Below are 52573 nucleotides of genomic sequence, written 5' to 3' on the forward strand. Positions count from 1 at the left end.
GTACGCCAGCTACAGCACCATCTAAAGCTTTTGCCACATTAGATAAAGGTCTGTTTTCTATATCTTCAGCTTTTATAGTTCCCACAGAACCAACTACAGTTTCCTTTTTCTGTACACCAAAAGCGGTTACAACCGTTTCTGCAAGATCTACAGTAGTATTAGACTGTAATTTAATAACACCTAAATGATTGCTCGAAACAACATAATCTTTTCCATTAATGATTAAAATATCACCAATTTTAGCATCAATATCAAATTCTCCATTTTCATCTGTGTAAGCTACTTTGTCTGAACCTTTGATTCTAATTTGCACATCTGCTTCTGGAAAACCATTGCCATCATTTATAATTCCTTTCGTTTGCCCATACGAAAATGCAGCAAAACCAAGAAAAGCGAATAAGCTTAATGAAGTTAATTTTTTTCTCATGTTTAATATAAATTGATGCTACAATGATATTTGACATCTTTAACTTCGAGATTATTTTAACTTTCATTCAATTTTAATTAGAATTTACTTAACATAAATAATGAATGATTTTGTTTATTATTTAATGGAATAATTAAGTAAAATTTTAAACATGACGTTTTAACTATTTTTAACATAATAATTGTACTAAAACGCACAACCTGATTTTCAGAAGATGAAAAAAATTGTAAAAAATAAATTTTTATGCTTCTTACAAAATGACTTAATATAAAAATCAAACAGACTTCAAAACAACTAAAATCATCCTTATATATAATATTGTTGTTTTCACAATATTGCATAAGATAATAACTATCAAAAGCAGTTAATAGTTGATAGATTTAAAAGCTTTTCGATACCTATTGTGAGGTTTTTTTGTGGAAAAATAAATGGACGAAAATAAAAAAAGCACTAATCAAATTGATTAGTGCTTTTTGAGGTTCCTAGCGGATTCGAACCGCTGTGGACGGTTTTGCAGACCGCTACCTAGCCTCTCGGTCAAGGAACCATTCCCGTTGTTTTGGATTGCAAATATAGCAATAATTTCAGAAAAAAAAAGTTTAATACGATTTTTCTAAAATAACACTCACTTTTTCTACATGCCCACCAATAGGAGGATTCAGCTTAGATAATTTTACTTTTGCATACGTGACATTCGTAAGTTCTTGACCTATACGATCTAAGACTCTTTTACAAACATGTTCCAAAAGTTTTGAACGAATACCTACTTCTTCCTTCACAATTTTATTTAACGAAACATAATCCAAAGCATCTATCAATTCATCCGATTCTGTTGCTTTCGTAAAGTCTGCATGCGCTTCCAAATCAACCAAATAATCAGAACCAATACGTGCTTCTTCATCTAAACATCCGTGATTCGAATATATTTTTATATTTTCTAAAATAATTATTCCCATAGTTCAAAGATAAAAAAAGACTTGCGTATTTCTACACAAGTCTTGTATTGTTTAATTTTTTTAAACCTTATTATTTTGCAGATGCATATCTTTCCGCAACTTTATCCCAGTTAATTACAGAGAAGAAAGCCTCAATATAATCAGGACGACGGTTTTGGTAGTTTAAGTAATAAGCATGTTCCCAAACATCTAATCCTAAAACTGGAAATCCTTGTACATCAGCAACCGGCATCAAAGTAGAATCTTGATTTGGAGTTGATGTAACAACTAATTTTCCATCTTTTACGATTAACCAAGCCCATCCAGAACCAAAGCGTGTTGCAGCAGCTTTAGAAAACTCATCTTTGAAAGCTTCAAAAGATCCAAAAGCAGCGTTAATTGCATCAGCAACTTCTGCAGTTGGTTGATTAGCACCACCTGGAGTTAAAATTTCCCAGAATAAATTGTGATTATAGAAACCTCCACCATTGTTACGAACAGCAGGTTTGTCAGTTCCTTTTGCTAAAATTTCTTCGATTGTAGCGTTTGCTAAATCAGTTCCTTCAATAGCAGCATTCAAATTATTTGTGTACGCAGCATGGTGTTTATCATGGTGAATTTCCATTGTTTTTGCGTCAATATGAGGTTCTAATGCATCAAATGCATAAGGTAATTTTGCTAATTCAAAAGCCATAATATTTATTTTTTAGATTTAATTTTCTTGTATAAAGATACACAATAACTCAACAAATATGATTCCGAAATGATAGAATTTTAACATTATTTAATAGTAAAAGCTTATTTTAGTAAAAGATTCTAAATTTTTGAAATGAAAATACTTTGGAAAATAATAAAATGGTTCATCGTAATCATTTGTGTATTAATCCTAATTCTTTATGCAACAGGGAATGACTACATTTTTCGTGGCGTAAAATTAACCTATATGAAAGGTGAAAGCACTGCAAATATCAACGATTACAAAGATTTTGATAACAATGTAATTTTGGCAGATGCACCGCGAGTTTGGCATCAACATTTAGATTATAATCAATTTCCGTTGTCAGCTAATTTCGAAAAGGAGATGAACGATTTCGGAACTGCTGGTTTAGTTATTATAAAAGATAATCAAATTTTGAGCGAATATTATTTCAATGGATATGCGCAAAATGATATTACCAATTCTTTTTCGATGGCGAAAACATTCACGACAATGATGTTAGGAAAAGCGATTGAAGAAGGTTATATCAAAGGTTTAGATCAAAAAATAACAGATTTTATTCCCGAATTTAAAAACGATAAATTTGGAGCTGAATGCACCGTTGGTGATTTATCTGCGATGACTTCTGGTTATGATTGGGACGAAGATTATTATTTTCCTCTAAATCCTACTGCAAAAGCATATTATGGCGATGATATAGTTAAACAAATGTTAGCTCGAAAATTTGTTTCTCAACCTGGTGGACATTTCAAATATCAATCGAGTGACACGCAATTATTAGGAATTGTGATTGAACGCGCGTTAAAAAATAAATCGTTATCACAATATTTTCAAGAAGAATTTTGGCAACCAATGGGTATGGAATTAGATGCACAATGGTCGAAAGATAATCCGAAAGGAATGGAGAAAACCTATTGTTGCTTCAATGCAACAGCGCGAGATTTTGCCAAACTTGGACAATTATTATTGAATGATGGAAATTGGTACGGAAAACAAATTTTAGATTCAGTATTTGTTCAGAAAATGGTTTTACCAAACAAAAAAGCATTCGGACCAAATGAGTCACAAATTTATGGTTATTCAGTTTGGATGGATTACAATTACAAAACGCCTTTTTATGCAATGTTAGGACATTTGGGACAACGTATCATTGTAATTCCTTCAGAAAAATTAGTTATTGTTCGAACTGGAAAAACGCATAATGATCAACCAAACAATCATCCAATTGCAGATGGCGATGTTTACCGATTGGTAGACGAAGCAATGAGAATTAATCAAAAAGTGAAAGAAAATGATCCAACGAATTCCTTACAGTAAAATATTATTTTTAGATATCGAAACGGTTCCACAAACCGATGATTGGAATCTTTTGTCTGAAAGAACACAAGCTCTTTGGGAAAAGAAAACAGCTTATCAACGCAATAATAATGAAATTTCTCCTGAAGAATTTTACCACGAACGTGCTGGAATTATGGCTGAATTTGGAAAAATTGTATGCATTTCAGTCGGAATTGTAGTTAAAGATTCTTTTATTCATATCAAAAGTTTTTATGGTCACGACGAAAAGAAATTGTTAGAAGATTTTAATTCAATGTTGATTGAAAATTTTTTCAAGCCTGATCATATTTTATGTGCACACAACGGAAAAGAGTTTGATTTTCCGTATATAGCTCGCCGAATGATGATTAATCAAATTGAAATTCCAGCTATTTTGCAATTATTTGGTAAAAAGCCATGGGAAGTTCAGCATTTGGATACAATGGAATTATGGAAATTTGGCGATTACAAGAACTTTACATCGTTAGATTTATTGGCAAATGTTTTCGAAATTCCAACACCAAAAGATGATATCGATGGTTCACAAGTTGCACGAGTTTATTACGATGAAAACAATGTAGAACGCATCAAAGATTATTGTGAAAAAGATGTTGTAACCTTGATTAATGTTTTCCGAAAAATGCGCTACGATCAACCTTTACAACGAAAAGAAGATTTATAAAAACGAAAAAATCCGCTAATGAGCGGATTTTTTATTCTATATTTTTTAATGATTAATTTTCATCATCTTCTGCTGAATCTGGTTCATCGCGAAAGTTTTCAATCAATTCATCTTTCACTTTCAATTGAACTTGCTCAACAGAATTTCGGTACATTTTGATAATTGTTCCTGTATATTCTTCCAAATCAATCAAATCTCCTTCTGTTAATTCTTTATCAGGATAACATTCAGAAATCAATCCAGCCAACGTATCATAATGTTCACTTTCTTCGAATCTAAACGGTACTAAACGATTAATATCGCTTATCGCGTTGTGTGCATTTATATTATAAACACCTTCAGAAACACGAGAAACTATCGGATCTTCGTTATCATATTCGTCTTGAATTTCTCCAACCAACTCCTCCAAAATATCTTCCATCGAAACAATTCCTGCAACTTCACCAACTTCATTTGTTACAATTGCAATTTGCATATGTTTTTTCTGAAATTGTTTCATTACATTCTTAATCAATGCATTTTCTGAGATAAAAATTGGCTCTCGCAACAATCCTTCAATTTCAGTTTGATTTGGATTTTCCAATAATTGCTTGATTAAATCCTTAGCGTAAATGATACCTTTTATATTATCAAATTCTTCTTCGTAAACAGGATAACGCGAATAACCTTCATTAATCGCATAATCTAACGCATCTTTTACAGAAGTATTAATATTAATTGCAGAAACATTTTTACGTAATGTTTGAATATTCATCACTCGACGATCATCAAACTCAAACACATTTTGAATTAAATTACGCTCAGATTCTTCAATTGCTCCACCTTCAGAACTTTCTGTAATAATCATTTTCAACTCTTCTTCTGTGTGAATTTCACCTCCATGAATAGGATGAATTCCAATCGCACGAAGAATTACATTTGCCAAACCATTCATTAAAACAATAAGAGGTTTGAAAACAAAATAAAATGCACGAAGAGGCCAAGCTACTGTAAAAGTAGTTTTTGTTGGATACTGAATCGCAATAGATTTCGGCGCTAACTCACCAAAAACAATGTGCAAAATAGTAATGATAACGAAAGCTGCTGGGAATGCAACATTATGCGCAATCGCTGTCCAAGAAGGAGAAGTTAAACCAACTACTTCAAAAAGTTTTACGATTACAGGTGTTAAAGAGCTTTCTCCAACCCAACCAAGACCAAGCGAAGCTAATGTAATACCTAATTGTGTTGCGGCAAGATAAGAATCTAAATGATTAACGATTCGTTTTGCAGCATTTGAAGTTCTTTCGTTAATATCTTGATTAACTTCAATTTGTGACGAACGTACTTTTACAATTGCAAACTCGGCTGCAACGAAAAAACCATTTAATAAAACAAGGAAAATTGTAAGCAAAAGTTTTGCTACAGAAATTTCATCGGCGACATTGTGATTAGCGACTAAAAACAATGTCGAAATCTGGGAGTATGTATCCATTCTTCGAATTTAAAAAACTGACTTGTTATAAGTTTTTATAAGCCAGTAAATCAATACATCTAAATTAATAAAAAAAAATAAAAATCACAACGTTTTGATTCGTAGCAAAATTACAAAATTTATAAATACAAAATCTTAGAAATTATTGATTCGAGAAAATGATTAAAAAATCACTAAATTTCCACTTCATTTATCAAGCAACAATTTGCCATGCAAAAGCAAGATTTACATTATATTATCGAGATCAAAAAATTATCGATTTCTTTTGGAGATAAACAAGTTTTGAATAACATCAATTTCAAAGTAGAACAAGGTGATACATTAGGAATTGTTGGAGAATCCGGCTCTGGAAAGTCATTAACTTCATTGGCAATTATGGGTTTATTGTCTCCTAATGTGACAATTCATCCCGAAAGTGAAATTCTTTTTCGTCAAGATGATAAAATGATCGATTTGCTTAAACTTTCGCCTAAAGAACTGGAGGAAATAAGAGGAAATGAAATCGGAATGATTTTTCAAGAACCAATGACTTCTCTAAATCCAAGTTTACGTTGCGGGGAACAAGTGGAAGAAGAGATTCGTTTGCATCAAAATTTATCGAAAGAAGAAGCTAAAAAGAAAGTTCTTCATCTTTTTGAACAAGTAAAATTACCAAATCCCGAACGTATTTATAAAGCCTATCCGCACGAATTATCTGGTGGACAAAAGCAACGTGTAATGATTGCAATGGCGATTTCTTGCGAGCCGAAATTATTGATTGCTGACGAACCAACAACAGCTTTGGACGTTACGGTACAAAAAGCAACGTTAGATTTATTGAAAGAATTACAAGAAAAAAATAACATGAGCATGTTGTTTATTTCTCACGATTTGGGCGTAATTGCAAATGTTTGCGAAGAAGTTTTGGTGATGTTTCGTGGTGATGTTGTAGAACAAGGAAATGTGGAAACTATTTTTAATCATCCGAAAGAAAATTATACAAAAGGTTTAATTGCTTGTCGACCTCGATTGGATGAACGCGCAAAACGTTTACCTACGGTGAAAGATTTCTTAGAAAATCCAAATTTCAAAACTGAAATCTATACAGAAGAAGAACGAGAAGCTTTTCACGAAAAAATTTATGTAAATCCTCCAATTTTAGAGGTTAAGAACTTGAAGAAATATTTCTATCCTTCGACTCTATTTGGAAACGCTACAATCCCGAATGTAAAAGCTGTCGATGATATTTCATTCAAAGTATATCCAGGTGAAACAATGGGCTTGGTTGGCGAATCGGGTTCTGGAAAAACAACCTTGAGTAGAACGGTTTTGTTATTAGAAAAACCAACTGCCGGCGAAATTTATTATAATGGTATAGATATTACGAAACTAAAAAAAGAGCAAATTCGTAAATTAAGAAGAGAAATTCAGATTATTTTCCAAGATCCATATTCAAGTTTAAATCCTCGCCAAACCATTGCGCAAATTATTACAGAACCAATGCAAGTGCATAAAATTGGTCTGAATAAAGCTGAGCGATTAAAAACGGCTTCATCTCTTTTACAAAAAGTGGGTTTATCAGATCAAGATTTGAACAAATATCCGCACGAATTCTCTGGTGGGCAACGTCAACGTATCGGGATTGCTCGTGCTTTGGCTTTAAATCCTAAATTTATCATTTGTGATGAATCTGTTTCTGCGTTGGATGTTTCTGTTCAGGCACAAGTTTTGAATTTATTAAATGATTTGAAAACAGAATTTGGATTTACCTATATATTTATCTCGCACGATTTGGCGGTTGTAAAATATATGAGCGATCAATTATTGGTGATGCAACACGGAGAAATGAAAGAATTGAACGATGCAGACAAGGTTTATGCGCATCCGACAACAAACTATACCAAAGAATTGATAGAAGCTATTCCAAAGCTATAAAAGGATCTTTTATAAAAGCAAAAAGCGTTTGAAGTTTATTTCCTCAAACGCTTTTTTATTGATCGCAATAAATCAATATAAACTAAACTATTTCAAAATAAAAAAAGCATCCAAATCTGAATGCTTTTTAGTAGTCCCTAGGGGAATCGAACCCCTCTTTCTAGAATGAAAATCTAGTGTCCTAACCGATAGACGAAGGGACCTCCTTTCGTATTATTGTGGTGCAAAAATAAACGTTTATTTTTTATTACCAAACAATTTTCGAAAAATTTATACTATTTTTTTTAATCAAGTCAAATTGTAGTCCCTAGGGGAATCGAACCCCTCTTTCTAGAATGAAAATCTAGTGTCCTAACCGATAGACGAAGGGACCACTTAATATGAATTAATTAATTCGAATATTATTTATTTTGAATGAACGTCATTTTGTGTTGGGAGTTGTAGAAAAGTCGATGTATAATTCTAATAATTTGAACCAAGTTGAATTATACAGCGACATTTTCATTCCCGATTAATCATCTAAACATTATGATTAACCTTTACAAACAAAACACAAAAAACAATTTCCTTTACACAGTATTCTACTGGTTGTTTAAAAAATCAACAACTATGAACAAGGAAAAAAAAGATTGCAATAATGCAATCCATCTATTAATTTGTAGTCCCTAGGGGAATCGAACCCCTCTTTCTAGAATGAAAATCTAGTGTCCTAACCGATAGACGAAGGGACCACTTTTATTTTATTAAGCTAATCCCGCAATATGTTTCGCTAACTTTGATTTTAAGTTTGAAGCTTTATTCTTGTGAATAATGTTTCTTTTTGCTAACTTATCAATCATTGAAGAAACTTTCGGAAAAACTGTTTCTGCTTCATTTTTATCAGACTCAGATCTTAAAGCTTTAATAGCTGTACGAGCTGATTTGTGATAATATTTATTACGATCGCGTCTTACCGCTGACTGTCTAATTCTTTTTAATGCTGACTTATGATTTGCCATAACTTAAATCTCTTTCTATTTTAGTTCGGCAAAGATATAAACAAATATTTTATCTCGCCAAATTAATTTAATAATTTTCTAAAACACTTTTATGTAGCCCATAGGAGAATCGAACTCCTGTTTCCAGGATGAAAACCTGATGTCCTAACCACTAGACGAATGGGCCGCATGACGGCTTAACCACTTGTTGTGAAAAGCGAGTGCAAATGTAGAACAATTTTTTGGACTTCCAAATATATTTAAAAGTTTTTTTGAATATGTTTTTGTTAAAAAATGTTAAGGAAGTTAATATTTTGTCAAAACAACCCTTATATATAATGAGTTATAATTTTAACAATTACTTTAGCGGTGCTATTAAAATTTATACAAACGAATACTCAATATATGAAAGCATCGATATTAGGTGTAGCTGCAGTGGTTTGCACGATGTTTATTACATCATGTTCATCTTTAACCCCAGTTAGTGAAGCTACAGAATATTCTTCGAGAAGTTTCGTACCGAAACCAAGAGCTATTGAAGCTCAAGCTAAAATAATCAATAAACATGCCAATTTAGATGTTACACCAATAGAAATTAACGATGAAGCGAAATCTATGGTTGTGTTAAACAGCGTTTTAGAAGAAACGAATGAATTGTTTGCAGGGTTTTTATTAAAAGAAGCAGAAACGTATATTGGTACACCTTACCGATACGGAGGCACAACAAGAAGTGGTATTGATTGTTCTGCCTTTGTTAGAAACGTTTTCGAAACTTTCAATAAAAATTTACCTCGTGTATCTGCAGATCAGGCAAGAGAAGGTTTTACAGTTAGTACAGACGAAGCAAAGGAAGGAGATTTAGTTTTCTTTGCAACAAGAGGTCGTGGTAGAGTTTCGCATGTAGGAATTGTTCATGGAAGAAATAAAGATGGAGTTTTAGAATTTATTCATTCATCTACTTCTCAAGGTGTTATGGTATCTTCTTTAAATGATAGATATTGGGGACCAAAATTCTTATACGTAAAAAGAATATTATAACATTATCATAAAAAAAGCATCAAGTAATTTTGATGCTTTTTTTTTGTCTTATTTTTTTATTTTCGATGTTCTCTCAAAATCATCACAAGCAATACAATTAATGGAACAATCATTCCTAAAATATAATATGTATTGATTTGTAAAATTGTTGGATAAAATAATATTGCAGATAATAATCCCACAATTGCTCCACCTAAATGCGCTGAATGCCCGATGTTCCCTAAATTAGTTTTCATTCCATAAACTGAATATCCTAAATATAAAATTCCGAAAATCCAGGCTGGAATTGGTAAAGCAAAAAATAATCTTAATTCCATTTCAGGAAAAGCTGCAATTGCAGCAAACAAAATTCCTGTTACTCCGCCTGAAGCTCCTACTGCCGAATAAAAAGTTTCTTTCTTATGAATTAACAACGACAATAGATTTCCGCCAATAACCGCTGCTAAAAAAACTAAAAGAAACATTCCGTAACCTACATTTAGTTTTGCATTCGAGAAGTCGCCTAACAAAAATCCTTCTGGACTCGCAAAAAATCCGATAACAGGATTTGCAAAAAAGTAAAGCGTTAACATATTGAATAACAAATGAGTGAAATCAACATGTAAAAATCCTGAACTTAAAATTCTATAGTATTCCTTATTATATAATATCGACCCAACTTGGAATTTATATTTTTCAAAAAAAGCTAAATCGTTAAAACCTTTCCAACTTACCAAAACATTTAGTCCAATAACGACTAATGCCACAATAGAGATGTCTCCCATTATTCTTCTATATTTTCTTCTTCATTATTATTCTCCTCGATTGCATCAAATAGCGTCGGCTGCGGCTCTTCTTCTGGTTCTTCCTCTTCTTCTGGCTCTTCGAAAGGAAGCGGTTCCAACACATTAATTTGTTTTAATTTATACGTTGTCAACTGATTTCCTTGCGCTTTAATTCCTTTAACAGTAATAAATTCTTCTAAATTTATCACTTCTGGTTCTTTTTCTAAACCTTTTACTTTCGGGAAAATCAACTCAATAACTGGTAAGTAATCGGTCGAAACAACTTTGATTGATGATTTACCATCTTCTAACGTATAAAAAGCTTGTGGAGAAAACGTATCTTCTAAAAGGAAACGTTTCACAAAATAACGATCTTTTTCTGCATCATAATACACGCAAGAAATCGGTTTTGCAGGTTTCCATTTCTCGATAATTTCTAAATCTTCGTCAAAACGATTACTCAAATCAAACGAAACCAATTTTGCTTCACCTTTTTTATTAATCGTTAAAATTTTATCATCACCTTTGAAAGAACCTAATAAAAGTCCCAATCCATCAGCATTTAGACGTTTTGTATCCGTATCAAACCAAATTTGACGAGGAGCTAAAGTCGAAACTCCTTCCTCTTTCAATTCTACTTTTTTGATTGGATATTTTGTTACTAAATTACCTTTTGATGCACGACCTTTAATCGCTAAATCAGCAAAATTAATATCGAATTTTAACTTTTTGATTCGTTGATGAGTTTTCAGAATAATTGATACAACTTCGGCTTCACCATTTGGATTCGCTGAAAAATACAACACTTCCGAACCTTTGTTACCAGCCGTTAAATCGTATTCTTTGTCTCGCGTAATTCCTGTTACAGCAAAACGTTTTTGATAAGCCGGACCATTTTTACCATCGCGATAAATCAAGTTATAGATAGTACGTTTATCATTTTTGTGCCAAATTCCGACATGAATAATTCCTTTTCCAACAAACGTTTTTGCATCAACTTTTGTCACAATCATCGAACCATCATGTTTGAAAACCACAATATCATCAATATCAGAACACTCGAATAAATACTCGTCTTTTTTCAATGAAGTTCCGATAAAACCTTCGTTTCTATCCACATAAAAACGTGTATTTGCAACGGCAACTTTAGTCGCATCAATCGTATCAAATGTTCTAATTTCTGTTTTACGTTCTTTTCCTTTTCCGTATTTTGTCTTTAGATTTTTGAAATAATCAATCGCGTAGTCAATCAAATTTGCTAAATGATGTTTTACATTTTCGATTTTATCTTCTAACGATTCTATGAATTGTTGCGCTTTATCTAAATCAAATTTAGAAATACGTTTGATTCGAATTTCTGTTAAACGTGTAATATCTTCTTCCGTAACTGGACGAACTAAATGCGCAATATGCGGTTTTAATCCTTTATCAATTGCAGAAATTACACCTTCCCATGTTTCTTCTTCTTCGATATCGTGATAAATTCTATTCTCGATAAAAATTCTTTCCAACGAAGAAAAATGCCATTGTTCCTGCAATTCATCTAACTCAATTTCTAATTCTTTTTTCAACAATTCAACTGTATTGTTTGTATTGTGAATTAAAATTTCAGAAACTGTTAAAAATTCAGGTGTTTGTTCATTAATCACACACGCATTTGGCGAAATAGAAATCTCGCAATCCGTGAATGCATACAATGCATCAATTGTTTTGTCTGGACTACTTCCTGGAACAAGATGAATTAAAATCTCAACTTCAGCCGCTGTATTATCTTCAATCTTTTTGATCTTGATTTTACCTTTATCATTGGCTTTCAAAACCGAATCAATCAAAGATCCTGTCGTTGTTCCGTAAGGAATTTCCGTAATTTTTAGCGTCGTTTTATCTTCTTGCAAAATCTTTGCACGAATGCGCACTTTACCTCCACGCAATCCATCATTATAATCGGAAACATCAACCAATCCAGAAGTTAAAAAATCTGGGAAAATTTGAAATTTCTTTCCTTTCAGATGTAAAATTGACGCATCAATTAACTCATTGAAATTATGCGGTAAAATCTTTGTTGACAAACCAACTGCAATTCCTTCAACTCCTTGTGCCAAAAGCAAAGGAAATTTGATTGGAAGATCGATTGGTTCTTTATTTCGACCATCATAAGAAGGTTGCCATTTTGTAGTTTTTGGATTATAGACAACTTCTAACGCAAATTTAGTCAATCGAGCTTCGATATAACGCGACGCAGCCGCTCGGTCACCAGTATAGATATTTCCCCAGTTTCCTTGCATATCGATCAACAATTCTTTTTGACCAATTTGAACCATTGCATCAGAAATCGCCATATCACCATGCGGGTGATATTTCATCGTATTTCCTACAATGTTCGCAACTTTGTTATATCGTCCGTCTTCCAACTCGCGCATTGAATGTAAAATTCTACGCTGAACTGGTTTCAAACCATCATAAATAGATGGAATTGCTCGTTCTAAAATTACATAAGAGGCATAGTCAAGAAACCATTCTTGGTACATACCAGAAACCTTCTTGATGCTCTCTTGATTGTCTTGCATCATGTTAAATAGCTACTTCTACATTGTTTTTGACCATACAATTAGACTCCACAATTTTGTCTAATTCAGTCAAAATAATATTAATATTTCGGTTAGAAATGAATGCTAAACGAAATTTGACTTTTGTTAAATTGGTAGGATTCTTTTTACTGTTAATATAAAAGACAACGTTTTTTGAAAGAATTCCTTTCTGAAAATCGTATTTGATCAATTTATACTTCGGTAAATCGATTTTGTTTGTTTTTGAATCTAAGAAGGATAAAAATCCAACATTCTTCGTTTCAAAAGTTATGGTTTCACCTTTTGTGTCCATCGCAAAAAATTGATTTCCGCTTTTATAGCTTACATATATTAGCAACGCTATAAAAATCGTAACAACATAAGGTGGTATTATGTGATATTTGTGCGGTAAAACACCTGTATACATAATAAGGTTTAGAATGATTAAAATAACGATGGCGAGATTCAGCATTTTGAATAACTGAATCACCTTTTTATTATTTTTCTTCATAATTTAAAATAGGTTTTAGGTTAAGATTGGTTTGGTTTTTATTTAATTTTTAATAGATTCTATGGCTAAATTGTTAATAATAAATTCTTGTCTTGTTGGTGTATTTTTTCCCATGTAAAATTCTAAAAGACTTTCGATGGTTTGATCTTTTCCGATCATTACAGGCTCTAAACGAATATCTTTTCCGATAAAATGCTTGAACTCGTCTGGCGAAATTTCACCTAATCCTTTGAATCGTGTAATTTCAGGATTTTTAACTTCTTCCAACGCTTTTATACGTTCAGGCTCAGAATAACAATAACGTGTTTCCTTTTTATTTCTCACACGAAAAAGTGGCGTTTGCAAAATATACAAATGACCTTCTTTGATCAGTTCTGGGAAAAATTGCAAGAAAAATGTAATAATCAACAAGCGAATATGCATTCCATCGACGTCAGCATCAGTTGCAATTACAACATTATTGTAACGTAAATCTTCTAATCCTTCTTCGATATTTAGCGCCGCTTGCAAAAGATTGAATTCTTCGTTTTCGTAAACGATTTTCTTTGTCAAACCGTACGAATTCAACGGCTTTCCTCTCAAACTAAACACCGCTTGCGTCTCTACACTTCTACTTTTGGTAATCGATCCACTTGCCGAATCTCCCTCGGTAATAAAAATAGTCGTATCTAAACGTAATTCAGCTTTCGGATCGTTATAATGTTGACGACAATCGCGCAATTTCTTGTTATGTAAACTAACTTTTTTCGCTCGATCACGCGCTAATTTTCGAATTCCAGAAAGTTCTTTTCGTTCCGTTTCCGATTGTTTAATCTTACGTTCTAATGCTTGCGCAACTTCTGTATTTTTGTGTAAAAAGTTATCAAGATTTGTTTTGATAAAATCATTAACAAACGTACGAACCGTTGTCATTCCTGGTCCAATTTCATTCGAACCAAGTTTAGTTTTCGTTTGCGATTCAAAAACGGGTTCAATTACTTTGATCGAAATTGCTCCAATAATTGATTTCCTAATATCCGCAGGATCGTAATTTTTGTTATAAAATTCGCGAACCGTTTTCACAACCGCTTCTTTAAAAGCTGTTAAATGCGTTCCTCCTTGCGTTGTATTTTGACCATTCACAAAAGAATAATACGTTTCCGAATATGATTTCGAGCTGTGCGTCATCGCAATTTCGATATCTTCACCTTTCAAATGGATGATATCATAAATCGTTTCTTCCTCGATATTATCTTTCAATAAATCTTTCAAACCATCTTTAGAAAAGAATTCTTCTCCATTAAAAATAATTTTCAATCCTGGATTTAAGTAAACATAGTTTTTCAACATTTTGTCTACATATTCTTTTCTGAATTTAAAATTCAAGAAAATCGATTTGTCTGGAACAAATGTAATTTTAGTTCCTTTTCGCAAAGATGTTTCTTTTTCATCTTCTTGACTGGCTAAAATCCCTTGCTCAAACTCTGCAATACGTGTTTTTCCATCTCGAATAGATTGCACTCGAAACGATGTTGACAACGCATTTACAGCTTTTGTACCAACACCATTTAAACCAACCGATTTTTTGAAAGCTTGTGAATCATATTTACCACCTGTATTCATCTTAGAAACGGCGTCAACCATTTTTCCAAGCGGAATTCCACGTCCATAATCACGAACCGTTACCTCATCTTCGCGCAGATTAATTTCGATTGTTTTCCCTGCACCCATCACAAATTCATCGATACAGTTATCTACAATCTCCTTCAACAAAATATAAATTCCATCATCTTGAGACGAACCATCTCCCAGCTTCCCAATATACATCCCAGGTCGCATGCGAATATGTTCGCGCCAATCAAGGGTTTTGATATTGTCTTCCGTATAATTTACTTGTTGATCTAATTCTGACATTTGAGTTGTTGAGTGTTAAACGAGTTTTACAAAAATAAGAAAAAAATTCCTAAAAATATTAAGGTTTATTGTTTTGATTTTGAGCAAAAACGACCTAATTTACCAATATGATAAAATCTAAACTACCCAATGTTTCGACAACCATTTTTTCGGTAATGAGTCAATTGGCAAATGAACATCAAGCGATTAATTTGGCGCAAGGTTTTCCAGACTTTAACGCAGATTCTGAATTAATTAGTCGTTTAAATTATTATTCAACACAAAATTACAATCAGTACGCGCCAATGACTGGCGTCGAAAAATTGCGTATGTTACTTTCAGAAAAATATTCTAATCTTTATCAATCTGATTACGATTTTCAGAATGAAATTAACATTACGAGTGGCGCAAGTCAAGCAATTTTTAATGTTATTTCTACATTAATTCATCCAAATGATGAAGTGATTATTTTTGAACCTGCTTACGATTTATATCAACCAACTATCGAATTATTTGGAGGAAAAATTGTTCCAATTCAGCTAAAATATCCTGAATATTCAATCGATTTTGAAGAATTGAAGCAAAAAATCAATGATAAAACGAAATTAATTATCGTTAATAATCCGAACAATCCAACAGGAAAAATTTTATCCGAAAATGATTTGAAACAATTTGAACAAATCCTAAAAGATTCAAATTGTTATTTGCTTGCAGATGAAGTTTATGAGCACATTACATTTGATGGAAAATCGCATCAAAGTTTTGCAAAATTAAAATCAGTAAAAGACAAGATTTTCATCGTAGGTTCTTTCGGAAAATTATTTCACATAACTGGTTGGAAAATCGGTTATATTTTAGCCGAAAAAGAATTGATGAAAGAGTTTAGAAAATGTCACCAATTCAATACTTTTTCTACGCATACACCATCACAATATGCAATTGCAGATTATTTAGAAAAACCTGATCATTACTTGCATTTGAATGATTTTTTTCAACAAAAAAGAGATTTATTTGTTAAAGGTTTAGCTTCAACAAATTTTGAAGTTTTGCCTTGCGAAGGAACTTATTTTGTAAGTGCAAATTATGCTAAAATAAGTGATTTATCTGATGATGAGTTTGCAAAACAGTTAACCATCAAAAATAAAGTTGCGACGATACCAATTTCAGCATTTTACCATGATAAAACAGATAACAAAGTAATTCGATTTTGTTTTGCTAAAAAGGATGAAACACTTTTAATGGCTTTAGAAAATTTGAAAAGTTTGTAGAAAAATAAAAGCTCAATCTTTCGATTGAGCTTTTTATATAGATATAATTTAAATCTTAAACATTAAACAAGAAATGCATGATATCACCATCTTGTACGATGTACGCTTTTCCTTCTACGTTTAATTTTCCTGCTTCACGACATTTAGATTCTGATCCGTATGTAATAAAATCCTCAAATTTGATTACCTCTGCACGAATAAATCCTTTTTCGAAATCTGTATGAATAACTCCAGCCGCTTGTGGTCCTGTAGAACCTTTTTTGATTGTCCAGGCACGAACTTCTTTTACACCTGCTGTGAAATAAGTTTCTAAATCTAACAGTGTGTAAGCAGAACGAATCAAACGATTAACGCCTGGCTCTTCTAATCCTAATTCTTCTAAGAAAATTTGACGTTCATCAAACGTTTCTAATTCATTGATATCAGCTTCAATTTGTGCCGCTAAAATCAACACTTCAGCATGCTCATCTTTTACAGCTTCTTTTACTTTTTCTACCCACTCGTTTCCGTCTTTTGCAGCAGATTCGTCTACATTACATAAGTACAAAACTGGTTTAGAAGTAATTAATTGTAACGAATCTACAATTTCTTGCTCTTTTTCGTCCAAATCCATCTCACGAACATTTTTCAACTCTTCTAAATGAGCGATTACAGCTGTTAAAACTTCTACAACTTTTTGTTCGTCTTTATTTCCCGCTTTTGCTGCTTTTTTAGATTTATCGATACGTTTTGTAACTGTATCCAAATCTTTCAATTGCAACTCAATATCAATTGTTTCTTTATCACGCAATGGATTAATAGAACCATCAACATGTGTAATATTTTCGTTTTCGAAACAACGTAAAACGTGAATAATTGCATTACACTCGCGGATATTTCCTAAAAATTGATTTCCTAAACCTTCTCCCTTACTTGCTCCTTTTACTAAACCAGCAATATCTACAATTTCTACAACCGCAGGCACAACGCGCTCTGGATTTACAATTGCTTCTAACTGATTTAGACGAGTATCTGGTACAGAAACTGTTCCTACATTTGGTTCAATTGTACAGAAAGGATAATTCGCCGATTGCGCCTTTGCATTCGACAAACAGTTAAATAAAGTAGATTTACCAACATTAGGCAATCCAACAATTCCACATTTCATATATGTTGTCTCTTTTTTTAATGATTGAATATTAGAACGATGTTCTAATAATTTTGTGCAAAGATAATGATTTCCATTAAATTTATTTAACCGAAGAAACTCTGTTCAATTTTATATTTAATACATTTCCAGAATATGATTTCATTTCACCATAAAAACAATCGCAAGTCGCATTATAAGTTAAATCATAATAATTAGAAGTTTTATCAAGATTTATTTTTCTGAATTTGAGTTGAGGAAAATTAAACACAACAGAATCTGTCACATCTTTTTCATAACCATCTTGAAAATCAAATTCTATTTTTAATTTTGATTTATTTCTTGAAACATCCATAACCGCATCACTCTTTGTCAAAGGAACTTCTACCACTTTCGATTTATAATCCAAAAAATCTTGTTTCCATTTTCCTTCAATTGTTTTTATATTATTGGATGCGCAACTCACAAGAAATAGCAAAAAGATAAATCCTAAAAAATGTTTCATAAGTGTTAATTTTTTATTGAAAATACAATTATTTATTTACATTTACTTAAATACTTATTACAATGAAATTAAAAGCCTTAATCGTAAGTTTTATGATTGCTTTCGCAGGAATCGTAAACGCGCAAACAGCAACAGAAATATTAACAAAAGCTCAAAATCAAGCGAAGGTTGAAAATAAAAATGTCTTTTTAATTTTTCATGCTTCTTGGTGCGGATGGTGTAAAAAGATGGAAAAAAATATGGACGATCCAGCTGTGAAACCATATTTTGATGCGAATTATGTCAAAACATTTATTACTGTACAAGAACGTGCAGAGAAGAAAAATTTAGAAACTCCTGGTGGAGATGCTATCAATGAGAAATTAGGAGGAAAAAATCAAGGTTTGCCTTTTTGGGTAATTTTAGATTCGACTGGAAAAGTTTTAGAAGATTCTCGCGTAAATGGAGAAAATCTTGGTGGTCCAGCTTCTGAAGAAGAAGTAAATCACTTGATTGCAAAACTTGAAAAAACAACGAAAAACGATAAAGTTGATCCAGAAAAAATCAAAGAAGTTTTTATCTTGAAAAAGAAATAATTCACAAAAAAATCCGCTCAATGGACGGATTTTTTTTTATTGTGTTAAAACATGAAAAGCTTCTTCCAAGTTTTTATATTGTCCTTTAAATTCTTCTATCGCTTGATCGGCTACAATTTTTCCTTTATTCAAGAGGATTACACGCGAACAAAGCGCTTCTACTTCTTGCATAATATGTGTCGAAAGTATCACCGTTTTTTCTTTTCCAATTTCTTTAATTACCTCTCTAATTTCAATAATTTGATTTGGATCCAAACCATTTGTAGGCTCATCTAAAATTAAAATTTCTGGGCTAGAAATAATCGCTTGCGCCAATCCAACACGCTGTTTATATCCTTTAGATAATTGATGAATTTTCTTATGTTTTTCTGGTGATAAACCTACTTTTTCAATGACTTCATCAATTTTTGATTTAGGCACATTTCGAATATTTGTTACAAATTCCAAATACTCTCTTACATACATATCCATGTACAATGGATTATTTTCTTGCAAAAATCCAATCAACTTTTTCGATTCAATTGGTTGCGTCGAAACATTAAAATCATTCACAGAAATTTCACCAGAATCTGCATTTATTGCATTGGTAATACTTTTCATCAATGTCGATTTTCCTGCTCCATTTGGTCCAAGTAAACCAACAACTTCGCCATTATTTATAGAAAACGAAACTTTGTCTAAAGCCATCTGTTCACCGTATTTTTTTACTAAATCTGTAATGATTATTCCCATTTGATGAAAAATTTTCGATAAAATTAGCAAAAAAGATTTGGATAACTGAAAAATTATTTTTTAGATTTGTAAAACAATTAGAAAAACGAAATGGCAACATTCAATTATTTTAACGCATTCTTTTTTTACTTTTTTGGATATTATCCAGGAGAGCAGGGACTGCGTTGTCAAAATTGATTGTTAACATTCATAATAAGATAATATAAAGTCCCGCAATTTGTGGGACTTTTTTTGTGGAAAAAAATGAAAGAAAGAGTTGCAATACAAGGTTACATTGGTTCATATCATCACGAAGCTGCCAATAATTATTTAGGAAATGACATCGAAATTGTAGAATGCGACACATTCAAAACTTTAGCAAAGTCGCTTGCAAAGGGAAAAGTTGAAAAAGCAATCATGGCAATTGAAAACACAATTGCTGGGGCAATTTTACCAAACTATGCATTGCTAACGAAATATAATTTGAAAGTTGTTGGAGAAATTTATTTATCAATTCAACATCAATTGATGGTAAAAAAAGGACAAACTTTAGATGATATAAAAGAAGTTCGTTCGCACCAAATGGCATTGTTACAATGTGATAAGTTCCTTGAAAAACATCCAACATGGCGCGTTGTAAATGATATCGACACTGCATTAACAGCCAAAGATATTATTGAGCAAGATTTGAATGATGTTGCTGCAATTGCCTCAAGAAAAGCGGCAGAAGTATATGGATTAGACATTTTAGCTTCAAGTATTCAGACGTTTCAAGATAATTTTACTCGCTTTTTTGTATTGCAACGCGAGCACAACGATTACGAAGATTTCAATAAAGTTTCGATGCGTTTTTCTGTTCCACATAAAGCTGGTGCTTTAGTAGATGTATTAAATCAAATTGCAGAATGTGGAATAAATATGGACAAAATACAATCTGTTCCGATTATTGAAAAACCTTGGGAATACTCTTTCCATATTGACATTACGTTCGAGCAAAAAGAACAATATTATGAATTGCTTGGAAAAATTGCAAGAAAGTTAACGGATTTAGAAATATTAGGCGAATATAAACTGGGGAAAAAATGATAGCAGAAGCCCAACGATTACAAAGTGTTCAAGAATATTATTTCTCGAAAAAATTACAAGAAATAGCGAACATGAAAACCGACATTCCAATCATTTCATTAGGAATTGGAAGTCCAGATTTACAACCTCATCCAGATGTGATCGAGGAATTAATCAAAAGCTCACAAAGCGGAATCAATGGTTATCAAAGTTATCGTGGAATTCCAGAGATGCGCGAAGCAATGGCAAGTTTTTATAAAAATATGTTTGATGTAGACGCCAATCCTTCAACAGAAATTTTACCATTAATGGGCTCTAAAGAAGGAATTATGCACATTTCGATGGCATTTTTGAATGAAGGTGATAAAGTTTTAATTCCAAATCCAGGTTATCCAACCTATTCATCTGTTACAGAATTAGTGCAAGCAGAACCTTTATTCTACGATTTGAAAAATGAAAATGATTGGCTTCCAGATTTTGATCAGTTAGAAAAATTAGCCGAGCAAAAACCAAAAATTATGTGGCTCAATTATCCACATATGCCAACCGGAGCCAAAGCCCCAAAAGACGTTCTTAGAAAATTAGTAGAGTTTGCAACTCGTCACAATATCTTAATCGTAAATGATAATCCGTATAGTTTTATTTTGAACGATGAACCGACAAGCATCTTAGGAATTGAAGGTGCAAAAGATGTTTGTATCGAACTGAATTCATTAAGCAAAACCTTTAACATTGCAGGTTGGCGAGTAGGAATGGTGATTGGAAAAGAAAGTTTTATTAATTCTATTCTAAAAGTAAAGTCAAATATGGATTCGGGAATGAATTTTGCGATACAAAAAGCCGCGACAAAAGCTCTTTTAGTTGATGATTCTTGGTACGATGAATTAACAAAAATTTACGCAGAAAGACGAAGAATCATTTGGGAAATCGCTGATATTTTAAATGTAAAATATAATCCCAATGCAGCAGGAATGTTTATTTGGGCGAAGCTTCCAGAAGGAAAAGATGATAAAAAATTTATTGATGAAATTTTATACAATAAAAAAGTATTTATTACACCAGGAAGTATTTTCGGAAGCAATGGTGAAGGATTTATAAGATTTTCACTTTGCGCACCTGTCGAGAAGTTGATTGAAGTAAAGAGAAGATTAGAAGCATGAAAATAATTTCAGTAATCGGTTTAGGATTAATCGGAGGTTCTTTTGCTTTAGCATTAAAAAAAGTTGGTGTTGCCGAAAAAATAATCGGTGTTGATCAAAATATTGAACATCAAATTCAAGCTTTAGAATTAGGAATTGTGGATGAAATCGCTCCTTTGAATGAAGCACTTTCTCAATCAGATTTAGTAGTGATTGCGGTTCCAATTAATTCAATTCAAAAAGTTTTACCAGAGATTTTAGATCAAATTAATGATAAAACGATTGTAATGGACATGGGATCAACAAAAGCTGGAATTTGTAAAAAAGTTTTAAGTCATCCCAAAAGAAAACAATTTGTTGCCACACACCCAATCGCAGGAACGGAAAATTCTGGACCAAAAGCTGCTTTTCCTGAGTTGTTTTTAAACAAAGTTGCGATTTTGTGTGATATTGAAGAAAGCGAAAAAGAAGCAGTAAAAAAAGTAAGAAAAATTTATCAATCGCTCTGGATGAATGTTAAAACAATGACTTCGGAAGCGCATGATGCGCACATTGCGTACGTTTCTCATCTTTCGCACATTACATCTTTCGCTTTAGGACAAACAGTTTTGGAAGAAGAAAAGAATGAAGATGCAATTTTTGACATGGCTGGATCTGGTTTCGAATCTACGGTTCGTTTAGCAAAAAGTTCTCCTGATATGTGGACACCAATTTTGATTCAGAATCGAGAAAATTTACTCAATGCTATTGATGCTTATCAAACACAAATTTCGAAAATCAGAAAAATGATCGAAGAAAAAGACGCCGAAGATATTCATCAATATTTAAAAAACACAAACGACATACGTCGAATATTAAATAAATAATTACTCTCAAATAAAATAAATATTAAATCTTAAATTTGTAAATGTTATGGAAAACAATAACTGGATAAAAGAATACGATAAACCAATGATCATCGCTGGACCTTGTAGTGCAGAAAGTGAAAAACAAATGATGACAATCGCTGAAGATTTGGACAAAGATTATGTGCAAGTTTTCCGTGCGGGAATTTGGAAGCCTCGTACTAAACCAAATTGTTTCGAAGGAGTTGGTGCAATCGGATTAAACTGGTTGAAAAAAGTAAAAGACGAATTCGGAATGAAAATCGCAACTGAAATCGCCAATGCAAATCACGCAAAATTAGCGTTAGAATATGATGTTGACGTTTTATGGATTGGTGCTCGTTCTACGGTAAACCCTTTTACAGTACAAGAAATTGCTGAAGCTTTACGTGATACAGACAAAACAGTTTTGGTTAAAAATCCTGTAAATCCAGATTTAGATTTATGGATTGGTGCTTTGGAGCGTTTAGAAGGTCAAGGAATCAAAAACTTAGGTGCTATTCACCGTGGTTTTTCAACGTACAAAAAGACAAAATACCGTAACAATCCACAATGGCAAATTGCATTAGATTTCAAAAACAAATTACCAAACGTGCCAATTATTTGTGACCCATCACACATTTGCGGAAACAGAACAGGATTATTTGATGTTGCACAGCAAGCTTTCAACTTTGAATACAATGGATTGATGATCGAAACACACAATAATCCTGATGAAGCTTGGTCTGATGCAGCTCAACAAGTAACACCAGCTCGTTTATTAGAAATCTTAAAAGATTTAGAAATTCGTGTTTCTGATGATCCAGATGCAATTTACAAAACTGGAATTCAGAATTTACGTCATCAAATTGATGAATTAGATAACTCTATTTTAGATGCAATTGCTCAACGTATGAAAGTTGCAAACTCTATCGGAGAATTGAAAAAAGAACATAATGTGGCAGTTTTTCAGCCAGATCGTTGGAAACAAATCAAAGATAATTCTGTAAAAGCAGGAGTTTCTTTAGGTTTATCTGAAGATTTTGTTGACAAATTATTGCAAGCAATTCACCAAGAATCTGTTGCGCAACAAAACCAAATTATGGTAAAAAAAGAAGAAAAAATTTAAACAATATTGAAAGGAATTGTCATAAAATCTACTGGTAGTTGGTATCATCTTTTAACCGAAGATGGTGCAACCTATCAGGCAAGAATTAGGGGAAAATTTAGAATAGCCAATATCAAACATACCAATCCAATTGCTGTTGGAGATGAGGTTGAGTTTGAGATTGACAAAGATGATATTGCAGTCATTACAAAAATTCATGATCGCAAAAATTACATCATACGAAAATCTGTTAATCTATCCAAAAAAACGCATATTATTGCCTCTAACATTGATGTTGCTTTTTTGGTTGTAACGCTTTCTAATCCCAAAACTTCGTTTGGTTTTATTGACCGTTTTTTGATTACTGCCGAAGCTTATCATATTCCTGTTGTAATTTTATTCAACAAAATGGATTCATACACGGAAGATGAAATGGCTGAGTTAGAAATTTATAAATCAATTTACAATTCTATCGGTTACGAAAGTCTTGATATTTCTGCTGAAACTGGTCTAAATTTAGATCTTGTAAAAAATCGAATGAAAGATAAAGTGAGTTTGGTTTCGGGACATTCTGGCGTTGGAAAATCAACGTTGTTGAATACTTTAAACCCTGATTTGAACCTAAAAACGCACGAAGTTTCTGATTTTAATAGCAAAGGACAACATACCACAACTTTTGCACAGATGTACGAATGGCCTTTTGGAGGTTTCATTATCGATACGCCTGGAATTAAGGAATTTGGTTTGGTTCATATCGACAAAACCGAATTACAAGGTTATTTTCCTGAAATTTTAGAACTGAAACACAATTGTAAATTTGATAATTGTATTCACGTTAACGAGCCAAAATGTGCTGTACGTTATGCAGTAGAAATTGGTGAAATCGCAGTTTCTCGCTACGAAAATTATCTCACTTTTTTAGAAGAAGATATTTATACCGAAAAATAATAAAAAAGCCGTTTCTTATGAAATGGCTTTTTTATTTTCTCAAATTACGGTTTCACGTAAAAATAATTCAATTTCTCATTTTATTTTTGTTAAAATTAATTGAATGAGCAATTTATCCGTAAAAATCGCTTTAGATTTTGAGGAATGTACAAAGGAACAAAAAGAAAGATTTTTATTGCATTTAGAAGATTTAAATTGGAAACCATTAAATCCAAATAAATTGTGGATTGCTGAATTTGATAATTCTGAAAATAAAGAAAACAGAATAAAAAATATAGAACAAGAAATCATCAATGCAAAAAAAATGTCAAAGCTCTATGAGTTATATTATGCGATAATTGCAGATGAGGAAATCTATTTTAACCAACTAACTTAAACCTATAGCGATTGCTTTCTAAACTTAAATTACAACAAACGTTATAACACATTTAAAAGATGAGTTGTAACGTTTTTTTATTTGTTAATAATTTCTTAAATTCAAATCGATTTTAAATCAATAAAACTAGAATTATGCGAGTGATTTTACAGCGTGTGCAACATGCTTCTGTAATGGTAGATGGAGAAATAACAGGAAAAATTGAAAGCGGAATTTTGGCCTTGGTTGGTTTTGAACCTGATGATACGAAGGAAGATTTTGAATGGATTTCGAAAAAAATAATTAAACTCCGAATTTTCAATGATGAAAATGATGTGATGAATTTGGATGTACAGCAAACAAATGGAGATATTTTGGTTGTGTCTCAATTTACGTTGCATGCGTCTACGAAAAAAGGAAATCGTCCGTCATATATCAAAGCGTCAAAACCGGACATAGCAAACGTACAATATGAAACATTTTTGAACGTTTTAGAATCAAATTTCAAACCTGTACAAAGAGGAATTTTTGGTGCAGATATGAAAGTCGAATTGTTGAATGATGGTCCTGTAACCATTTTTATCGATTCAAAAAATAAAGAATAACTTGATTAATAGATATTGAATGAAACAAACTCTACTTTTTTTAACTTTTTTGATTAGTTCATTTTCTTTTGCGCAAAACTATGCAGTTGATCAGATTCCAGACGATTTGATAAAAGATGCTTATGCTGTTGTGCGCAAAAACGAAGAAAAAATAGAACTTCTCAAAGTTGATGAACTAAAATATACGGAAGACGTTGTCGTAACAGTTTTGACTAAAGCGGGCGATAATTATGTTGGTGCGCAAGCGAATTATGATGCAAATACGAAAATTGACTTATTCGAGGCAACTTTGTATGATGCAAATGGAAAAGAAATTAAAAAATTCAAGACCAAAGATTTTGGTGACCAAAGTTATGTAACAGGTGGACAAATGTACACGGATGATCGCATCAAATATTTAAATTATACTCCAACAAATTATCCTTACACGATAAATTATAAAATTGTTACAACGAACAAAAATACACTTTGGATTCCGCGTTGGTCACCTATACGAGCAGCAAATTTATCAATCGAAAAATCGTCTTATCAATTTGTCAATAAAACATCTTCAACCATTCGATTGAAAGAAGATAATTTTAAAGGTTTTGACATTGCAAAAACAGGAAATAACAATAATTTGAGCTATTCATTAAACAATGTTTTGGCATTTAATGAAGAAGATCAAATGGTTGGAAGTCAAAAAATATTTCCTCGCGCTATTTTAGCTTCAAATCAAATCAATATCGATGGTGTTAAAGGAAATTTTGACAATTGGAATGATTACGGAAAATGGACTTTTGATAATTTAATTCGTACAAAATTAGATTTTACTCCAGCTCAAAAATCTGTTTTTCAAAATATGGTAAAAGAAGCAAAGTCGGATGAAGAAAAAGTTCAGATTTTGTACAAACATTTGCAAAATAAAGTTCGATATATTGGTGTACAACTGGGAATTGGAGGACTTTCGCCTTTTCCGAATTCTTATGTTGAGAGCAAAAGTTATGGCGATTGCAAAGCCTTATCTAATTATATGATTGGAATGTTAGATGCAGTGAATATCAAATCGTATCACACCATATTATTTGCTGGAAATCCAATTGATATTGATGAGCAAATGATGTATCAACAAGGAAATCACATGATTGTTTATATACCTCTAAATGGAAAAGATATTTGGTTAGAAGCAACAAGTCAAACAGCTCCTTATAATTATTTAGGTGATTTTGCAGGAAATAGAAAAGTATTAATTGTTGATGAAAAAGGCGGAAAAATTATTCCTTCACAACAATTCAAAACAGAAGATAATCAATTATTCGTGAATGGAAATGCAACACTTTTAGCAGATGGGACATTAAATTTTGATTTTTCTGAAACTTCCAAAGGTTTGATTTATGAGAATTTTGCAAGATTTAATCAATTAAGCGAGAAAGAACTTGATGTTCGTTTAAAAAATCGATTTTCTTACTTACAAGGAATATCATTCAAAAAGAAAGAATTTAATAATGATTGGAAAAATGCTGTTTTCACTTCAAATTTCGAGTTTTCAGCACCAAATTATGCTAAAATTCAAGGAAATAACATCATTCTGAATATTATTCCAGTGAATAAAGAAGAGACTTCTGTCAAAAAAATGAAAGATAGAAAGTTTGATTTCAACATCGAGACAGGATATGTTGACGAAGTTTCGTATACATTGACACTTCCTTCTGGTTATAAATTACCACAAAAATTTGATGCTATAATTGTGAAATCAGCTTTTGGTGAATATCAATTAGAAATCAATCCAAAAGAAAATAATGCATTCGAAATAAAACGTATTTACAAACAATTTTCAGGAACTTTCTCAAAAGAAAAATACAACGAATATGTAGAATTTAGAAGACAAATTTCGGGTTACGATAACACAAAACTACTTTTAGAAAAATTATAACACTAATATGAAAACAATATTTACGATTGTTGCGACAGTTGCAACCGTTTCGAGTTTTGCTCAAGATGTAAAATTTGGAAAACTATCTAAACAAGATTTCGAGAAAACAAAAAGTACAATTCAAGCTGACGCTCCTGCAGAAGTTTTATATGCTGACGGAAATTATAAAGTTAGTTTTAATACCAATCAAGGCGGTGTTGAGCAAACAAAGAAAGTTTTTTATAGAGTAATTGTTTTTGATAAGGATAAAACACCTGATGATGTTTTAAAAATAGAAATTCCTCTTTACAAAAGCTCAGGATCAGATCAAGATAAATTAATTTCATTAAAAGCGGTTACTTATAACCTTGAAAACGGAAAAATTGTTGAACAAAAAGTCGAGAAAAAAGATATTTTTTTAGATAAAGTTCATCGTTTTATGGATAAACAAACGTTTACTTTTCCAAATGTAAAAAATGGATCAATCTTAGAATATACGTACGAAATTATTTCTCCATTTTATGGAAGTACGGATACCTGGTATTTTCAACAATCAATTCCTGTAGTTGCGAGTAATTTGACGATGCAAAATCAAGAACATTTTAATTATCAACAAGATTTGAGAGGTGCATTTGCTCCAAAATTAACAAAAAATTCTAAAGATGATACTTTTTCAACTACTTCTTTTGGAAACAGAGGTGTTTCATCTTTTGGGGGAAATATGGGAAATCAAGGCGCGACATCAAGTAACCACAAATTAAAAATTGACACGCAAACCTATTCATTAACTAATTTACCTTCTTATTCTCGCGAAGCTTATGTGCTTAATCCAAGAAATATGCTAGCAAGTATTCAGTTTGAGTTGGCTTCTTTTGTTGCTCCTGGTAGAACTTCAGAAAATTTTTCTACAACATGGGAACGTATTGGTAAAGATTTGATGGATCATGAAGAGTTTGGTCGACAATTAAATGGGAATAATTTTTTAGATGAAACTGTAAACGCTACAATTGTTGGAAAATCTACAAATATTGAAAAAGCTCAAGCAATTTACAATTATGTAAAAAACAACATGGCTTGGAATGATTATTTAGGTCAATATACAGATAAAGGAATCCGAAAAGCATTTAACGAAAAATCTGGAAATTCAGCGGATATCAATCTTATGTTAACAGCTATGTTGCGTAAAGCCGGATTAGACGCAAATCCAATTGTTTTGAGTACGTTGCAAAATGGTTTAATCAATTATTCGTTTCCTTCACGTAGCAAATTGAATTATGTAATTGTTGGAGCAACAATAGATAATGAATTTTATTTAATGGATGCAACTGATAAAAATGCTCAAATTAATTTATTACCAATTCGAGCAATTAACGATCGTGGATTTATGGTAAATGACAAAGGAATAAAAGAAGTTCCTCTTCGTAATTCGGTTATGACCAATGATAAAATATCAATTACGGCAGATTTAAAAGCAGACGGAACATTAACTGGAATTTTTTCGAATGTTCGCGATAATTATTTTTATATGTTTGATAAAAGTGAAATCGCAGATGATCCAAAAGCGTTCGAAAAAGAATTTGTAGAAGATTATAATTTTGAAATTTCAGAATTTAAAACACAAGATAACAAACAAAATGTAATTCGTCATCAATTCAAATTTGATGATGTAAAAGTAGATGTGGCTGGAAATAAAATATTATTCAATCCATTTTTATTTGTTGCGAATACAAAACATAATTTAAATCTAGATCAACGTAATTACAATATTGAGTTTGGTGCACCAACTACGAATACAAATACAGTTAAAATTAAAATTCCAGAAGGTTACAAAGTCGAATCTTTACCAACTGAAAAGCAATTTACAATGCCCGATCAAGCTGGTGGATATGCATATAAAGTAATTGAAAAAGATGGTTTTATTATCGCTCAAGCCCAAAAAGTTATTCCATACAGTATTTTACCTGCACAATACTATAAACCATTGAAAGAATTTTTAACAAATATTATTAATGCAGAAAGTCAGCAAGTGATTTTGGTAAAACAATAAAAAAATATTCTAAACATCGAATAAAGCCAACTCCAAATACGAGTTGGCTTTTTATTTTTGTACCTTTAACTTTTAAAATTTAAAATAAGATGAGCCTTAAACAAGCACAAACAGACGTTGATAATTGGATAAAAGAACATGGTGTTCGTTATTTTAACGAATTAACAAATATGGCACAATTAACTGAAGAGGTAGGAGAAGTTGCACGTATTATTGCGCGTCGTTACGGTGAACAATCGGAGAAAGAATCTGATAAAAACAAAGATCTTGGCGAAGAATTGGCAGATGTTATTTTTGTAGCGCTTTGTTTGGCAAATCAAACAGGTGTTGATTTAGAATCAGCTTTTTACAAAAAATTAGATTATAAAACAAAACGTGACCACGATCGTCATCAAAATAATGATAAATTAAAATAAATATGATTGAAATTTCTGCTCTAAAATCTCCGATAAACAATCAATTAGCCATCACAGGTTCTAAAAGCGAAAGCAATCGTTTGTTGTTATTAAGTCAATTATTTGAGAATGTTTTGACATTAGAAAATGTTTCAAATTCAGAAGATTCTCAATTAATGCAAAAAGCGTTAGCGAACAAAAGTGATTTAGTTGATATTCACCACGCGGGAACTGCCATGCGATTTTTAACGGCTTATTTTTCTATTCAAGATGGACGAAAAATAACGTTGACAGGTTCTGAAAGAATGAAACAACGTCCAATAAAAGTTTTGGTTGATGCCTTGAATGAGCTGGGTGCAGAAATTTCGTATCAAGAAAACGAAGGTTATCCACCTTTATCGATTGTTGGAAAAAAAATAACGAAAGATTCTATTACAATCCCTTCTAACATTAGTTCTCAATATATCTCTGCTTTATGTTTGATTGGAACGAAATTAGAAAATGGATTAACGATTAATTTGGATGGAAAAATTATTTCTATTCCTTATATTCAAATGACAATTCAATTATTGAATAAAGTTGGAATTAATGCAATTTTCGAAGGAAATACAATCAAAATTCCTTTTACTGAAAACATCAAAGCTCAAACATTACAAGTAGAATCTGATTGGAGTTCAGCTTCATATTATTATAGTTTGATTGCTTTATCGCAGAATTCTGAAATTAAAATCTCAACTTATTTCGAAGATTCTTTACAAGGAGATTCAGCTTTGCAACATATTTATGCAGAAAATTTTGGTGTAATTTCAACTTTTGAAAATGGAGTTTTAACATTGAAAAATGAAGATAATTTCATACCAAAATCTATCATCGAATTAAATTTAATCAATACTCCAGATATTGCACAGACAATTGCTGCAACTTGTGTGGGATTGAAAACAAAATGTCATTTAACTGGTTTAGAAACACTAAAAATCAAGGAAACCGACCGTTTAATCGCACTTAAAAATGAGTTGGAAAAATTTGGAGCAATTATAACAATTACAAACGATTCATTAACGATAGAAGGTTATAATAATTTTGAAAAAACGCCTACTTTAGCAACATATAACGACCACAGAATGGCAATGTGTATGGCGCCTTTGTCGCAAATTTACCCAATTCGAATTGAGAATGAAATGGTCGTAGAAAAATCTTATCCAACATTTTGGGAAGACTGGAAACAATTAGGTTTTGAAATTAAATCGATTTAAAATATAACAAAAAAATCCGCTTAAAAGCGGATTTTTTTTAGTTTGTATATACTTCATTTATTCAAAATTCTGCATATTTACCAAATTGGCATAAACACCTTTTTTCTCAATAAGTGAATGATGATTTCCTTGTTCAATAATTTTACCTGCTTCCATTACTACAATTTTATCCGCATTCTGAATTGTTGATAAACGGTGCGCAATAACCAAAGAAGTACGATTTTGCATCATATTATTCAAGGCAACTTGTACCAATTTTTCAGATTTCGTATCCAAAGCAGAAGTTGCTTCATCCAAAACCATAATCGGTGGATTTTTATAAACCGCACGCGCAATACTTAAACGTTGTTTTTGTCCACCAGAAAGCTTGCTACCTCCCTCTCCTACTGACTCTTGATATTTTTCTGGCATTTTTACAATAAACTCTTCCGCATTTGCAATTTGCGCAGCATATTCTACTTTTTCCAAATTTGGAGATTTATCACCTAATGAAATATTATTAAAAATTGTATCATTAAACAAAATAGAATCTTGCGTAACCAAACCAAATAACAAGCGATAATCATTTAATTTTATATGTTTGATATCAATTCCATCAATCAAAATTTGACCTGATTTCACATCCCAAAAACGAGTAATTAAATTCGCCAAAGTCGATTTTCCAGAACCAGATTGCCCAACTAAAGCAACGGTTTCTCCTTTATTAATTGTTAAATTAAAATTCTCGATCACATTATGTTTTCCATAAGCAAATGTGACATTTCTAAACTCAATTTTATCTTCAAACGCATCAATTCCTTTAGCATCTGGAACATCTTTTATCGAAACATCAGCATCCAAAACTTCAAAAATTCTCTTTGCAGAAACTTCTCCTTTTTGTACATCTGATAATGCTTTCGAAAAGCGTTTAATCGGATCTAATAATGTATAAAATGTTGCGATATAAAAAATAAATTGTGATCCTGTTAAACCATTTCCTTCTAACGATAATTTACCTCCAAAAAAAACAATTAATCCAATTGTAACAGCACCTAAAAATTCACTTGTTGGTGAAGCTAAAGCACGTTTTTTCATTACTTTTTGAAGATATTTTCGATAACGATTAATCGATTCATCAAAACGACCTTTTACTTGATCTTCAGCATTAAAAATTTTGATAATCTTAAGAGAAGAAAGTGTTTCGTCTACATAAGTAATAATATTAGATAATTCGTCTTGCGCATGAGTAGCAGCTTTTTTGAGACTTTTTCCAATCAACGAAATAATTGTTCCCATAATCGGGAAAACCAAAATAGCAAAAATCGTTAATTGATAACTTACAGTAAATAAGAATATCACAAAAACAATAATCATAATTGGTGAACGCACAAGTTCTACAAAAGAATTTAAGATATTCGATTCAACTTCATTTACATCACTTGACATACGATTTATCATATCGCCTTTTCGTTTTTCTGTAAAATAAGCAACTGGTAAATCGATAATTTTATTATGAATATCCACTCGCAAATCGCGTGTAACCCCAGAACGTAAATCGACCAAACAAGTTTCTGAAAGAAAACTGAAAATATTACGAAACAAAAATGCAATAATAAATACAACACACGAAATTGCTAATACATAAACTGGACCTTCGGTTTGCGACAATTGATTCATATAATAGCCCGAATAATCAGAAAAAAATTGTTTCAAATCAACTAAATGACCTGAATAAATCGGTTTGACTGTAATGTGTTTTTTATCTTCTCCGAAAAGCACACTCAATATAGGCATCATGAATGCTAATGCAACAATATTAAATAATGCATACATTAAATTAAAAAAAATTGCTGCAACAAATGAAGATTTGTAAGGTTTTATATAAGCAAACGCTCTGTTTTTATATGAACTCATTAATTTATTTTAGAAATAATCAAAAACTAAAGTTTTGAAGTTACAAATTTAAGCAAAAAAAATAATGACTATTCTTTTAGAAATAGTCATTATAGAGTAAAATTTTGTGGGTTTGATTACTCAGAGTAACCTTTTCGTTTTTGTTTTGATTTTTATTTAACTCGTTGCCAAGTTTGCGTTCTTCCTACAAGAGAAATCCCGATAAAACCTCTTACGTCTAATTTATCATTTCCGTTAAGAGACATTTTTGCTTTGTATTCCTTTCCACTATTAGGATCAATGATTTTTCCACCATTCCATTCTTTTCCATCTTTTTTAAGACCAGAAAGAATTTGCATTCCTAAAATTGGTTTATTTTTTAATGCGCCTGAACAATCTGTACATTTTGCATCTTCTTTTCCTTTTGTTAAAATCTTAGTGACTTTACCATAAAGTTTTCCATCTTTTTCGAAAATCTCTACGTAAGACTTCGCCTGTTTTGTCTCATCATCAATTGTTTTCCAAGTTCCAATTGGTGATTGCGCATACATTAAAGATGTCAACATAAAGAATAATCCGAATAAAATTGATTTTTTCATATTTTTATCCTTTAAAATTTATTTCACTAAAATAACTATTTTTTAGTGTAAATAAAACACTATGCTTTATTTTTTATAAAAATAATCTTTTTTAAACACATAAACCCTTTTATAATATTGATTACTAGTTATTTAATTTGATAAATAATTTTAAATAAATAAAAATAGATTTTATTCATAAAAGTCAAAACAGTGTGTTATTATGCTTACATAGCAATAATAAAAGAGAAAGCATTTTTATGGGTTTTGTCATTTTTTCGACAATTTCTTCTTCAAGAATAAAAAAATGAATACATTTGTCTACTATTTTTATAGAGTTTATAGATTTAAGAATGAATCAGCTTACGAAATACAGTTTACCATTTAGAAAACAAGAAGTAGAACCGTTGATAGAATCCATTATTTATGATGAGATTTTTCAACAACCAAATCCTTTGTATAAGAAAGAAGATTTACTCAATCAATTCAATTCTATTTTGTTAAAAATTGTTCCTGAGGAGAAATCGAATCAAATTAGTTTATATTTTTTTGAACAATTTGCACAACTTAGACAAGAATTAGAGGAACTAATTTTTGTTTTTTATGCAAATGATCCTGCATCTAAATCGGAAATTGAAATCATTTTAGCCTATCCTGGTTTTTTTGCAATTGCAATTCATCGTTTAGCACATATTCTCTACAATTTAAATACGCCTATTCTTCCTCGTTTTTTTTCCGAATATGCACATTCTAAAACTGGAATTGATATTCATCCTGGTGCTTCAATTGGAAAAAACTTTTATATCGATCATGGTACAGGAATTGTCATTGGAGAAACAACATTGATTGGTGATAATGTGAAAATTTACCAAGGCGTAACATTAGGAGCGTTTTATGTTTCGAAGAATTTGGCTAATAAAAAACGTCATCCAACAATAGAAAATAATGTCACAATTTATGCTGGAGCAACTATTTTGGGAGGAACAACAATTATTGGAAAAAATTCTGTAGTCGGCGGAAATGTTTGGATTACAGAAAGTATAGAAGAAGATTCTGTTGTCTATCAAGAGAATCAACCACAAATAAAAAAACAAAAAAAAGAACAACATATCAATTATATCATCTAAAACCTTACAACAATGATTTACAATAATGTATTAGAAACCATAGGAAATACACCAATTATTAAACTGAATAAATTATTTCCTAACCATAACGTTTATATTAAAGTAGAAAAACAAAATCCGGGTGGATCAATAAAAGATCGTATTGCTTTGGCAATGATTGAAGATGCTGAAAAAGCTGGAATTTTAAAACCTGGAGGAACAATTATAGAACCTACTTCGGGTAATACAGGAATTGGCTTATCATTTGTTGCGGCTGTAAAAGGTTACAAAATGATTATCACAATGCCAGAATCGATGTCAATTGAACGTCGTAAAATTATGGAAGCTTATGGTGCTGAATTTGTTTTAACTCCAAAAGAATTAGGAATGAAAGGCGCTATTGCAAAAGCACAAGAATTAGCCGAAACAATAGAAGGCGCTTGGGTTCCGCAACAATTTGAGAATAATTCGAATCCGACAGTCCATTACAATACAACAGCAAAAGAAATCCTTGAAGATTTTCCACAAGGAGTTGATTATTTAATTACAGGAGTTGGAACAGGCGGACATCTTTCTGGAATTGGAAAAGCATTAAAAGAAGTTAACTCTTCAACAAAAGTTATCGCTGTAGAACCAACAGATTCTCCTGTCATTTCAGGAGGAAATCCTGGTCCACACGCGATTCAAGGAATTGGAGCAGGATTTATTCCTACTAATTTAGATACTTCAATCGTTGATTCTTCTACTCAGATTACAAAAGAAGAAGCATTTGAATTTGCAAAAAAAGTGGCTAAAGTAGAAGGTATATTTGTCGGAATTTCTACAGGTGCTTCATTGGCTGCAGTTGCTAAAACTTTGAATGAAGTAGACAAAAACACGAAAATATTAACTGTCAACTACGATACTGGCGAACGCTATCTATCAGTAGAAGGTTTATTTTAAATACTATAAAAATTTTTAAACGAAAGGAGATATTGACAAAATGTCTCCTTTTTTTATTCAACAAAGTCAAAAAGTCAGTTTTTAGGTTTTATTTCTACTTTGGAATTTTTTTTGATGAAATACAGCAAACAAAACCAATATAAAAAACTAAAAACCAATGGATTTTAATCAATTTACAATAAAGGGTCGTGAAGCGATTCAAGCAGCGCAGCAAATTGCAGTTGCACAAAAAAATCAAGCAATAGAACCAGCTCATATTTTAGGTGGAATGATAGATGTTGATGAAAACGTGTTATCATTAATCTTAGAAAAACAAGGTGTAAAAATGGATATGTTGAAACCTGAGTTGGATTTAGAAATCAATAAATATCCAAAAATAGAAGGTCAACAAGGAAATCATCTTTCCAATTCATCTAACCAAATTTTGCAATCTGCACAAGAAATTGCAAAAGAGATGAACGATGATTTTATCACCTTAGAGCATTTATTATTAGGTATAATCAAGAATGTATCGCCTGTAAGTCAGTTATTAAAAAATAGAGGTGTAACATTCGACAACACAAAAAAATTAGTAACAGAATTGAGAAACGGAGAAAGAGTAACTTCTGAAAACGCGGAAGGAACATATAATTCATTAAACAAATACGCTAAAAACTTAACAGATTTAGCAAAAGAAGGAAAATTAGATCCTGTAATTGGACGTGATGAAGAAATTCGTCGTGTTTTACAAATTCTATCACGTCGTACAAAAAATAACCCAATCCTTATTGGTGAACCAGGTGTTGGTAAAACCGCTATAGCAGAAGGTTTAGCACATCGTATCATCAATGGAGATGTTCCTGAAAATCTTTTGAATAAACAAATTTTTTCATTGGATATGGGAGCTTTGGTTGCTGGTGCAAAATACAAAGGTGAGTTCGAAGAGCGTTTGAAAGCCGTTGTGAAAGAAGTAACCGCTTCGAATGGAGAAATAATTTTGTTCATCGATGAGATTCACACGCTTGTTGGTGCTGGCGGCGGCGGAGAAGGTGCAATGGATGCTGCAAATATCTTGAAACCTGCTTTGGCTCGTGGCGAATTACGTTCGATTGGTGCTACAACTTTGAATGAATATCAAAAATATTTTGAAAAAGATAAAGCTTTAGAACGTCGTTTCCAGAAAGTAATGGTAGAAGAACCAGATGAAGAATCGGCTATTTCTATTTTGCGTGGAATCAAAGATAAATACGAGCAACACCATAAAATTGGAATTAAAGACGAAGCAATTATTGCGGCTGTAAAATTATCAACACGTTATATTACAGATCGTTTTTTACCAGATAAAGCCATCGATTTGATGGACGAAGCAGCTTCTAAGTTGAGAATGGAAATGAATTCTAAACCAGAAGATTTAGATAAATTAGATCGTAGAATTATTCAATTAGAAATCGAAATTGAAGCGATAAAACGCGAAAATGACGAGAAAAAATTGAATCTTTTAAAAGAAGAATTATCTAATCTTCAAGATGAAAGAAATCAATTGAATTCGAAATGGGAAGCGGAAAGAAATCGTGCCGATGAAGTTCAAGATTTAAGAAAATCTATCGAAAATATCAAATTCGAAATTGAGCGTGCAAAACGAGATTACGACTATGCAAAAGCTTCCAAATTAGAGTTTGAAGATTTAGTTAATGCAAAAAATAATTTAGAAGAAGCTGAACATAATCTAGAAGAAAATAAACAAAATAAACTGGTAAAAGAGTTTGTTGATGCGGATGATATTGCAGAAGTTGTATCGAAATGGACAGGAGTTCCGGCTCAGAAAATGATGCAATCTGATCGCGAAAAATTATTGAATTTAGAAAACGAATTACACAAACGTGTTTTAGGTCAAGAAGAAGCAATTATAGCAGTTTCTGATGCCATTCGTCGTTCTCGTGCAGGTCTTAGTGACGAAGGAAAACCAATCGGTTCGTTCTTATTCTTAGGTTCAACTGGTGTTGGGAAAACTGAGTTGGCAAAAGCCTTAGCCGAGTTCTTATTCGATGATGAAAATGCAATGACTCGTATCGACATGTCCGAATATCAGGAGCGTCATGCAGTTTCTCGCTTGGTTGGGGCACCTCCGGGTTACGTTGGTTACGACGAAGGTGGTCAGTTAACAGAAGCGGTTCGTCGCCGTCCTTATTCAGTTATTTTGTTGGACGAAATTGAGAAGGCACATCCAGATGTTTTCAATATTTTGTTACAAGTTTTGGATGACGGACGTTTGACAGACAACAAAGGTCGTGTGGTTAACTTTAAAAATACGATTATCATTATGACATCGAATTTTGGTTCTCATACGATTTTGGATAAATTCTCAAACATTGACGAAAATAATGTGGCACAAGTTTATGATGAAACAAAAGATGTCGTTTTTGAGGAATTGAAACAAAACTTTAGACCAGAATTTTTGAATCGTATTGATGAAATTATTTTGTTCCGTCCATTGAGTGAAAATCAAATTTCTGGAATCGTGAATATCTATTTAAGCGGAGTTGCGAAGAAATTAGCACAACGCGATATTACATTAGATATTACGCCAGAAGCTGTCGATTATTTAGCAAGAAAAGGCTACGATCCTCAATTCGGAGCAAGACCATTGAAACGAGTTATTCAACAAGATGTATTAAATGAACTTTCAAAAGAAATTTTAAAAGGAACAATAAATGATAATGATGCGGTTTTAATCGATTATTTCGAAGAAAAACCTGGAGATAATAAATTAGTTTTCAGAACTAATCAATAAGTATTTTACGATTTTATTCATGTGTAAAAAATCCGCTCGTTGAGCGGATTTTTTTATTTCTTCTTTTTATAAAGCGGAACAGTGCTACACGCTTCACCAAACATTAACGAGCTTACAATTGGTTGTAAACGTTCAATTAACTGAATATAAGCCGATTCTGGCACAGGTTTGTGAGAGCAACCTTTCACTATTATTTTTCCATCAACATAATCTTCATAAGGCAAATGATCTACAATTTCTGTGTACAAAATCGTATCCAAATCTTGCAAACTTCCATGTACAATTCGTTTCGCAATTGGCGACAAATAGGTTGCAACCAACAAATAAGCCCAAGACGGAACAATCGCATCCGCAGTACACGTTAACGCTACATATTTATCTTGATATTGTGTCCAATCATGATTTTTAAGATTTTCTCTAAAATCCTTTTCTCTAAGAATCAATTCTTCATATAACCAATCTTTCAAGTCAAAAACAACACGATCTCCATCAGGATAATAATCCTGTAAATCAATTGTTACTAAACTACTATTGGCAACTTTATTTATAATTTCGTCTGACATTTTTCTTTGTTTGAAAGAGTAAATTTACGCAATAAAAAACATTGAAATCTACTCCACTTATAGATTTCTCCTATCTTTGTAAGAAGAAAAATGATTTCCATTGAAATACTATATCATTGCAGGTGAAGCTTCGGGCGATTTGCACGCATCGAACTTAATGAAAGAATTAAAATTAAAAGATCCACAAGCTGAATTCAGATTTTGGGGAGGAGATTTGATGCAAACGCAAGGCGGAACTTTAGTCAAACATTACAGAGATTTGGCGTTTATGGGTTTTGCTGAAGTTGTAATGAATTTGAGAACGATTTTAGGAAATATTTCGGTTGCTAAAAAAGACATCGAAGCTTATCAGCCAGATGCAGTTATTTTAGTTGATTATCCTGGTTTTAATCTCAGAATTGCTGAATTTGTAAAAAGTCTTGGAATTAAAATTTACTATTATATTTCGCCACAAATTTGGGCTTGGAAAACTGGTCGAGTTCATAAAATCAAAAAAGTTGTCGACAAAATGTTTGTGATTCTTCCGTTCGAAGAAGAATTTTATCAACGTTACAATTACAAAGTAGATTTTGTCGGAAATCCATTATTAGATTCGTTGAATAATCTTCCGCCAATTGATGAACAACAATTTAGAAAAGATCATAATTTAGACGAAAGACCAATTATTGCTTTACTTCCTGGAAGTCGAACACAAGAAATTAAAGTCAAATTACCTTTGATGCTTTCAGTGGAAAAAGATTTTCCCGATTATCAATTTGTTGTGGCTGGTGCACCATCTCAACCAATCGAAAATTATAAAAAAATTGCAGGCAACAACTTGAAAATTGTTGAGAATAGAACCTATGATTTATTACGAGTTTCTCATGCAGCCTTGGTTACATCAGGAACAGCAACATTAGAAACTGCTTTACTGAAAGTTCCAGAAGTTGTTTGTTACAAAGGAAATGCTATTTCGTACGAAATCGGAAAACGTGTTGTAAAAAACATTCGTTTTATTTCGTTGGTAAACTTGATTATGGACGAAGAAGTAGTGAAAGAGTTAATTCAATATGATTTAACTTACGAAAATATCAAACGAGAATTAGATTTAATTTTAAATTCTCCTAAACGTGAAAAAATCATGAAAAGCTACGAAGAATTGTATCATAAACTTGGTGGAATTGGCGCTTCAGAAAGAACCGCTTCACTAATTACTGAGGACTTAAAAAAATAATTAAAAAAAAGTAAAAGTTTGACGCAACCTTTTATTGTTTTTTTAATCTTGTAAGCTATAGATGTCATTCAGATCTAATTATTAAAATGTTTCAGGATTGACTTAATTAAAGTTTACACCTATTCTAACAAAGTAATCCTCTTGATTTTCAAGGGGTTTTCTTATTCTATATATTAATTTCTTATTCTTTCACGCAACCTTTTCTAAAATCTATATCTTATTTTTATAACGATTAAAACTCATACAATGAAATTAATGAAAAGATTAAGCATGTTTGCTTTGGTAGGTATTTTAGGTTTATCAACATTTAGTTGTTTAAATAATGATGACTCAGATTATATGAATTATGGTTTTTTAGCAACAACGGCAATTAATGTTCATGAAGACTCTATTCAGCCAGTAGGAAAAACTACAAATATTCGAGTAACGTACGAAAAAACAAATTCTTGTCAAAATTTTATTCAATTTAGCTCTTTACAAGGAAGTACAACTTTTAAACACAACATTGGTGTTTATGCAAGTCAAAGTAATGGAAACTGCACGCAAAATACTTCGTACGAAACAAAAACTTTGAAGTTTACACCTAAAGAAGCTGGTGAGTACACATTAAGATTTTGGACGGGAAATAAACCAAATTCAACTGAACCAATTTATGACTCAATTGTGTTAAATATCAAAGAAAAATAAAGTCCAATAAGTTTTGAATAGTGACTCTCTTGAAATTTTAATCAAGCAATGTCAAGAACAAAATAGAAAAGCTCAAGAAGAAATTTATGTTGAGTTTTCACCTGTTTTGTTCTCGATCTGTCTTCGTTATGCCGAAAATTATGAAGATGCGCAAGATATTTTTCAAGAGGGTTTTATTCATATCTTCAATAAAATAAATCAATTCAAATTCGAAGGATCTTTTGAAGGTTGGATGAAACGGATAATGGTAAATCTTAATTTAGAAAAACTAAAAAAGAAGAATAATTTACCTTTTGAAGATTTCGAAAATCTCATTATCACACAGGAAGATGACGACGAAGTTGAAGAAGATTTTGATTATCAACAGTTGTTAGAAGCCGTTCATAATCTTCCACCACAATATAGGCAAGTTTTTAACCTCTACGTTTTTGAAGAATATTCGCACCAAGAAATTGCAGAAATGCTGACCATTTCGGTTGGAACTTCAAAATCAAACTTATCAAGAGCACGAAATTTATTAAAACAAAAACTCAATCAATTAAAAACTGTCACAGAAGATGAACAAATTTGATCAACATATTAAAGATAAACTCTCGCAACCACAACTTCCTCCTTTGGATGCTTGGAAAAATATTCAGGAGAAATTAGACGAGAAAGAAAAGAAAAAACGAATCATTCCTTTATTTTATTGGATTGGTTCTACTGCGGCATGTTTAGTTGTGGGAATTTCTATCTATTATTTTAATCAAAATGATACAATTAACGTTAATCATATGCCGACTAATGAAGTTGTAAAAACAAAATCGACTTCTAAAGAATCTATCAAAAAAGATTGGAATAATATTGAACATACAAATGAAAAGTCTTTTGATAATAAGATTGTTTCTTCTGTAAAAAAATCTTCTAAATCAAATCAAAAAACAATTCAAAGTTCAAGTTCATATTTTGAAAATATAATTGGAGAATCAACTTTATTTTCGAATACAATTCCAAATCAAAAAGAAGATAAAACACTAGAATTATCTCAAAAGAATTCAACTCAAAAAGATAATTTTGTACAAAATAATTCTTCAATCAATCCAAAAAATGAAGTTTCTGAAAAAGAAACTAATCCTAAAATTTTAGAAGAAAAACCATTAGAATTAGTTCTTCAAGAAGAGGAAAAAAAGAAAGAGAAAGTAGAAATCAAACAGAAATCTCCACTTCTGACGATTTCTTCGTACATCAATCCAACAAAAGTGTTAGAATCAAAATCTATTTTAGCAAATGAATTTAATGATTACAACATCAAAAATAACATTACAGTTGCTTATGGCGCAAAAGTTTCTGTTCGATTAAATGATAAGATAAATGTTCGTTCGGGAATTGCAAAAGTTGAGTTGGAACAAAATACAACCAATATAAATTCGGGAATCAATACAGGTGTTTATGCACTTTCTGCAAGCATGCCAAAATCATCTAACAATATCACATATCATTCGAATATTCGAGTTGTAGGTGATAATATATCACATACAACAATGACCATGTTGTCTTCTGAAACCAATACTATGGAACAAAAAGTTCATTACATCGAAGTTCCATTAGAAGTTGAATATAAATTGGCAAGTTTTGATAAATTCAATATTATAGCAATAGCGGGAGGAAGTTATTTTGCTGTAACGAAAAATTCTATTTCATTAGCTGATACTAATACAAGATCAAATTATAAATTAGGCGAAGCAAATAACTTAAATAATTCGAGTTATAGCGCTAACGCTGGAGTTAAGTTAGAGTATAATTTATCAAATAAATCAAGTATAAATTTGGAACCAAATTATAGATATATGCTAAATCCATTGAAAAATGTAGATGCTAAAAATCCTTCTTTATTAGGATTGAATTTAGGTTTTTCAATTAAATTTTAACAAAAAAAAGACGAAGATTATTCTTCGCCTTTGTTATTGTTTAATTTGATTACAATTGTATTATTTTCTTCAGTCATTTCCACTTTGGCTTCCTCAAAAGTTGGCTCACGCAAAATAGGATCTAAATTCTTAGAAAAACCATACGGTTCTTTACGCACACCCAAAAAACTTTTATCAAGCTGTTTATTATTGTTCGTATCCAAATACACTTTTACCGCATAAAATGTTGGCTCAATATCTTTAAAAACCGTTTCATACCTGTCTATATCAGCAACTGGAACGTACAATTTTTTGAATGCATTTTGACCTTTTGTATAATTTTCTACATTTCTATAAAACTCTATAGCCAAATTTCCTTTCATTTTCTTAAGGTTTGTGATTGATAGTTTTACATCAATTTGAGCCATTGCCATTTGAGTAAAAAATAACACAATTAATATAAGAATCTTCTTCATTTTTTTTTATTTTTTTAATCAATTCGTTTACAAATAATTAAAACCTGCTATTTGTAAAAAAATTTATAAATTATTAGGATGAAAAAGTATCTCTTTTTTACCCTAACAATTTGTTTCTCAATCGGAATAATTTTATCCGAATTATTAATTCCTGCTACAAATTTACGAATTATATTTTTTTCATTAATTACTTTACTTTTTATCTCTTTGTTAAAAAATAATAATCGTCAAAATATAATCACTTTTTTAGGCATTTCGATGATTTTAGGCTATTATATTCATCAAAATTATAATCGACATTCAAAAATTGATTTCGAATCTGTTTCGAAAATTCATTTACTAAAAGTCGTTTATAGTTCTAATTCTACCGAAAAATATACCAATTACGTTGTAAAAGATATTGAAACGAATGAGCAAATTTTACTTCATATCAAACCTCAACAACAAATTTTATATCCCAATGATGAAATCATAATTTTAGGAGAAAAAAGAGAAATCCAAGAACCGTTAAATCCATATCAATTTGATTATAAACGTTTTTTAAACAGAAAACGAATTTATTCTCAAATCTTTACAAATGAAATTATTTCTATTCACAAAGAAGGAAATGGATTTCGAAATTGGGTTGCCAAATCGAAAGTCAAGATTCGAAAAGAACTAACAGAACAAGGTTATTCCCTTGAAAGTAGAGCGATTATTTCGTCTATGCTTTTGGGTGATAGAACAGAGCTTTCGCAAGAACTCAATCAAAGTTATGTAGCAACAGGAGTTGTGCATATTTTATCCATTTCTGGTTTACATGTGATGATGATTTACATGATTTTACAATTCGTTTTACAACCATTATTAAAGCTAAAACAAGGTCGAAAAATTAGAATAATTATTAGCTTAATATTTATCTGGATCTTTGCTTTTTATGTCGAATTACAACCGCCAGTTTTTCGTTCTGCGTTGATGATTACCATTTATTATATTAGCGAATTACTCAACCGACCAAAAAATATTTTTCACACACTTTCACTTTCTGCTTTTATCATTCTAGTTTTTCAACCTAATTATTTGTTTGATGTTGGCTTTCAATTGAGTTTTTCAGCGGTCTTTTTCATTGTTTGGCTCAATCCAATTTTTGAGTATTATTGGAAAGTTAAAAATAGTTTCCTGAAGAAAATCAAGATTATGATTGAAACAAGTTTATCTGCTCAATTAGGAACTTTACCAATTTCGGTCTTGTATTTTAATCAATTTTCAGGATTGTTTTTATTTGGAAATTTAGTCTTGATTCCTGCTTCCTTTTTTATGATTTGTGGCGGAATAATTAGTATTCTTCTCATCATTTTCGATCTTAATATTCCAATCTATACATGGATTTTCAATCATTTTATCTATTACTCAAATCAATATATTTATTGGTTAGCGAACTTCAAGTTTATTGCAAAAGATGTTTACATCAGTTTATTTACCGCAATTTTGATTGGCGTTATTTTATATGCATCAAAACCATTGTTCCTAAAAAAATCTAAACTAGCATTATTTGTTTGTTTAATTTCTTTATTTCTAATTCAAGTGGAACGATTTCACCAAATTAATCAACTCAATCATTCGAATGAATTAATCGTTTTTAATCAATACAAGAATAGTATTATCGGCATAAGAAATCAACGAAGTTTAAGCATTTTAAGTGAAAATCCTTTAGATGAAAAAACATATAATTTTACGATTAAACCATATAAAATCCACGAAAGAATAAAAGATGTTAGTTTCTACTCTTATGATTCAGACTTTAAACATCAACATTTTATCAAACATCCAAATTCTATTGAAACGAAGTCATTTAAGCTCTTATTAAATGAAGAACATTCTGATATTCCTTTTTATGTGTTAATTCATCAATCAAATCTTTATCCTTTCGAAAATAATGAAAATTTAAAAAGGGTAATTGCTGATGCCAGCAACTACCCTTCTATTGTTACAGAACTCGAAAAAACTTCTGATTCTGTTTTATGGAAAACCTCTCAACAAGGTTATTTCTCGATTAAATTTTAATATCGTTTATGAAATCTGTTGAACTACGATAACCCAAAACGACTTTGTTGATATCTCCTTTTCCGTTCATCAAAACAGTTGCAGGATAACTCAATTGTCCGTTTGTAAAGGCATATGCCATATAATTCGCTTTAGCAGGCGCAATATATGTGTACTGAATTCCCATAAATTTTACCATATCCTTTGTTTCTGCATCAAATTTTACCGCAATGTAATTTTTGTTTACATAATCTGCGACTTTATTATCTGTAAAAGTTTCTTTGTCCAAACGCTTACAGAATCCACACCAAGTTGTATAAAAATTAATCAATACAGGTTTTTCTGGATGTGCTTTTATTTCCTTTGTTGCTTCGTCTAATGATAACCATTTAATTTCTTGTCCGAAAAGAAATGATGATAAAATTAGGGCAGCGATTGCTAAGCTTGATTTCATAAATTTCAATCTTTATTATTTAACTCCGTGCATCAATTTCTTCATAACTGGATTTAATGCGATAACGATTAAACCTGCTACAATTGGTACAATTGTAAAAATTAAGAAGAAAGTTGATAACGAATATTCTTTTGTAATATTTTCGATTTGACCTCCTAAAATGGCTGCCAATTTGTTACCAATTGCAATTGCAAGGTACCACATTCCGAACATAAATGCAATCATACGTGCTGGAACTAATTTTGATACGTACGAAAGTCCAACTGGAGATAAACAGAGCTCGCCCAATGTATGGAACAAATAAGCTAATACTAACCAGATGATAGAAACGCGAACGCCTTCTGAAATTCCGTAAGAACCGAAAGCTAAGAATCCGAATCCGATTGCCATAATGATTAATCCTAAACCATATTTTACAGAAGCTGATGGGTTGTATTTAGAATCCCAAACACGAGAAACTAATGAAGCTAATGCAATGATGAAGAAAGAGTTTAATGTAGAGAACCAAGAAACGGTAATTTCTACTTGAGAATCTTTAATCTCTGCTACTTTCGCAGGAACAACTTCAGATGGTTTGTTTTGATTTTTATATTCAGTATCTAATTTCACTAAACTTTCTGGAGAAACTAATACAAATTTATCTCCTTCTTTGTGAATGCTAATATCTGAACCTTTTGTTAAAGCGTCTTGAGAAGCTAAATTAATTGTTTCAGTAACAATTTTATCTGTAGAATTTGCAACATAAGAAGCCGTAACTGGTGTTTTATCAAAAACAGGTTGACCTTCTTCGTTCATCACTTGTTTACCAGAGTCGTCTAATTTAGCCGTTTCAATTGCTTGGTAAGAAACATCGTAAGAGTGAGAAGTCCAGTTATAGTTTAACATCCAAATTGCAGCAGCCCAAATTCCTAAGAAAGTAAACGCTAAAACAACATTAGATAAAGCCGCTTTTTTAAATGTTTGTTTTGCTAATAAAATCAATACATACGAGATGAACAATAATGGAACAACTGTTAATAATGTATTGAAAACGTTGAATGCCATTGCAGCACCTCCAATTAAGTTACGTTCTGTATTATCACGCGCAAAGATTACTAATGATGTAGCTCCTTGTTCGAAAGACATCCAGAAGAAGATAACGAAGAAAGCAAAAATAATTACCGCAATCATACGATCACGAACCACTTTTGTATAATTTGCCAAACGACGAATTACCACAAAGAAGAACAAGAATAATGCTACTAAAATAACGACATTTTGTCCTGATAATCCTCCGATAGAGAATGGGAATAAGTTAATTCCACCAATTGCATTTAACGGATCATTGAACGCATATCCTAATCCTAAAAGCGTCATAATAACGATCAATACTTGATCTAATACTGTAAAAGGATTTGGTTTTTCTCCTGGTTCGTATTTTGGTGTATCATCATCAGCAGTAATTTGATTTCCTGTTTTTGAAGGAACTTCACCAATATGCCCAAATAATGGTTTTGCTAACCAGAACTGTAATGTTCCTAATAACATGAAGATTCCAGCTAAACCGAATCCCCAGTGCCATCCTACTTTTTCTGCTAAGAATCCACATAACATCATTCCGAAGAATGCACCAGCGTTAACTCCCATGTAGAAAATTGTATAAGCACCATCCTTTTTCTCAGGAAAGTCTTTGTACATTTCTGATAAGATAGATGTCATATTTGGTTTAAAGAATCCTGTTCCGATAACCAAACACGCCAATCCTAAATATAAAAAGATAGGTGTATCAAAAGCCATGAATGCATGACCAAGAGTCATAATAATCGCACCAATTACAACTGCCCATCTATAACCTATGTATTTATCGGCAATAATACCTCCAAAGATGGGCGTAATGTATAATAACATTGCATATGTTCCATATAAAGCAGTTGCTTTTTCTATAGACCATTCCCAACCTGGATTTAACCCAATAACTGCAGCTGTTAAAAACTGAATTAATAAAACGCGCATTCCGTAGAATGAAAAACGCTCCCACATCTCTGTAAAGAAAAGCACGAACAACCCTGACGGATGCCCAAGTACTTTTGAATCAAAGAAATTTTCTGATTTTGAACTCATGTTTGTTTGTTAAAAGTATTTCTTAAAAGTTATTTTACGTCTTGCATTAATTTGCGAATTAATGGGGATAAAGCGATTAATAATACACCTGCAATTAAAGCGTATATTCCCAAATCTTTGTAGCCATCAGTATAGGCAATCAATTTTGACATTAAAGTTCCTCCTGTATTTGCTTCAGACATTTCTGCTCCAATTTTCCCTGCGAAAAACTGACCAAAAGCACTTGCTAAAAACCACATCCCCATCATCATTCCAAATAGTTTTTGAGGAGATAGCTTCGTAATAATTGACATACCGATTGGACCTAAACATAACTCTCCTAGAGTAATTACTAGCCAAGTAAAAGTGAATAAATTAAGAGATGATTGTCCTGTATCGTTTACAAAGAATCGTAAAGAATAAAATAAAAAGAATCCTAATGATAAGAATAAAAACCCTATTCCGAATTTAATAATTGTATTAGGTTCTATTTTCTTTTTAGCTAACCATATCCATAACAATCCTGCTAATGGACTTACTATGATTATAAAAAATGAATTAGCACTATTATTAATAATATTTGGATCAATTTCGAAGAATAGTAAATTATGTACTAAGTTATCTTTTGCGAAAAGAGATAAAGAACCTCCACTTTGTTCATAAATAACATTAAAAATCAAATACATAACAATAAAAATAAAAGCTGCTAAAACTTTTTTCTTATAACTATTATTTAATTTTAATATCTCGAATCCTAAATACAAAAGCGCAGCAATACCAATTCCGTACATAAAATAATCGGTTAAATCACTTCTATGAATTAAGAAATATATTAAAGGTAATATAACTATTGCACCAACGTAAACAGCTGTTTCTTTAAAAGTCCTTTTTTGTATACTATCTTTTTCTAATGGAGTGTTTCCTATAGGTTCTAAACTTTTTTTAGTAGCAAAATAAGTTATCAAACCAATCACCATTACAATTGCTGCTGCTAAGAAACATAAACTCCAAGAGTAATATTTTCCCAAATAAACACACAAAGCACCTCCTAAAAGACCTCCTATATTTATTCCGGCATAAAACATTCCATAACCTGCATCACGTCTTACATCTCCTTCTTTATACAATTCACCTACCATTGATGATATATTGGGTTTAAAAAAACCTGTTCCTATAATGGTGCAGGTAATTCCTACATAAAACATTGTATGAGGATCATAGGCAATGATTAAATTTCCGATGACCATAAAAAGACCTCCAAAAACTAAAGACTTTTTGAAACCTAATATTTTATCAGCGAAAATACCTCCAATAAATGTAAATGCATAAATAAATGCTTGTATTGCGCCATATTTCAAATTAGCATCTTTTTCTAAAAGACCTAGTTGGTCTGTCATAAAAATTGCTAAAACACCTCTCATACCGTAGAAACAAAAACGTTCCCACATTTCTATCGTAAACAAATACCAAAGCTGTTTGGGATATTTTCCTTCAAAGTTTTGTATTTGATCCAACGTTAATTTTTGACTCATGATTTTTTAACTATGCACTAATATATCCTTTAGATTTTATTAGCAATCAACGAAAGTAAAAAAAACCTCCGACAATGCAGAGGTTTTTTTTATTTAATGTATGATTTTTGTCAATTTGAATAATGTTTCATCTTATTCATTGGCGTATTCTAATAAATACAGCTTTTTTCTTACAAATTCTTCTTGATAAAGTTTGTCATTTTACGGTAAAGCTGAATACGCGTGTTTCCACCATAAATCCCGTGATCTTTATCTGTATAAATGGCCATATCAAAATCTTTGTTCGCTTGTACCAAAGCTTCTGATAATTCGAATGTGTTTTGTGGATGCACATTATCATCAGCAGAACCAGAAATTAATAAGAAATTACCTTTCAACTCGTTTGCATAATTAATTGGTGAATTGTCATCATAACCAGATGCATTTTCTTCTGGTGTACGCATAAAACGCTCTGTATAAACAGAATCATAATAACGCCAGTTTGTTACAGGAGCAACAGCAATCGCCGCTTTGAACACATCATTTCCTTTGAATAATACATTCGAAGCCATGAATCCTCCATAAGACCAACCCCAAATTCCGATACGAGATTTGTCCACATAAGGTAATTTACCAATTTCTTTTGCCGCAGCAATTTGATCTTCTACCTCATATTTTCCTAATTGTAAATACGTTTGCTTCTTGAAATCTTCTCCTTTGTATCCCGTTCCACGACCGTCAACACAGAAAACGATATAACCTTCTTGTGCCAACATCATGTGCCAATAATCATTTGAGTTGAAATACGCATTATTTACATTCTGAGAACCTGGTCCAGAATATTGATACATCAAAACTGGATATTTTTTGGTTGGATCAAAGTTTTTTGGTTTGATTACGTAAGCATTTAATTCGTTTCCTGCTGTCGTTTTCAACACAAATAATTCTTTTGTTCCAATATTATCTGTAGTCAATTTATCTTTTAAAGAAGTATTGTCAACGATAACACCCAAATCTTTTCCAGATTTAGATTCAACCAAACTAATTGTTTTTGGAGTTGTTGTATTCGAAAAAGTATTAATGAAATACGTAAAATTCTTACTGAAAGCAGCCGAATTTGTTCCATTATTTTTCGTCAACATTGTTGTTTTCTTACCATCTAAACTAACCGAAGAAATTTGTCTTTCTGTCGAAATACGTTTTCCATTATTTGAGTTTGATTGATAATAAAGTGTTTTATTACCAGGATTATACCCATAGTAATTCGTTACCTCCCAATCTCCTTTCGTCACTTGGTTAATTAGCTTTCCGCTATCTGCATAATGGTAAATATGGTTATTTCCATCGCGCTCAGAAGTCCATAAGAACGAATTATCTGCTAAAAATTCTAATGTTAAATTATCCGTTTCTATCCACGCTTTATTTATTTCAGTAAATAATTTATTTACTTTTTTCGTGTTGATATCATAAAACGAAACATCTACATTATTTTGATGACGGTTAGACGTTACAACCGTTAATAAATTCGCTTTTGTAGAGAACTTAATTTTAGGAATATAATAATTCTGAACTCCGCCTAAATTAACATTTGCAGTTGAGTTATTCTTCGTATCAAAAACATGTAACGAAACTTCCGAATTGTCTTGTCCTGCTTTTGGATATTTGTAACGTAATTCTTGTGGATAAAGATTATTGTGGTAAATCGGAATATTAATTTCTTTGACTTTCGATTCGTCAAAACGAACATAAGCCAAAGACGTTCCATCAGCATTCCAATCAAAATTTCTTACGAAACCAAACTCTTCTTCATAAACCCAATCGTTGATCCCGTTGATAATATTATTCTTTTTACCATCCGTTGTAACTTGAATTACCTTGTTCGATTTTAAGTCTTGAATGTATAAATTATTCTCAAAAGCAAAAGCTACCTTAGAAGCATCTGGCGAAAACAAAGGCTCTTGAATTCCTTTTCCATCAAATAACAATACTTTCGATTTTGTTTGTGTATCATACACTTCAAACTTTGCTGTAAACGAATGGCGATAAATTTGGTGCGAATTAGTTTGCAATAAAACGTAACGCTCATCAGAACTAAATTCATAACCTTCAAACTTTCCAGGAACGACAACTACATCAGAAGTCTGACCTTTTTTCAATGTCGATTCATACGAACGTTTTACCAATCCGTCTTTTGTAAGAATTGTATAATTTTCTCCATCATTCAATGAATTTACACCATATAATGAGTTTTCTCGGTATTTACCGCCATATATCCCTTCAATGGTTATTTGTTGTGCATAAGAATAAGCACCCATCGCAAGGATAGCCAAACTTAAAATAAATTTTTTCATATTAATTTTCTAATCATGTGAGTTCAAACAATCAAATATAAACAATTCTATTTTCTCAAATAACACATTTCCTCGAATAATCCATTATAATCGTTCATATAAACGAAAAACTCTTCACTATTTTATATTTTAAACAATTTACAGATAATCGTATTTCATCATTTTTATCAAGAATATTATTAATTCAATCAAAACAATTTAAAATAATCAAATATTTGTAATATAATCATTTAAACAATACAAATTACATTTTTCACAAAAAGTGACCACAAATGTCCGGTTTTGTCCACATTTGTCCACTTCTGTCCTCCAGTATTTTTATCAACAATATGTTTTAGTTAATTGAAACTCCTATACAAACCTCTGTATATCTATGTTTCACATCATCTCGAAAAATAGCTCATTTTACTCTTGTTCGACCATCGTTCGACAAACTTGCGGAAAAATGCACCTTTGCGAGGACAATGGTCGAAGAACGGTCGAAGAAAACACGAATAAACTCTATAGAGATTTATAAAAAAAATAATAACGTTGCAGTAAAAAATTAGTACGAAAGAAAAATAATTTTGTCTGATATGAATACCTTCACTCAACGATAAAATGCGTCTTTCAGAGCATTTTAAATTACAAATTTGTTTATTCAAAACTGCACTCTCACGCAATCAGTGTTTTAACCTAAAAATCTTTGGTGTATAATAATGATTATGTTTAATAGACCTTAATAATGTAAATATTGTTTATTTTCTATTTGAAAAATGATTTCTTATTCCTTTCATCATGTTAAGATAAATAAGTCTTATACCTTTTCTTATACTGTATTTTTTTTAGGATTTCCAAATCAAGATGAAACAAATGATGGAAGAAGAATGAATTGACAAACGAACACAGTTGCCAATACTTTTATTCAACACGTAATAGGGTCGATTAATAAACTAATTTTATCAATTTGATAGATATAAAAAAAGGATTTTTAAAACAAAATCCTTTTTATAGGCAATATCCAAAAAACTGTG

Annotated in this window: 45 protein-coding genes and 5 tRNA genes (1 of these 50 only partly in view); 25 read left to right on the forward strand and 25 right to left on the reverse strand. The window is 31.5% G+C overall.

Translation table 11 applies throughout. The features are described 5' to 3' along the window. The 4 genes from B4L98_RS06920 to B4L98_RS06935 form a co-directional block, all read right to left on the reverse strand. Positions 1-427 carry the beginning of a SusC/RagA family TonB-linked outer membrane protein gene (locus B4L98_RS06920; RefSeq protein ID WP_286494933.1) on the reverse strand. The gene continues 2702 nt to the left of window position 1, outside the view, so the window shows 427 of its 3129 coding nt (coding positions 1-427); it begins with the start codon at positions 425-427; its stop codon lies off the left edge, out of view. 476 nt (positions 428-903) lie between these two features. Continuing rightward, positions 904-974 (reverse strand) — tRNA-Cys (locus B4L98_RS06925). Between the two features lie 52 nt (positions 975-1026). After that, positions 1027-1383 carry a dihydroneopterin aldolase gene (folB, locus tag B4L98_RS06930; RefSeq protein WP_219034030.1) on the reverse strand — a complete coding sequence of 119 codons (357 nt, stop codon included), beginning with the start codon at positions 1381-1383 and terminating at the stop codon, positions 1027-1029. A 70-nt stretch (positions 1384-1453) separates the two neighbouring features. After that, a complete protein-coding gene (locus B4L98_RS06935; RefSeq protein ID WP_219034029.1) occupies positions 1454-2056 on the reverse strand; it encodes a superoxide dismutase in 603 nt (200 codons plus the stop codon). A gap of 135 nt (positions 2057-2191) precedes the next feature. Between B4L98_RS06935 and B4L98_RS06940 the strand changes: the two genes are divergently transcribed. After that, complete coding sequence (locus tag B4L98_RS06940) at positions 2192-3397, forward strand: serine hydrolase domain-containing protein (RefSeq protein ID WP_291077878.1); 1206 nt, start codon at positions 2192-2194, stop codon at positions 3395-3397. Then, a complete protein-coding gene (locus B4L98_RS06945; protein WP_038334981.1) occupies positions 3372-4079 on the forward strand; it encodes a 3'-5' exonuclease in 708 nt (235 codons plus the stop codon). Before B4L98_RS06940 ends, B4L98_RS06945 begins: the two co-directional genes overlap by 26 nt. A 52-nt stretch (positions 4080-4131) precedes the next feature. Here the strand turns inward: B4L98_RS06945 and B4L98_RS06950 are convergent, their stop codons facing one another. Continuing rightward, entirely contained in the window at positions 4132-5553 is a 1422-nt protein-coding gene (locus tag B4L98_RS06950; RefSeq protein ID WP_114998216.1) for a hemolysin family protein, read from the reverse strand. 192 nt (positions 5554-5745) lie between these two features. Here B4L98_RS06950 and B4L98_RS06955 point away from each other — a divergent pair, with 192 nt between their 5' ends. Beyond that, positions 5746-7467 carry an ABC transporter ATP-binding protein gene (locus B4L98_RS06955; protein ID WP_291059791.1) on the forward strand — a complete coding sequence of 574 codons (1722 nt, stop codon included), beginning with the start codon at positions 5746-5748 and terminating at the stop codon, positions 7465-7467. Positions 7468-7598: 131 nt separating this feature from the next. Here the strand turns inward: B4L98_RS06955 and B4L98_RS06960 are convergent. The 5 genes from B4L98_RS06960 to B4L98_RS06980 all read right to left on the reverse strand — a co-directional run bounded on the left by B4L98_RS06960 (position 7599) and on the right by B4L98_RS06980 (position 8631). Continuing rightward, a tRNA-Glu gene (locus tag B4L98_RS06960) sits at positions 7599-7670 on the reverse strand. Between the two features lie 98 nt (positions 7671-7768). Further along, positions 7769-7840 (reverse strand) — tRNA-Glu (locus tag B4L98_RS06965). A 286-nt stretch (positions 7841-8126) separates the two neighbouring features. Then, positions 8127-8198 (reverse strand) — tRNA-Glu (locus B4L98_RS06970). Between the two features lie 12 nt (positions 8199-8210). Next, complete coding sequence (gene rpsT, locus B4L98_RS06975; RefSeq protein ID WP_038334974.1) at positions 8211-8465, reverse strand: 30S ribosomal protein S20; 255 nt, start codon at positions 8463-8465, stop codon at positions 8211-8213. A 94-nt stretch (positions 8466-8559) separates the two neighbouring features. Further along, a tRNA-Glu gene (locus B4L98_RS06980) sits at positions 8560-8631 on the reverse strand. A 218-nt stretch (positions 8632-8849) separates the two neighbouring features. On the opposite strand from B4L98_RS06980, the gene B4L98_RS06985 reads away from it, so the two are divergent. Next, a complete protein-coding gene (locus B4L98_RS06985) occupies positions 8850-9482 on the forward strand; it encodes a C40 family peptidase (protein ID WP_038334971.1) in 633 nt (210 codons plus the stop codon). A gap of 56 nt (positions 9483-9538) precedes the next feature. Here the strand turns inward: B4L98_RS06985 and B4L98_RS06990 are convergent, their stop codons facing one another. From B4L98_RS06990 to B4L98_RS07005, 4 genes are read right to left on the reverse strand one after another with little or no spacing between them, the layout of a single operon-like run. Further along, a complete protein-coding gene (locus B4L98_RS06990; protein ID WP_291077880.1) occupies positions 9539-10246 on the reverse strand; it encodes a rhomboid family intramembrane serine protease in 708 nt (235 codons plus the stop codon). Continuing rightward, the gene (locus B4L98_RS06995) at positions 10246-12813 is read right to left on the reverse strand and encodes a DNA gyrase/topoisomerase IV subunit A (RefSeq protein ID WP_291077882.1); all 2568 of its coding nucleotides are present in this window, start codon (positions 12811-12813) and stop codon (positions 10246-10248) included. The genes B4L98_RS06990 and B4L98_RS06995 overlap by 1 nt, the downstream gene beginning before the upstream one ends. 4 nt (positions 12814-12817) lie before the next feature. Further along, positions 12818-13324 (reverse strand): hypothetical protein, encoded by a 507-nt coding sequence (locus B4L98_RS07000; protein ID WP_291077884.1) that lies wholly within the window; start codon positions 13322-13324, stop codon positions 12818-12820. A gap of 42 nt (positions 13325-13366) precedes the next feature. Continuing rightward, entirely contained in the window at positions 13367-15217 is a 1851-nt protein-coding gene (locus B4L98_RS07005) for a DNA topoisomerase IV subunit B (protein ID WP_038334963.1), read from the reverse strand. Positions 15218-15324: 107 nt separating this feature from the next. On the opposite strand from B4L98_RS07005, the gene B4L98_RS07010 reads away from it, so the two are divergent. Further along, complete coding sequence (locus B4L98_RS07010) at positions 15325-16464, forward strand: methionine aminotransferase (RefSeq protein WP_291077886.1); 1140 nt, start codon at positions 15325-15327, stop codon at positions 16462-16464. 55 nt (positions 16465-16519) lie between these two features. On the opposite strand, the gene ychF is transcribed toward B4L98_RS07010, so the two are convergent. After that, positions 16520-17611, reverse strand: coding sequence for a redox-regulated ATPase YchF (gene ychF / locus B4L98_RS07015; RefSeq protein ID WP_125348936.1), 1092 nt, complete (start codon positions 17609-17611; stop codon positions 16520-16522). Between the two features lie 82 nt (positions 17612-17693). Then, a complete protein-coding gene (locus B4L98_RS07020; RefSeq protein ID WP_219034023.1) occupies positions 17694-18095 on the reverse strand; it encodes a hypothetical protein in 402 nt (133 codons plus the stop codon). A 62-nt stretch (positions 18096-18157) separates the two neighbouring features. Between B4L98_RS07020 and B4L98_RS07025 the strand changes: the two genes are divergently transcribed. Next, complete coding sequence (locus B4L98_RS07025; RefSeq protein WP_286494948.1) at positions 18158-18670, forward strand: thioredoxin family protein; 513 nt, start codon at positions 18158-18160, stop codon at positions 18668-18670. Positions 18671-18706: 36 nt separating this feature from the next. Here B4L98_RS07025 and B4L98_RS07030 read toward each other — a convergent pair whose 3' ends face one another. Beyond that, entirely contained in the window at positions 18707-19402 is a 696-nt protein-coding gene (locus tag B4L98_RS07030; protein ID WP_219034021.1) for an ATP-binding cassette domain-containing protein, read from the reverse strand. A 243-nt stretch (positions 19403-19645) separates the two neighbouring features. On the opposite strand from B4L98_RS07030, the gene B4L98_RS07035 reads away from it, so the two are divergent. The 11 genes from B4L98_RS07035 to B4L98_RS07085 all read left to right on the forward strand — a co-directional run bounded on the left by B4L98_RS07035 (position 19646) and on the right by B4L98_RS07085 (position 31050). Then, positions 19646-20467, forward strand: a complete 822-nt coding sequence (locus B4L98_RS07035; protein ID WP_219034020.1) for a prephenate dehydratase — start codon at positions 19646-19648, stop codon at positions 20465-20467. Beyond that, positions 20464-21606: a pyridoxal phosphate-dependent aminotransferase gene (locus B4L98_RS07040; RefSeq protein WP_291059783.1), complete on the forward strand. Its 1143-nt coding sequence runs from the start codon at positions 20464-20466 to the stop codon at positions 21604-21606. Before B4L98_RS07035 ends, B4L98_RS07040 begins: the two co-directional genes overlap by 4 nt. Next, positions 21603-22451 carry a prephenate dehydrogenase gene (locus B4L98_RS07045; protein WP_286494950.1) on the forward strand — a complete coding sequence of 283 codons (849 nt, stop codon included), beginning with the start codon at positions 21603-21605 and terminating at the stop codon, positions 22449-22451. Before B4L98_RS07040 ends, B4L98_RS07045 begins: the two co-directional genes overlap by 4 nt. Before the next feature lie 46 nt (positions 22452-22497). Continuing rightward, positions 22498-23577 (forward strand): bifunctional 3-deoxy-7-phosphoheptulonate synthase/chorismate mutase type II, encoded by a 1080-nt coding sequence (locus B4L98_RS07050; RefSeq protein WP_115002148.1) that lies wholly within the window; start codon positions 22498-22500, stop codon positions 23575-23577. 6 nt (positions 23578-23583) lie between these two features. After that, on the forward strand, positions 23584-24504 hold the full coding sequence (rsgA, locus tag B4L98_RS07055; protein WP_291048011.1) for a ribosome small subunit-dependent GTPase A: 921 nt from the start codon (positions 23584-23586) through the stop codon (positions 24502-24504). A gap of 103 nt (positions 24505-24607) precedes the next feature. Next, positions 24608-24880, forward strand: coding sequence for a hypothetical protein (locus B4L98_RS07060; RefSeq protein WP_221854400.1), 273 nt, complete (start codon positions 24608-24610; stop codon positions 24878-24880). A 134-nt stretch (positions 24881-25014) separates the two neighbouring features. Continuing rightward, positions 25015-25464: a D-aminoacyl-tRNA deacylase gene (gene dtd / locus B4L98_RS07065; RefSeq protein WP_115002146.1), complete on the forward strand. Its 450-nt coding sequence runs from the start codon at positions 25015-25017 to the stop codon at positions 25462-25464. Between the two features lie 19 nt (positions 25465-25483). Further along, positions 25484-27376, forward strand: coding sequence for a DUF3857 domain-containing protein (locus B4L98_RS07070; protein WP_291059784.1), 1893 nt, complete (start codon positions 25484-25486; stop codon positions 27374-27376). A 7-nt stretch (positions 27377-27383) separates the two neighbouring features. Beyond that, positions 27384-29402 (forward strand): DUF3857 domain-containing protein, encoded by a 2019-nt coding sequence (locus B4L98_RS07075; RefSeq protein WP_291077889.1) that lies wholly within the window; start codon positions 27384-27386, stop codon positions 29400-29402. An 89-nt stretch (positions 29403-29491) separates the two neighbouring features. Further along, on the forward strand, positions 29492-29818 hold the full coding sequence (locus tag B4L98_RS07080) for a nucleotide pyrophosphohydrolase (protein ID WP_038333238.1): 327 nt from the start codon (positions 29492-29494) through the stop codon (positions 29816-29818). A gap of 2 nt (positions 29819-29820) precedes the next feature. Beyond that, positions 29821-31050 (forward strand): 3-phosphoshikimate 1-carboxyvinyltransferase, encoded by a 1230-nt coding sequence (locus tag B4L98_RS07085; protein WP_291075527.1) that lies wholly within the window; start codon positions 29821-29823, stop codon positions 31048-31050. A gap of 57 nt (positions 31051-31107) precedes the next feature. Here the strand turns inward: B4L98_RS07085 and B4L98_RS07090 are convergent, their stop codons facing one another. Next, positions 31108-32943, reverse strand: coding sequence for an ABC transporter ATP-binding protein (locus tag B4L98_RS07090; RefSeq protein WP_115002143.1), 1836 nt, complete (start codon positions 32941-32943; stop codon positions 31108-31110). A gap of 152 nt (positions 32944-33095) precedes the next feature. Further along, a complete protein-coding gene (locus B4L98_RS07095; RefSeq protein WP_038333244.1) occupies positions 33096-33521 on the reverse strand; it encodes a DUF2147 domain-containing protein in 426 nt (141 codons plus the stop codon). A gap of 332 nt (positions 33522-33853) precedes the next feature. Between B4L98_RS07095 and epsC the strand changes: the two genes are divergently transcribed. The 3 genes from epsC (at position 33854) to clpB (ending at position 38318) form a co-directional block, all read left to right on the forward strand. Further along, complete coding sequence (gene epsC / locus B4L98_RS07100) at positions 33854-34627, forward strand: serine O-acetyltransferase EpsC (protein WP_125348924.1); 774 nt, start codon at positions 33854-33856, stop codon at positions 34625-34627. 12 nt (positions 34628-34639) lie between these two features. Continuing rightward, the gene (gene cysK / locus B4L98_RS07105) at positions 34640-35548 is read left to right on the forward strand and encodes a cysteine synthase A (protein ID WP_038333247.1); all 909 of its coding nucleotides are present in this window, start codon (positions 34640-34642) and stop codon (positions 35546-35548) included. 157 nt (positions 35549-35705) lie between these two features. Continuing rightward, positions 35706-38318 (forward strand): ATP-dependent chaperone ClpB, encoded by a 2613-nt coding sequence (clpB, locus tag B4L98_RS07110; RefSeq protein ID WP_180905441.1) that lies wholly within the window; start codon positions 35706-35708, stop codon positions 38316-38318. A gap of 53 nt (positions 38319-38371) precedes the next feature. Here clpB and B4L98_RS07115 read toward each other — a convergent pair whose 3' ends face one another. Next, on the reverse strand, positions 38372-38881 hold the full coding sequence (locus B4L98_RS07115) for a DUF2480 family protein (RefSeq protein ID WP_221855726.1): 510 nt from the start codon (positions 38879-38881) through the stop codon (positions 38372-38374). A 100-nt stretch (positions 38882-38981) separates the two neighbouring features. Between B4L98_RS07115 and lpxB the strand changes: the two genes are divergently transcribed. The 4 genes from lpxB (at position 38982) to B4L98_RS07135 (ending at position 42688) form a co-directional block, all read left to right on the forward strand. Continuing rightward, complete coding sequence (gene lpxB, locus B4L98_RS07120) at positions 38982-40094, forward strand: lipid-A-disaccharide synthase (RefSeq protein ID WP_286494960.1); 1113 nt, start codon at positions 38982-38984, stop codon at positions 40092-40094. A gap of 246 nt (positions 40095-40340) precedes the next feature. Further along, positions 40341-40781 carry a hypothetical protein gene (locus B4L98_RS07125; protein WP_180905443.1) on the forward strand — a complete coding sequence of 147 codons (441 nt, stop codon included), beginning with the start codon at positions 40341-40343 and terminating at the stop codon, positions 40779-40781. 13 nt (positions 40782-40794) lie between these two features. Then, positions 40795-41352 carry an RNA polymerase sigma factor gene (locus B4L98_RS07130; protein WP_038333274.1) on the forward strand — a complete coding sequence of 186 codons (558 nt, stop codon included), beginning with the start codon at positions 40795-40797 and terminating at the stop codon, positions 41350-41352. Beyond that, positions 41339-42688, forward strand: a complete 1350-nt coding sequence (locus tag B4L98_RS07135; protein WP_291077892.1) for an outer membrane beta-barrel protein — start codon at positions 41339-41341, stop codon at positions 42686-42688. The genes B4L98_RS07130 and B4L98_RS07135 overlap by 14 nt, the downstream gene beginning before the upstream one ends. Positions 42689-42705: 17 nt before the next feature. Here B4L98_RS07135 and B4L98_RS07140 read toward each other — a convergent pair whose 3' ends face one another. Continuing rightward, positions 42706-43143 (reverse strand): DUF2141 domain-containing protein, encoded by a 438-nt coding sequence (locus tag B4L98_RS07140; protein ID WP_291077894.1) that lies wholly within the window; start codon positions 43141-43143, stop codon positions 42706-42708. A gap of 78 nt (positions 43144-43221) precedes the next feature. Here B4L98_RS07140 and B4L98_RS07145 point away from each other — a divergent pair, with 78 nt between their 5' ends. Continuing rightward, complete coding sequence (locus B4L98_RS07145) at positions 43222-45186, forward strand: ComEC/Rec2 family competence protein (protein WP_291077896.1); 1965 nt, start codon at positions 43222-43224, stop codon at positions 45184-45186. Here B4L98_RS07145 and B4L98_RS07150 read toward each other — a convergent pair. The 4 genes from B4L98_RS07150 to B4L98_RS07165 all read right to left on the reverse strand — a co-directional run bounded on the left by B4L98_RS07150 (position 45176) and on the right by B4L98_RS07165 (position 51560). Further along, positions 45176-45619 carry a thioredoxin family protein gene (locus B4L98_RS07150; protein ID WP_125348917.1) on the reverse strand — a complete coding sequence of 148 codons (444 nt, stop codon included), beginning with the start codon at positions 45617-45619 and terminating at the stop codon, positions 45176-45178. The two genes, B4L98_RS07145 and B4L98_RS07150, sit on opposite strands and share 11 nt — an antisense overlap. 15 nt (positions 45620-45634) lie before the next feature. After that, positions 45635-47719, reverse strand: a complete 2085-nt coding sequence (locus B4L98_RS07155; RefSeq protein ID WP_219034010.1) for a peptide MFS transporter — start codon at positions 47717-47719, stop codon at positions 45635-45637. A gap of 29 nt (positions 47720-47748) precedes the next feature. Next, positions 47749-49230, reverse strand: coding sequence for a peptide MFS transporter (locus tag B4L98_RS07160; RefSeq protein ID WP_291059789.1), 1482 nt, complete (start codon positions 49228-49230; stop codon positions 47749-47751). A 170-nt stretch (positions 49231-49400) separates the two neighbouring features. After that, a complete protein-coding gene (locus B4L98_RS07165) occupies positions 49401-51560 on the reverse strand; it encodes a S9 family peptidase (protein WP_291077898.1) in 2160 nt (719 codons plus the stop codon). Positions 51561-52573: the final 1013 nt, after the last annotated feature.

The organism is Empedobacter sp. UBA5528 (genome assembly GCF_002426075.1).
Taxonomy (GTDB): Bacteria; Bacteroidota; Bacteroidia; order Flavobacteriales; family Weeksellaceae; genus Empedobacter; species Empedobacter falsenii_B.

What these genes read in the sequence shown, in the direction of transcription:
- folB (WP_219034030.1), bottom strand. Translation starts at nt 1,383, where the DNA reads ATGGGAATAATTATTTTAGAAAATATAAAAATATATTCGAATCACGGA.
- B4L98_RS06935 (WP_219034029.1), bottom strand. Translation starts at nt 2,056, where the DNA reads ATGGCTTTTGAATTAGCAAAATTACCTTATGCATTTGATGCATTAGAA.
- B4L98_RS06940 (WP_291077878.1), top strand. Translation starts at nt 2,192, where the DNA reads ATGAAAATACTTTGGAAAATAATAAAATGGTTCATCGTAATCATTTGT.
- B4L98_RS06945 (WP_038334981.1), top strand. Translation starts at nt 3,372, where the DNA reads ATGATCCAACGAATTCCTTACAGTAAAATATTATTTTTAGATATCGAA.
- B4L98_RS06950 (WP_114998216.1), bottom strand. Translation starts at nt 5,553, where the DNA reads ATGGATACATACTCCCAGATTTCGACATTGTTTTTAGTCGCTAATCAC.
- rpsT (WP_038334974.1), bottom strand. Translation starts at nt 8,465, where the DNA reads ATGGCAAATCATAAGTCAGCATTAAAAAGAATTAGACAGTCAGCGGTA.
- B4L98_RS06985 (WP_038334971.1), top strand. Translation starts at nt 8,850, where the DNA reads ATGAAAGCATCGATATTAGGTGTAGCTGCAGTGGTTTGCACGATGTTT.
- B4L98_RS06990 (WP_291077880.1), bottom strand. Translation starts at nt 10,246, where the DNA reads ATGGGAGACATCTCTATTGTGGCATTAGTCGTTATTGGACTAAATGTT.
- B4L98_RS06995 (WP_291077882.1), bottom strand. Translation starts at nt 12,813, where the DNA reads ATGCAAGACAATCAAGAGAGCATCAAGAAGGTTTCTGGTATGTACCAA.
- B4L98_RS07000 (WP_291077884.1), bottom strand. Translation starts at nt 13,324, where the DNA reads ATGAAGAAAAATAATAAAAAGGTGATTCAGTTATTCAAAATGCTGAAT.
- B4L98_RS07005 (WP_038334963.1), bottom strand. Translation starts at nt 15,217, where the DNA reads ATGTCAGAATTAGATCAACAAGTAAATTATACGGAAGACAATATCAAA.
- B4L98_RS07010 (WP_291077886.1), top strand. Translation starts at nt 15,325, where the DNA reads ATGATAAAATCTAAACTACCCAATGTTTCGACAACCATTTTTTCGGTA.
- ychF (WP_125348936.1), bottom strand. Translation starts at nt 17,611, where the DNA reads ATGAAATGTGGAATTGTTGGATTGCCTAATGTTGGTAAATCTACTTTA.
- B4L98_RS07020 (WP_219034023.1), bottom strand. Translation starts at nt 18,095, where the DNA reads ATGAAACATTTTTTAGGATTTATCTTTTTGCTATTTCTTGTGAGTTGC.
- B4L98_RS07025 (WP_286494948.1), top strand. Translation starts at nt 18,158, where the DNA reads ATGAAATTAAAAGCCTTAATCGTAAGTTTTATGATTGCTTTCGCAGGA.
- B4L98_RS07030 (WP_219034021.1), bottom strand. Translation starts at nt 19,402, where the DNA reads ATGGGAATAATCATTACAGATTTAGTAAAAAAATACGGTGAACAGATG.
- B4L98_RS07035 (WP_219034020.1), top strand. Translation starts at nt 19,646, where the DNA reads ATGAAAGAAAGAGTTGCAATACAAGGTTACATTGGTTCATATCATCAC.
- B4L98_RS07040 (WP_291059783.1), top strand. Translation starts at nt 20,464, where the DNA reads ATGATAGCAGAAGCCCAACGATTACAAAGTGTTCAAGAATATTATTTC.
- B4L98_RS07045 (WP_286494950.1), top strand. Translation starts at nt 21,603, where the DNA reads ATGAAAATAATTTCAGTAATCGGTTTAGGATTAATCGGAGGTTCTTTT.
- B4L98_RS07050 (WP_115002148.1), top strand. Translation starts at nt 22,498, where the DNA reads ATGGAAAACAATAACTGGATAAAAGAATACGATAAACCAATGATCATC.
- B4L98_RS07060 (WP_221854400.1), top strand. Translation starts at nt 24,608, where the DNA reads ATGAGCAATTTATCCGTAAAAATCGCTTTAGATTTTGAGGAATGTACA.
- dtd (WP_115002146.1), top strand. Translation starts at nt 25,015, where the DNA reads ATGCGAGTGATTTTACAGCGTGTGCAACATGCTTCTGTAATGGTAGAT.
- B4L98_RS07070 (WP_291059784.1), top strand. Translation starts at nt 25,484, where the DNA reads ATGAAACAAACTCTACTTTTTTTAACTTTTTTGATTAGTTCATTTTCT.
- B4L98_RS07075 (WP_291077889.1), top strand. Translation starts at nt 27,384, where the DNA reads ATGAAAACAATATTTACGATTGTTGCGACAGTTGCAACCGTTTCGAGT.
- B4L98_RS07080 (WP_038333238.1), top strand. Translation starts at nt 29,492, where the DNA reads ATGAGCCTTAAACAAGCACAAACAGACGTTGATAATTGGATAAAAGAA.
- B4L98_RS07085 (WP_291075527.1), top strand. Translation starts at nt 29,821, where the DNA reads ATGATTGAAATTTCTGCTCTAAAATCTCCGATAAACAATCAATTAGCC.
- B4L98_RS07090 (WP_115002143.1), bottom strand. Translation starts at nt 32,943, where the DNA reads ATGAGTTCATATAAAAACAGAGCGTTTGCTTATATAAAACCTTACAAA.
- B4L98_RS07095 (WP_038333244.1), bottom strand. Translation starts at nt 33,521, where the DNA reads ATGAAAAAATCAATTTTATTCGGATTATTCTTTATGTTGACATCTTTA.
- epsC (WP_125348924.1), top strand. Translation starts at nt 33,854, where the DNA reads ATGAATCAGCTTACGAAATACAGTTTACCATTTAGAAAACAAGAAGTA.
- cysK (WP_038333247.1), top strand. Translation starts at nt 34,640, where the DNA reads ATGATTTACAATAATGTATTAGAAACCATAGGAAATACACCAATTATT.
- clpB (WP_180905441.1), top strand. Translation starts at nt 35,706, where the DNA reads ATGGATTTTAATCAATTTACAATAAAGGGTCGTGAAGCGATTCAAGCA.
- B4L98_RS07115 (WP_221855726.1), bottom strand. Translation starts at nt 38,881, where the DNA reads ATGTCAGACGAAATTATAAATAAAGTTGCCAATAGTAGTTTAGTAACA.
- B4L98_RS07125 (WP_180905443.1), top strand. Translation starts at nt 40,341, where the DNA reads ATGAAATTAATGAAAAGATTAAGCATGTTTGCTTTGGTAGGTATTTTA.
- B4L98_RS07135 (WP_291077892.1), top strand. Translation starts at nt 41,339, where the DNA reads ATGAACAAATTTGATCAACATATTAAAGATAAACTCTCGCAACCACAA.
- B4L98_RS07140 (WP_291077894.1), bottom strand. Translation starts at nt 43,143, where the DNA reads ATGAAGAAGATTCTTATATTAATTGTGTTATTTTTTACTCAAATGGCA.
- B4L98_RS07145 (WP_291077896.1), top strand. Translation starts at nt 43,222, where the DNA reads ATGAAAAAGTATCTCTTTTTTACCCTAACAATTTGTTTCTCAATCGGA.
- B4L98_RS07150 (WP_125348917.1), bottom strand. Translation starts at nt 45,619, where the DNA reads ATGAAATCAAGCTTAGCAATCGCTGCCCTAATTTTATCATCATTTCTT.
- B4L98_RS07155 (WP_219034010.1), bottom strand. Translation starts at nt 47,719, where the DNA reads ATGAGTTCAAAATCAGAAAATTTCTTTGATTCAAAAGTACTTGGGCAT.
- B4L98_RS07160 (WP_291059789.1), bottom strand. Translation starts at nt 49,230, where the DNA reads ATGAGTCAAAAATTAACGTTGGATCAAATACAAAACTTTGAAGGAAAA.
- B4L98_RS07165 (WP_291077898.1), bottom strand. Translation starts at nt 51,560, where the DNA reads ATGAAAAAATTTATTTTAAGTTTGGCTATCCTTGCGATGGGTGCTTAT.